58 protein-coding genes (2 of these 58 only partly in view) are annotated in these 56,844 nt (G+C 53.7%); 23 read left to right on the plus strand and 35 right to left on the minus strand.

The genetic code is table 11. The features are described from left to right. Nucleotides 1–1,388, minus strand: partial view of an ATP-binding cassette domain-containing protein gene (locus AYJ59_RS00490; RefSeq protein ID WP_206197887.1) — the 5' portion only. 415 nt of this gene lie to the left of the window's left edge; only the first 1,388 of its 1,803 coding nucleotides appear in the window; it begins with the start codon at nt 1,386–1,388; its stop codon lies beyond the left edge, outside the window. Between the two features lie 5 nt (nt 1,389–1,393). Next, nucleotides 1,394–2,437, minus strand: coding sequence for an efflux RND transporter periplasmic adaptor subunit (locus AYJ59_RS00495; protein ID WP_237260402.1), 1,044 nt, complete (start codon nt 2,435–2,437; stop codon nt 1,394–1,396). 223 nt (nt 2,438–2,660) lie between these two features. Between AYJ59_RS00495 and AYJ59_RS00500 the strand changes: the two genes are divergently transcribed. After that, on the plus strand, nt 2,661–3,218 hold the full coding sequence (locus tag AYJ59_RS00500; protein WP_127118999.1) for a Sua5/YciO/YrdC/YwlC family protein: 558 nt from the start codon (nt 2,661–2,663) through the stop codon (nt 3,216–3,218). 10 nt (nt 3,219–3,228) lie between these two features. On the opposite strand, the gene AYJ59_RS00505 is transcribed toward AYJ59_RS00500, so the two are convergent. Next, nucleotides 3,229–4,086 (minus strand): M48 family metallopeptidase, encoded by an 858-nt coding sequence (locus tag AYJ59_RS00505; protein ID WP_127119000.1) that lies wholly within the window; start codon nt 4,084–4,086, stop codon nt 3,229–3,231. Between the two features lie 100 nt (nt 4,087–4,186). Between AYJ59_RS00505 and hemF the strand changes: the two genes are divergently transcribed. From hemF to AYJ59_RS00545, 8 genes are all read left to right on the plus strand, one after another. After that, nucleotides 4,187–5,155: an oxygen-dependent coproporphyrinogen oxidase gene (hemF, locus tag AYJ59_RS00510; RefSeq protein WP_127119001.1), complete on the plus strand. Its 969-nt coding sequence runs from the start codon at nt 4,187–4,189 to the stop codon at nt 5,153–5,155. 2 nt (nt 5,156–5,157) lie between these two features. Then, the gene (locus AYJ59_RS00515) at nt 5,158–5,532 is read left to right on the plus strand and encodes an RNA-binding S4 domain-containing protein (protein WP_068646694.1); all 375 of its coding nucleotides are present in this window, start codon (nt 5,158–5,160) and stop codon (nt 5,530–5,532) included. A gap of 128 nt (nt 5,533–5,660) precedes the next feature. Beyond that, complete coding sequence (locus tag AYJ59_RS00520; RefSeq protein ID WP_029939249.1) at nt 5,661–5,921, plus strand: phosphopantetheine-binding protein; 261 nt, start codon at nt 5,661–5,663, stop codon at nt 5,919–5,921. Nucleotides 5,922–5,924: 3 nt separating this feature from the next. After that, complete coding sequence (locus AYJ59_RS00525) at nt 5,925–7,313, plus strand: AMP-binding protein (protein WP_127119002.1); 1,389 nt, start codon at nt 5,925–5,927, stop codon at nt 7,311–7,313. Beyond that, on the plus strand, nt 7,300–7,671 hold the full coding sequence (locus AYJ59_RS00530; RefSeq protein WP_127119003.1) for a hypothetical protein: 372 nt from the start codon (nt 7,300–7,302) through the stop codon (nt 7,669–7,671). Before AYJ59_RS00525 ends, AYJ59_RS00530 begins: the two co-directional genes overlap by 14 nt. Then, the gene (locus tag AYJ59_RS00535) at nt 7,668–8,567 is read left to right on the plus strand and encodes an LpxL/LpxP family acyltransferase (protein WP_127119004.1); all 900 of its coding nucleotides are present in this window, start codon (nt 7,668–7,670) and stop codon (nt 8,565–8,567) included. Before AYJ59_RS00530 ends, AYJ59_RS00535 begins: the two co-directional genes overlap by 4 nt. Next, the gene (locus tag AYJ59_RS00540; RefSeq protein ID WP_127119005.1) at nt 8,564–9,160 is read left to right on the plus strand and encodes a LolA-related protein; all 597 of its coding nucleotides are present in this window, start codon (nt 8,564–8,566) and stop codon (nt 9,158–9,160) included. The genes AYJ59_RS00535 and AYJ59_RS00540 overlap by 4 nt, the downstream gene beginning before the upstream one ends. 3 nt (nt 9,161–9,163) lie before the next feature. Next, complete coding sequence (locus tag AYJ59_RS00545; protein ID WP_127119006.1) at nt 9,164–11,521, plus strand: MMPL family transporter; 2,358 nt, start codon at nt 9,164–9,166, stop codon at nt 11,519–11,521. Nucleotides 11,522–11,735: 214 nt separating this feature from the next. On the opposite strand, the gene AYJ59_RS00550 is transcribed toward AYJ59_RS00545, so the two are convergent. Then, nucleotides 11,736–12,965, minus strand: coding sequence for an NAD(P)/FAD-dependent oxidoreductase (locus tag AYJ59_RS00550; RefSeq protein ID WP_127119007.1), 1,230 nt, complete (start codon nt 12,963–12,965; stop codon nt 11,736–11,738). Between the two features lie 122 nt (nt 12,966–13,087). Between AYJ59_RS00550 and AYJ59_RS00555 the strand changes: the two genes are divergently transcribed. Beyond that, entirely contained in the window at nt 13,088–14,089 is a 1,002-nt protein-coding gene (locus AYJ59_RS00555) for an ABC transporter ATP-binding protein (protein WP_127119008.1), read from the plus strand. Then, nucleotides 14,082–15,329, plus strand: coding sequence for an ABC transporter permease (locus AYJ59_RS00560; protein ID WP_127119009.1), 1,248 nt, complete (start codon nt 14,082–14,084; stop codon nt 15,327–15,329). The genes AYJ59_RS00555 and AYJ59_RS00560 overlap by 8 nt, the downstream gene beginning before the upstream one ends. A gap of 19 nt (nt 15,330–15,348) precedes the next feature. Here AYJ59_RS00560 and AYJ59_RS00565 read toward each other — a convergent pair whose 3' ends face one another. The 15 genes from AYJ59_RS00565 to AYJ59_RS00635 form a co-directional block, all read right to left on the minus strand. Next, the gene (locus tag AYJ59_RS00565) at nt 15,349–16,011 is read right to left on the minus strand and encodes a class I SAM-dependent methyltransferase (protein ID WP_127119010.1); all 663 of its coding nucleotides are present in this window, start codon (nt 16,009–16,011) and stop codon (nt 15,349–15,351) included. Then, nucleotides 16,008–16,646, minus strand: a complete 639-nt coding sequence (locus tag AYJ59_RS00570; RefSeq protein WP_127119011.1) for a LysE family translocator — start codon at nt 16,644–16,646, stop codon at nt 16,008–16,010. Before AYJ59_RS00570 ends, AYJ59_RS00565 begins: the two co-directional genes overlap by 4 nt. A 118-nt stretch (nt 16,647–16,764) precedes the next feature. Then, nucleotides 16,765–17,778, minus strand: a complete 1,014-nt coding sequence (locus AYJ59_RS00575) for a BtrH N-terminal domain-containing protein (protein ID WP_127119012.1) — start codon at nt 17,776–17,778, stop codon at nt 16,765–16,767. A 23-nt stretch (nt 17,779–17,801) separates the two neighbouring features. Further along, nucleotides 17,802–18,227 (minus strand): hypothetical protein, encoded by a 426-nt coding sequence (locus tag AYJ59_RS00580; RefSeq protein WP_127119013.1) that lies wholly within the window; start codon nt 18,225–18,227, stop codon nt 17,802–17,804. An 18-nt stretch (nt 18,228–18,245) separates the two neighbouring features. After that, nucleotides 18,246–19,421, minus strand: coding sequence for a beta-ketoacyl-ACP synthase III (locus tag AYJ59_RS00585; protein ID WP_127119014.1), 1,176 nt, complete (start codon nt 19,419–19,421; stop codon nt 18,246–18,248). Next, nucleotides 19,412–20,359: a dialkylrecorsinol condensing enzyme gene (locus AYJ59_RS00590; RefSeq protein ID WP_127119015.1), complete on the minus strand. Its 948-nt coding sequence runs from the start codon at nt 20,357–20,359 to the stop codon at nt 19,412–19,414. Before AYJ59_RS00590 ends, AYJ59_RS00585 begins: the two co-directional genes overlap by 10 nt. Nucleotides 20,360–20,464: 105 nt before the next feature. Then, nucleotides 20,465–21,220, minus strand: coding sequence for a glycosyltransferase family 2 protein (locus tag AYJ59_RS00595; protein ID WP_127119016.1), 756 nt, complete (start codon nt 21,218–21,220; stop codon nt 20,465–20,467). A gap of 5 nt (nt 21,221–21,225) precedes the next feature. Continuing rightward, complete coding sequence (locus AYJ59_RS00600) at nt 21,226–21,903, minus strand: YdcF family protein (protein ID WP_127119017.1); 678 nt, start codon at nt 21,901–21,903, stop codon at nt 21,226–21,228. Nucleotides 21,904–21,912: 9 nt separating this feature from the next. Beyond that, nucleotides 21,913–22,314 carry a hypothetical protein gene (locus tag AYJ59_RS00605; RefSeq protein WP_068646666.1) on the minus strand — a complete coding sequence of 134 codons (402 nt, stop codon included), beginning with the start codon at nt 22,312–22,314 and terminating at the stop codon, nt 21,913–21,915. Nucleotides 22,315–22,468: 154 nt separating this feature from the next. Continuing rightward, on the minus strand, nt 22,469–23,197 hold the full coding sequence (gene fabG / locus AYJ59_RS00610; protein ID WP_127119018.1) for a 3-oxoacyl-ACP reductase FabG: 729 nt from the start codon (nt 23,195–23,197) through the stop codon (nt 22,469–22,471). 3 nt (nt 23,198–23,200) lie between these two features. Then, nucleotides 23,201–23,665 (minus strand): ApeP family dehydratase, encoded by a 465-nt coding sequence (locus AYJ59_RS00615; protein WP_127119019.1) that lies wholly within the window; start codon nt 23,663–23,665, stop codon nt 23,201–23,203. 10 nt (nt 23,666–23,675) lie between these two features. Further along, entirely contained in the window at nt 23,676–24,464 is a 789-nt protein-coding gene (locus AYJ59_RS00620) for a beta-ketoacyl synthase chain length factor (RefSeq protein WP_127119020.1), read from the minus strand. After that, complete coding sequence (locus AYJ59_RS00625; protein WP_127119021.1) at nt 24,461–25,684, minus strand: beta-ketoacyl-ACP synthase; 1,224 nt, start codon at nt 25,682–25,684, stop codon at nt 24,461–24,463. The genes AYJ59_RS00620 and AYJ59_RS00625 overlap by 4 nt, the downstream gene beginning before the upstream one ends. A 112-nt stretch (nt 25,685–25,796) precedes the next feature. Beyond that, nucleotides 25,797–26,300 (minus strand): hypothetical protein, encoded by a 504-nt coding sequence (locus tag AYJ59_RS00630; RefSeq protein WP_127119022.1) that lies wholly within the window; start codon nt 26,298–26,300, stop codon nt 25,797–25,799. Beyond that, the gene (locus tag AYJ59_RS00635; protein ID WP_127119023.1) at nt 26,301–27,146 is read right to left on the minus strand and encodes a MipA/OmpV family protein; all 846 of its coding nucleotides are present in this window, start codon (nt 27,144–27,146) and stop codon (nt 26,301–26,303) included. A gap of 115 nt (nt 27,147–27,261) precedes the next feature. Here AYJ59_RS00635 and AYJ59_RS00640 point away from each other — a divergent pair, with 115 nt between their 5' ends. Continuing rightward, on the plus strand, nt 27,262–29,139 hold the full coding sequence (locus AYJ59_RS00640; protein WP_127119024.1) for a DUF389 domain-containing protein: 1,878 nt from the start codon (nt 27,262–27,264) through the stop codon (nt 29,137–29,139). A 54-nt stretch (nt 29,140–29,193) separates the two neighbouring features. Here AYJ59_RS00640 and AYJ59_RS00645 read toward each other — a convergent pair whose 3' ends face one another. The 14 genes from AYJ59_RS00645 to dnaA form a co-directional block, all read right to left on the minus strand. Continuing rightward, nucleotides 29,194–30,135, minus strand: a complete 942-nt coding sequence (locus tag AYJ59_RS00645) for a phosphoribulokinase (protein ID WP_127119025.1) — start codon at nt 30,133–30,135, stop codon at nt 29,194–29,196. Between the two features lie 157 nt (nt 30,136–30,292). Then, the gene (gyrB, locus tag AYJ59_RS00650; protein ID WP_127119026.1) at nt 30,293–32,737 is read right to left on the minus strand and encodes a DNA topoisomerase (ATP-hydrolyzing) subunit B; all 2,445 of its coding nucleotides are present in this window, start codon (nt 32,735–32,737) and stop codon (nt 30,293–30,295) included. Between the two features lie 274 nt (nt 32,738–33,011). Continuing rightward, nucleotides 33,012–34,031, minus strand: a complete 1,020-nt coding sequence (locus AYJ59_RS00655) for a ChaN family lipoprotein (RefSeq protein ID WP_127119027.1) — start codon at nt 34,029–34,031, stop codon at nt 33,012–33,014. Between the two features lie 7 nt (nt 34,032–34,038). Next, nucleotides 34,039–34,605 (minus strand): YSC84-related protein, encoded by a 567-nt coding sequence (locus tag AYJ59_RS00660; RefSeq protein WP_127119028.1) that lies wholly within the window; start codon nt 34,603–34,605, stop codon nt 34,039–34,041. 211 nt (nt 34,606–34,816) lie between these two features. After that, entirely contained in the window at nt 34,817–35,137 is a 321-nt protein-coding gene (locus tag AYJ59_RS00665) for a DUF3240 family protein (protein WP_164730707.1), read from the minus strand. A 5-nt stretch (nt 35,138–35,142) separates the two neighbouring features. After that, entirely contained in the window at nt 35,143–38,226 is a 3,084-nt protein-coding gene (locus tag AYJ59_RS00670; RefSeq protein ID WP_127119030.1) for an efflux RND transporter permease subunit, read from the minus strand. Then, a complete protein-coding gene (locus tag AYJ59_RS00675) occupies nt 38,227–39,369 on the minus strand; it encodes an efflux RND transporter periplasmic adaptor subunit (RefSeq protein WP_127119031.1) in 1,143 nt (380 codons plus the stop codon). Then, entirely contained in the window at nt 39,366–40,559 is a 1,194-nt protein-coding gene (locus AYJ59_RS00680; RefSeq protein WP_127119032.1) for a TolC family protein, read from the minus strand. The genes AYJ59_RS00675 and AYJ59_RS00680 overlap by 4 nt, the downstream gene beginning before the upstream one ends. A gap of 176 nt (nt 40,560–40,735) precedes the next feature. Further along, complete coding sequence (locus tag AYJ59_RS00685; protein ID WP_127119033.1) at nt 40,736–41,614, minus strand: HDOD domain-containing protein; 879 nt, start codon at nt 41,612–41,614, stop codon at nt 40,736–40,738. Nucleotides 41,615–41,701: 87 nt separating this feature from the next. Then, complete coding sequence (locus tag AYJ59_RS00690; protein WP_127119034.1) at nt 41,702–43,021, minus strand: sensor histidine kinase; 1,320 nt, start codon at nt 43,019–43,021, stop codon at nt 41,702–41,704. Next, nucleotides 43,018–43,692: a response regulator transcription factor gene (locus AYJ59_RS00695; RefSeq protein WP_127119035.1), complete on the minus strand. Its 675-nt coding sequence runs from the start codon at nt 43,690–43,692 to the stop codon at nt 43,018–43,020. The genes AYJ59_RS00690 and AYJ59_RS00695 overlap by 4 nt, the downstream gene beginning before the upstream one ends. 149 nt (nt 43,693–43,841) lie before the next feature. After that, on the minus strand, nt 43,842–44,936 hold the full coding sequence (gene recF / locus AYJ59_RS00700) for a DNA replication/repair protein RecF (RefSeq protein ID WP_127119036.1): 1,095 nt from the start codon (nt 44,934–44,936) through the stop codon (nt 43,842–43,844). Between the two features lie 83 nt (nt 44,937–45,019). After that, a complete protein-coding gene (dnaN, locus tag AYJ59_RS00705; protein WP_029939212.1) occupies nt 45,020–46,126 on the minus strand; it encodes a DNA polymerase III subunit beta in 1,107 nt (368 codons plus the stop codon). A gap of 128 nt (nt 46,127–46,254) precedes the next feature. Continuing rightward, nucleotides 46,255–47,655 carry a chromosomal replication initiator protein DnaA gene (gene dnaA / locus AYJ59_RS00710; protein ID WP_127119037.1) on the minus strand — a complete coding sequence of 467 codons (1,401 nt, stop codon included), beginning with the start codon at nt 47,653–47,655 and terminating at the stop codon, nt 46,255–46,257. 73 nt (nt 47,656–47,728) lie between these two features. Here dnaA and AYJ59_RS00715 point away from each other — a divergent pair, with 73 nt between their 5' ends. Next, nucleotides 47,729–48,118, plus strand: coding sequence for a hypothetical protein (locus tag AYJ59_RS00715; RefSeq protein ID WP_127119038.1), 390 nt, complete (start codon nt 47,729–47,731; stop codon nt 48,116–48,118). A gap of 328 nt (nt 48,119–48,446) precedes the next feature. Here the strand turns inward: AYJ59_RS00715 and AYJ59_RS00720 are convergent, their stop codons facing one another. Next, on the minus strand, nt 48,447–49,235 hold the full coding sequence (locus tag AYJ59_RS00720) for a sulfite exporter TauE/SafE family protein (RefSeq protein ID WP_127119039.1): 789 nt from the start codon (nt 49,233–49,235) through the stop codon (nt 48,447–48,449). Between the two features lie 212 nt (nt 49,236–49,447). On the opposite strand from AYJ59_RS00720, the gene rpmH reads away from it, so the two are divergent. The 9 genes from rpmH (at nt 49,448) to AYJ59_RS00760 (ending at nt 56,531) form a co-directional block, all read left to right on the plus strand. Then, on the plus strand, nt 49,448–49,582 hold the full coding sequence (rpmH, locus tag AYJ59_RS00725) for a 50S ribosomal protein L34 (RefSeq protein ID WP_024852172.1): 135 nt from the start codon (nt 49,448–49,450) through the stop codon (nt 49,580–49,582). Nucleotides 49,583–49,594: 12 nt separating this feature from the next. Beyond that, entirely contained in the window at nt 49,595–50,095 is a 501-nt protein-coding gene (gene rnpA, locus AYJ59_RS00730; RefSeq protein ID WP_127119040.1) for a ribonuclease P protein component, read from the plus strand. 127 nt (nt 50,096–50,222) lie between these two features. Beyond that, nucleotides 50,223–51,887 (plus strand): membrane protein insertase YidC, encoded by a 1,665-nt coding sequence (yidC, locus tag AYJ59_RS00735; RefSeq protein WP_029939207.1) that lies wholly within the window; start codon nt 50,223–50,225, stop codon nt 51,885–51,887. 12 nt (nt 51,888–51,899) lie between these two features. Continuing rightward, complete coding sequence (locus AYJ59_RS00740; protein WP_029939206.1) at nt 51,900–52,223, plus strand: hypothetical protein; 324 nt, start codon at nt 51,900–51,902, stop codon at nt 52,221–52,223. A 109-nt stretch (nt 52,224–52,332) separates the two neighbouring features. Then, nucleotides 52,333–53,688: a tRNA uridine-5-carboxymethylaminomethyl(34) synthesis GTPase MnmE gene (gene mnmE / locus AYJ59_RS00745; protein ID WP_127119041.1), complete on the plus strand. Its 1,356-nt coding sequence runs from the start codon at nt 52,333–52,335 to the stop codon at nt 53,686–53,688. Nucleotide 53,689: 1 nt separating this feature from the next. Beyond that, nucleotides 53,690–53,866: a hypothetical protein gene (locus AYJ59_RS12905; RefSeq protein WP_164730708.1), complete on the plus strand. Its 177-nt coding sequence runs from the start codon at nt 53,690–53,692 to the stop codon at nt 53,864–53,866. Nucleotides 53,867–53,939: 73 nt separating this feature from the next. Then, nucleotides 53,940–54,917, plus strand: coding sequence for a cation diffusion facilitator family transporter (locus AYJ59_RS00750; protein WP_127119042.1), 978 nt, complete (start codon nt 53,940–53,942; stop codon nt 54,915–54,917). Between the two features lie 42 nt (nt 54,918–54,959). After that, nucleotides 54,960–55,568 carry a YigZ family protein gene (locus AYJ59_RS00755; protein ID WP_127119043.1) on the plus strand — a complete coding sequence of 203 codons (609 nt, stop codon included), beginning with the start codon at nt 54,960–54,962 and terminating at the stop codon, nt 55,566–55,568. 105 nt (nt 55,569–55,673) lie between these two features. Further along, on the plus strand, nt 55,674–56,531 hold the full coding sequence (locus tag AYJ59_RS00760; RefSeq protein ID WP_164730709.1) for a CHAD domain-containing protein: 858 nt from the start codon (nt 55,674–55,676) through the stop codon (nt 56,529–56,531). 3 nt (nt 56,532–56,534) lie between these two features. On the opposite strand, the gene AYJ59_RS00765 is transcribed toward AYJ59_RS00760, so the two are convergent. After that, a complete protein-coding gene (locus AYJ59_RS00765) occupies nt 56,535–56,738 on the minus strand; it encodes a hypothetical protein (RefSeq protein WP_029939201.1) in 204 nt (67 codons plus the stop codon). A gap of 75 nt (nt 56,739–56,813) precedes the next feature. Between AYJ59_RS00765 and queF the strand changes: the two genes are divergently transcribed. Beyond that, on the plus strand, nt 56,814–56,844 hold the beginning of the coding sequence (queF, locus tag AYJ59_RS00770) for an NADPH-dependent 7-cyano-7-deazaguanine reductase QueF (RefSeq protein WP_127119045.1). It continues 818 nt past the right edge of the window; only the first 31 of its 849 coding nucleotides appear in the window; it begins with the start codon at nt 56,814–56,816; its stop codon lies off the right edge, out of view.

Consider the following 56,844-nt stretch of genomic DNA (forward strand, 5'->3'; position numbering starts at 1 on the left):
TCGATGGCCCAATTGATGCGTTCCCGGCGGCGTCGCCCGCTCAAGCCGTAAACTTTGCTGTAAAAGTTGAGGTTTTGGGCCACGGTCATTACACCGTAAAGCGAGAACTTCTGTGACATATACCCCAGCCGGGCCCGAGCTTGAGCGCGCGCTTTGCGCAGGTTGAGCCCGGCGACGTGTAAATGGCCTTCGGTGGCGGGCAGCAACCCGCATAGCATGCGGAAGGTGGTGGTCTTGCCGGCCCCGTTGGCGCCCAGCAAGCCGAAGATTTCACCGCGTTGCACTTGAAACGACAGGTGGTCGACCGCGATGAAATCGCCGAAGCGACACACCAGGTTTTCGACATCAATGGCGGGATCGGAAGATTGGGCCTTGTCATCGTCGGGCGTCGTCTCGGCGGTTTCCATCGGTTGCGCGGGTTCGGCAACGGCGTCGTCCAGCTGGCTGAGTTGATCGACAAAGGCATCCTCAAAACGTGGATCAACCGGCTCGATGCGCAAGTCGGCGTTCGGGCAATTCAGTGGTGCAAGCAATGTATCCGGTTCGGGTTGAACGTCGGCAGAGAGAATGCGGACCGTCTCGCCGAAAATCAAGGCATCGCGCACACCGGGTTGGTGGCTGAGCTGCTTTTTCAATTGCCGCTTAGGGCACTCTGGATTGCTGCTGACCAGAAAGGTTCGGTTTTGAAGCGGTTGGGTGAACTGGTCGGGTGGCCCTTCCGACAGCAGGCGACCTTCGTGCAACAGTTTGATGTCGCGGCAGCGCTCGGCCTCGTCGAGATAGGCGGTGCTGAGCAGAACGCTCATGCCGTTTTCTTCTACGGCTCGATAGACGATTTCCCAGAGCTCACGGCGCGAAACCGGGTCGACACCGACAGTGGGTTCGTCCAATAACAGTAAATCCGGCGATTTCAACAGGGTGCAGGCCAGACCGAGCTTCTGTTTCATGCCGCCGGAGAGTTTGCCGGCCAAACGGGCACGAAAAGGTGCCATCCCGGTCATGTTGAGAAGTTGGTCGAACCGGGCGTCACGTTGGTCGGGTGGTAAGGCTTGCAAATCGGCATACAGTTGGAGGTTTTCGAGGACGGTGAGGTCTTGATAGAGGCCGAATTGTTGCGGCATGTAACCGATGGCGGATTGAATGGCGAGCGGCGATTCGGTGACATCGTAACCGAGGACGTTGATGCGCCCGGCATCCAGTGTCAGCAACCCGGCGATCAAACGCATCAGGGTGGTTTTTCCGGCGGCATCCGCGCCAATCAAACCCGTGACTTGGCCGGGTTCGATGTGAAAGGTGACGTCGTTAAGCGCTTGCACTCGGCGGTTCGGCAGCACGAACGCCTTGCTGACGTTTTCAATCGATAAGGGAGCGGCCGAATCCATCAGCATGGTGCTTAGTTATCCGCCAGGTGATCCGATGGCGCGTCGCATTGCGGGTTCTTCAACGGCGGGGTGTGGAGGTCGAGTGAGACGGTGGCCGGCATCCCGAGGCGGAGTTCGCTGTCCGGATCGCAGGTGAAGACGCGAACCTGGTAGACCAACTGAGTGCGCAGTTCTTCGGTTTGCACCGTTTTCGGGGTGAATTCGGCGGTCGGTGAGATGTAACCGATCCAACCGGAGTAATCTTTGTTGGGATAGCTGTCGGTTCGGACGCGAGCCGGTTGGCCGAGTTTGAGTTGCCCGAGGGCGGTTTCGGACACGTAAGCACGCACCCATTTCGGGCTGTTGAGGGCCAGCGTCATGACGGTTTGTTGCGGTTGGGCGAGGTCGCCAGGTTCCAGTACCCGGTCGCGGACGATGCCGTCAATGGGGGAAAGCAGTTGGGTATCGGTGAGGTTTTTTTCCGCCAGTTTGACTTCGGCCTCGGCTTGCGCGATTTGAGCCCGCACCTGCGCGATGTCTTCGTCGCGAGCGCCGAGAATGGCGACCTGCCAAGCTTCATAGGTGGCTTTTTCCTGATGGCGCAGGGCCTTGGCCTTGGCTTCGGCGTTATCGACGTCTTCCTGCGATGCGAGTTTTTTCGGTAATAGGGCTTTCAAGCGTTCGTAGGTTTTATAGGCTTGCTTGGCTTCGCTTTGCGTGGCGAGATAGGTGTTTTTGGCTTGGGCGATTTCTTGAGGACGATTGCCGGCGATGAGTTTGTCGAGATGAGCTTGAAGGGCCGCGACATTGGCTTGGGCCAGTTCCAGCTTGGCTTGGTAACGCGTTTGATCGACACAGGCCAGTTCTTGACCGGGCTTAACGTGGGTGCCTTCGGTGACTTGCATGCGTTCAATCTGCCCGGTGACTTGAAAAGCGAGATTGACCTGGCGTAAATCGACATTGCCATAAAGCGTCAGTTGGCCGGGCGCTTGGGCGGCGGGTTTTTGCAGAAAATACCAGCCGGAGGCGGACAGGATTACCAGAATGACAACACCCAATAGAATGCGTTTTTTCATGTTTGTCACAGCCTTTCCTCCAAGCCTCTGCCGAATCAAATTGTCATGTGACATAACGTTAACACAAAAGCCGGGTTTCGGAAATGGCCTTCATGCTTTGCCCAGTCTTTTCGAATTAAGGTGCTCTAGCGCTTTTCACCAGGCCTGGGTGTTTTCGGGGTGGTCGTGTTTTTGGTCGGAGGCTTTGCTAAAATGGCCGGATGCGTGAATGTGGAGCGACAAGATGACGGAAAAACGGTTGAATGCGGCGGAAGCGGCCGATTGGGTTCGTAACGGCGGGGTGTTGGCTTATCCGACCGAGGCGGTGTATGGTCTGGGCTGCGATCCGTTCAATGAAACCGCATTTCAGCGATTGTTGGCCCTAAAAAGTCGCCCTTTGGAAAAAGGCGTTATTCTGATTGCCTCGCAAGTGGAGCAGGTGGCCGATCTGGCGGAGCTTTATGAACGCCCTTGGAGCGAGTCGGTGTTGCAAAGCTGGCAGGAAGGTCGTGTGGTGACGTGGGTGCTGCCGGCCAAAGCCACGGTGCCGAATTGGGTGACCGGTGGCCGGAAAACTGTGGCGATTCGGGTGACACGCCATCCGCAGGTGCAAGCCTTGTGCGATGCCTTGGGTGGCCCGCTGGTGTCCACCAGTGCCAATGTCAGCGGTGAGGAGCCAATTCGGAGTGAAGCGGCTTGTCTGGCGGCATTTCCGGAGGTGCCGGTGTTAATCGGCCAGGTCAGCGGCGCGGCAACGCCGTCCGAAATCTGGGAGGCTGAAACCGGTCGCCGTTTACGTTGATCTGGGCTTGTTAGGGGTTCGGCTGCGAAACAATCTTGGCCGGTTTGGGCGGATTTTTTTTCGCCTGTTGATACAGCGGTTCGACCATGGCGGCGTATTTTTTCAAATCGTCCACTCGGGTGGCGTTGGACGGGTGGGTGCTGAGAAATTCCGGCGGCGCGTCTTTGGAGAGTTTGCCCATTTTTTCCCAAACGGAAACGGCGGCATATGGATCGTATCCGGCGCGGGCCGCCAATTCCACGCCCATGCGGTCGGCTTCGGTTTCATGGGTGCGGCTGTTCGGTAACAGGAAGGTGGTTTGCATGACCATATTGCTGGCGTCCAACGCCGGGCCCTGGATGCCGGTGAGGATGCTTAAAGCGGTCAAACCGGCTTGGCTGACCATTTGTTGAGAGGCGCGTTCCCGGCTGTGTTCGCGTAAAGCATGGGCCATCTCGTGCCCCATAATGGCGGCGATTTCGTCGTCGGTCAGGTGCAGCGTGTCAATGATGCCGGTGTAAAAGGCGATTTTCCCGCCCGGCATACACCAGGCGTTCAGCTCGTCGGATTTCAGCAAATTGACTTCCCAGTGCCAGTCGGGTGCATCTTCACGGTAGATTTTGGTTTGCGGAACCAAACGGCTTGCAATCGTTCGTAAACGCTTCAGCTCTTTAGGGTCGGTGTTGAGCGCATGGTTTTTCTCGGCTTCGGCCAGCACTTCGCGATAGGCTTGGTCAGCCCCTTTTTGCATTTCTTGCTCGGAGACCAATAGCATTTGCTGGCGCTCAATGCCGACAGAGCCTTGTTTGGTGGTCTGGGCGCTGCAGCCAATGAGGGTCATCAAAGGCAGTATCAGTAAGGAGATAGTCCAAAAGTATCGTTTTTTCATGCGCTTTTTCCAATCCGACGAAATGGATATTTTAAAGAAGTGACGGGGCTTTTTCTATAAAATAGCGCCTGAATCGCTCCCAACGAATGAAGGAATGTTTATGTCAAACACACAACCCAATCACGTGGACATCGAAGCCGTTAAGGCTTACCTGCTCGATCTGCAAGCCGATATTTGCCGACAATTGGCGGCCGAAGACGGCTCCAAGGATTTCATTGTCGATCAATGGGAAAGAGAGCCCGATCAAGGTGAGATGGGCTTGACGGGCGGCGGTATCAGCCGGGTGTTGGAAGGCGGTGATGTCATCGAAAAAGGGGGCGTGAACTTTTCTCATGTGCGCGGCAAAACCTTGCCGGCCTCGGCCACCGCGCACCGCCCGGAACTGGCGGGCCGTTCTTTCCAAGCGCTGGGGGTGTCGCTGGTCATTCATCCGCGTAACCCTTATGTCCCGACATCGCACGCCAATGTACGTTTGTTTGTGGCCGAAAAAGACGGCGAAGAGCCGGTCTGGTGGTTTGGCGGCGGCTTTGATTTGACGCCGTATTATCCATTTGACGATGACGTTGTGCATTGGCATTTACAGTCCAAAGCGGCTTGCGATCCGTTCGGTGATGACATTTACAGCAAGTATAAAGACTGGTGTGATGAATACTTTTTCTTGAAGCACCGTAATGAAACCCGCGGTGTCGGCGGGTTGTTCTATGACGATTTAAACGAAAGCACCTTCGGTTGGGATTTCGAGACCTGCTTCCGTTTTATGCAGTCGGTCGGGAATCATTACATTGAAGCTTATCGTCCCATTGTGGCACGTCGTAAATCGGTGCCGTACGGGGATCGTCAACGTGACTTCCAATTATACCGTCGTGGCCGTTATGCCGAATTCAACCTGGCTTTCGACCGCGGCACCATTTTCGGTTTGCAGACCGGCGGCCGCACCGAATCGATTCTGATGTCGATGCCGCCGTTAGCAACCTGGAAATACGACTATCACCCGGAGCCAGGCACCGAAGAAGCTAAGTTGTATGATTATTTGGCCCCGCGAGACTGGTTGAACCTTGAAGGCAGCTGATTATGGAAAAGGTTCGGGTCGATAAGTGGTTGTGGGCGGCACGCTTTTTCAAAACACGCGGCGTAGCGCTGGATGCGGTAAAAGGCGGCAAGATCGAGTTGAACGGCAGTAAGCCCAAACCCAGCAAAACGGTGTCAGAAGGCGATGTTCTGAAAATCACCCAACCGCATCGCAAGGTTGAGGTGACGGTGTTGCAGGTGTCGGATAAGCGCGGCTCCGCGCAAGTGGCGGAAACGCTGTATCGCATCGATCACGAAATGCTGAATCAAAAAACGCCACCACCGCAAATGGCCTTGGCCGGGTATCGCGAAAGAGGCAAAGGGCGGCCGACCAAGCGTGACCGCCGTAAAATCGAACAAATGACATTTGGAGAGTAAGTTTTTTGACGATTTTTCTGGGGTTTTATAACCATTGAAAAAGGAAGGCTGATATAATTTGCGCTGATTTTGAATTCAGAAAATATCGTTAAGCGTTGCTTAAAAAACCGACAAAATTGGAAAAACACATGACACCTGAGCAAACCGAAATTGCAGAAATGATTATTGAGGCCGTCAACCTGGAAGATGTGACTGTCGATGAAATCGATCCGAATGAACCGATTTTCAATGACGGTCTGGGCTTAGACTCCATCGATGCGCTGGAAATCTCGTTGGAATTGAATAAGCGTTACGGCATTAAAATCAAATCCGGTGATCAGAATGTCGGCGACGTGTTTGCTTCGATTGCGGCCTTATCCGAATTCGTTCAAGCCAACAAACAGGCCTGATTCATGGCCGGCCACTCGGTGGACTTACCATTAAAAGGGTTGCTGTCAAGCAACCCTTTTCTGCTTTCAGAGGGCGAAAACGTCTCCCGCCATCAATTGTTCTCGGCCGCCTATCGTTTCAGTGAAACCCTTCCGGACGCGCCTGTTGTCCTGAATCTTTATGCCCGCCGCGATGTGTTTTTGATGGTGATGCTGGCGGTGGCCATGCGGGGTGGCAAAACCATTTTACCGCCCAATGTCGCCGCCAATACCCTAACCGAATTAACCGCCGAGTTGAAAGTGTCGCAAGCGCAAACGGTACAACGGTTCAGCGAGCAGGAAGAGCCGGAAACCGGGCCGACGCCGGAATCGTTTTTGTCGGCGGACAAGAGCAATTGGGTCGATGAAGCCGTCTTACAGCCGCTTTGGGACAGAGTGTTGAACAGTGACATTTGGTTGTACACGTCCGGTTCCACCGGTCAACCGAAACGGGTGGTGAAAACCTGGCGTCAAATGGCGTTGCTGGCACAACAGGCCATTGCCCGTTTCGAGTTAAACCAGCCCGGGTGCGTGGTGGCGACGGTGCCGAGCCAGCATATGTTCGGTCTGGAAACCACGATTTTCTGGCCATTGTTTTCCAAACAATCCATCTGGGTCGGGCGACCGATTTTCGCCGAAGATATACGGGCCGTATTGGCCGCGCAAGCTGGACCGGTGTTGTTGGCTTCCACGCCCTTACATTTGAAAAAACTGATGCCGTTTGATGTAGACTGGCCACAATTGCCATTGCGGGTTTTGTCGGCCACCGCTCCGTTGGATGAAGCCTTGGCTCAGCAGGTCAGTGATACGCTCCATGCGCGCGTGTTCGAGGTGTTCGGCAGTACGGAGACCGCCTCCATTGCTTCACGTGAAACATTGGCGGGTGACGCCTGGACGCTGTACGATGACAATTACCTGCTGTGTGAGGAATCGTTGTCGGTGTGTGAGGTGAACATCGCGCCTTTGGCGGAAAGCCACCCGTTGCACGACCAGTTCGAATTGATTCCGGGCCAGCCGAATCGATTTCGGCTTTTGGGGCGGCGCTCCGATGTGGTGAAAGTGGCGGGAAAACGCAGTTCCCTGGCGTATTTAAACCAGAAGCTGCAAGCCATTGACGGCGTCTCTGACGGACTGTTTTGGCAAGCACCGAATGGCGAACGCCTGCAGGCATTTGTGGTGTCCGATTTGAACGCGCACGACATCAAACAGGCGTTGGCGCAGGACATGGATGCAGTGTTTTTGCCCAGACCGATTCATTTTGTCGAGCAGATTCCGCGCAACGAGTTAGGTAAAATACAGTTTCAACAGTTGAGCGACTTGGCGAAACAAAACGCAACGCAAACAGGAACCGAATCCCCAAATGTCCGTGCTTGAACCGATTTCAGAAACCTTTACCATCCCGGCGGATCATCCGAGCTTGCCCGGCCACTTTCCGGGCAATTCGGTGGTGCCGGGGGTGGTGTTGCTGGAGGCGGTGGAACAGGTTTTGGTTTCACATTATCCGGAATATGACATCGTTAAGCTTCCACAGGCCAAATTCACCCATCTGGTGCGGCCGGAACAGGCGGTTGATTTGCAGATTGAATGGACGGGTAACGCCGATGCGGAAACGCTTAAGGCCCGGTTTAAATTGGCATTAAGCGAGGAAGCGATTCCCGCGGCGACGGGTCAATTGGTTTTGCGCAACCGAGCGGCCGTTCAAGCACAAGAGGGACAGGACGGGATACGATGACGTCACCGAAACTAACCGATTGGACACAGCAAAAAGAGCGCACTTCCGGCTTCTGGCTGAAGTTGATTCGTGGTTTGGCGTTGCTGTTTCCGCGTTGGCTGGTCAAGCCGCTATTGCATCCGATTATCCTGTTTTATATGCCGATTTCCGGCAAGCAGAAGGCCGCTTCGCGCCATTATCTGAATCAAGTGTTGGGGCGTCCCGCTCGATTTTGGGATATTTATCGACATTTTTTGTGGTTTGCCACCACCATTCTGGATCGGGTGTATTTTCTCACCGGCCGCATTGAAAACTTCGAGCTGACTTACAGTAATCTGGAAAAATGGCGCGCCTCGATGGAAACCCATCCGGCGCAATTGTATTTCGGTGCTCATTTCGGCAGTCTGGATGCCATTCGCGCCTTGTCGTCGGATTTATACGACATCAAAATCAAGGTGGTGTTGAAGGTGGATCAAAACGAAACCATCGTCAAACTCCTGAACGAGCTGAACCCGGAAATGGAAACCATGGTGATTCCATACAATGGCCTGCAAACCATTTTCGACATCCACGACACCATTGAATCCGAGCAATCGGTGGCGATTCTGAAAGACCGTCCGGTCGGGCAGGAAGCCACGGTCAAGGTACGCTTTTTCGACGATGAAATGTTGATTCCGATTGCGGGGTTCAAACTGGCGAAACGTTTTGATATTCCGGTGACGGTTTTCTTTGGCCGCTTTGAAGGTGGCAATCGTTATCATGTCTACAGTGATGCACTGACGTTCGAGCCGGGCGCCAGTTTACAGGAAATGGCACAAGCCTATATGGATGAAGTGGCGCGGCAGTGTCGTCAATCGCCGTACAATTGGTTTAATTTTTACCATTATTGGCTGGACGACGAGGACGCTTCAAAGTGAATGGCCTGAGCGGATTTAAATGGGTTATTTCGATGATGGCGATTGGGTTGTTGTTCGCCGGTCATGCGTTCGCCGATACAGCGGCTCAAGCGGAAAAGGCCAAAATCTACCAGGCCTGGACCAAAACTCCGAAAACACAGGATTTTGTTGAAGCCCGGCACGATACCTTGTTGGATGTCACCAGCGATTATCAAGGCACCTTTCATTATCGGAATCCACAGCATTTTTCATTGCAGTATCACCAGCCGATTCAAGGCCGTTTGTCGATGATCGGCGATTCGGTCAAGGTCGATTTTCCCGACAAGCACTGGCAGATGCCGTTGGCACAGGTGCCGGACATTCAGGCGTTTTTGAACCCGTTGCAAGCCTTGTTATCCGGCCGCCCGCAAGCGCTGGAAGATTTGTATGATGTGCGCTATCAAGCCCTGCCTCAAGACGGTTGGCAACTGGCTTATCAGCCGAAAGCCAATGTGGTTCTCACCACGCACGACATCATCGTATCGGGCGTTTGGCAGCATCAAAAAGCGCAAGTGCAAACCATCCAATTGAATTTCGCCAACGGTGACTGGCGGCGTTATCGCATGGAGCCATAACGGATGGCGCAGCGGTCGCGTTATGGCGTTTTGCTGGCCGTGGTGCTGGTCTTCGGTGCGCTGGCCGCTTGGAGTCTGCCGAAACTGACCCTGCAAAATCAACTGACCGCCTTCTTCCCGCCGGCCGAAACCACCGACCAAGCGGTGTTGTTCGACTCCCTGAAACAATCCCTCAATCAAGACCGCTCGCAGCAACCGTTAATGGTGTCGGTTCAACTGCCGTTGAGTGTGAATGTCACCCCAAATGACGCGGCCGTCATCAGTCAGACGTTGGCCACGGCGTTACGGGATCAGTCTTGGGTAGCCGAGGTTCGGAATGCTCCGTCGCCCGTCTCCGCTTGGAATCAGGCGCCTTTACGGGAATATCGTTACCTTCTGACCGATTTTGACCTGGAAACCTTACCGTCACGGCTGGACGATTTGTGGCAAGCCTGGCAAATGGGATTGGTGTTGGATAAAACCACCGCCCTCAGTGACCCGACCCAGCAATGGTTCCGTTATTTGGGGCAATCCCGTGTTCAGCAGGCGGTGCCCACGCTTTCCGGTGTTTGGGGCGAAGTGGAGGCTGCCGAAGGGCCATCCGAATTGGCGCAATCGGACGCCATGCAATTGCTGTTTCTGGTGACATTCAAACCGGCGGCTCTGGCCAGCCATTTGCAAGCGGTCGAACCGGTTTTGCGAGCGGCGTTAGTGAAATCGGGTGTTCCCGAAATGGATAGGGTGGGCGTGAAAATCGTTGTGTCCAATGTGGCCTGGATTGCCCAACAGGCGCGCCACGACATTGAACAGGACGTCAAATGGTTGTCCGTCATCGCGACCTTGTTGGTATTGGGCTTTCTGTTTTGGACGTTTCGTCGTCCGCTTTGGGTGTTCCTGAGTTTTGTGCCTTTGGCGGCGGGCACCTTACTCGGTGCGCTGACGGTCCAAGCCGTTTTCGGCACCATTGAAGCGATGACACTGGCCTTGGGTGTGGTTTTGATTGGCGTGGCGGTGGATTACCCGATTCATGCCCTAGCGGCGCTCCGACAATCGCCGCAGCAGGCCTGGCGAAATTGGCCGGTGATTCGTCTAGGCGCCTTAAGCAGCCTGGTTGGCTTGGGCAGTTTGATGTGGCTGGACATTCCCGGAGTGCAACAGATGGGATTGTTTGCCGCCGTCGGCCTTCTGACGGCGTTGGGCATGACCCGTTTCATTCTATGGGTGCTGTCGCCGGTGACGTCCCTTCCAACGGCTGTGAAAATGGACGGCCGCGACCAAGCGGTACCAACCGTTCGCGATGGTTGGAAATGGATGGGGTTGACGGCTTTGGTCTTGGCGCTGCTGTGGTGGAAACCCATCGTGTGGCAGGACGACTTGGCCAGTTTGAGTCCGGTGCCGCCCAGCTTATTGCAACAGGACGCGGATTTACGCCAAGCGTTCCGCCAGCCGGAAGCCAGTCAGTTTTTACTGGTGCCAGCCGACTCCATGCAAACCTTATTGCAACGGCAGGAAGCCTTGACGGCCAGTTTGGCGCAGTTGAAAACGGACGGCGTTATTCAAGGCTGGTTGGGCCTGTCCGACTGGTTACCGAGTGTGCAGCGCCAGGCCCAACGCCTTTCGGCCTTGCCATCGGCCGATGCGCTGAATTCGGCTTTGGCACAAAGTGACACCTCGTTACAGCCCAAACATTTTCAGTCGTTTGTGCAAGGTTTGAAAGCCTCTTCGACCTTGCCACCGTTGGATTGGCCGCGATTTGAAACCCTGGCGCTGGATTGGCAGCAGGCTTTGTTGCCGACTCTGATTACCGAGACGGCGAACGGCGTGGTCGGAAAGATTCTATTGCAAGGCGTGACTCGGCCAGCGAGTTTGGCAGACTGGAGTGAGGCGCAGGGCATTTTATATTTCAATCAGCGGTCGCTGGTGGCGGAGTCGGTGACTCAATTACGTTGGGAACTGGCGTGGGGATTGTTTGGATTGTTGCTGGTGTTTGTATTGGGGCTCCGGCTGGCCACCGCCAGTTTCGCCCAGGCCTGGCGGATTTTACTTCCGGTGGTGTTCGGGCTGGGCTTGAGTTTGGTGAGCTTGTCGGTGTTCGGGCAAGCGGTGACGGTGTTCCATTTACTGGCCGGTTTTCTGGTGGTGGCGATCGGTTTAGATTACAGCCTATTCGCACACCAAGCACGTCAGCAGATCCAAGCTTCGCAGGAAGTGCCTCAACGGGATGATGCCATGTCGTCGGTCACGATTGCATTGATGACCACGATTCTGACGTTTGGCTGTTTGTTGTGGACGTCCATCCCGATTCTGGTCGCCATCGGCCAAACCTTGGTTGTCGGCGTCATCTGGGTGTACCTTCTGGCGCGTTGGCAGAATCGGGTGTGATAAGACCTGTGCACGAGCCAATGACACGGCTAAAAAAGGTTAAAATGCACGGCTTCTGCGTTAAAAAAACTTGGCAATAGCTAAGGCTATTACCTGCGTTTTTTGCCTTGAATTCGCCCATTTTCCCGCTTTTTTATCTCGCGCCCTGACTCGCGCAAAGGTCTTGAAGTAACCTCGCCTGATTCAGAAGTCGAGCCGAGTCTGGGGAAGCACTTTAAACAGGTTGTTTGGAACTCTCAATCATGGCCACCAGCGTATTCACCGCGGCGGTGGGTGATTTGACGAAATAGTTTTTCGGGTTCCAGACGTAACCGCTCAGAACCGAGGTGATGGATTGCTTGATGCGTTCGTCTTTGTGTTCGGTAAAGAAAATCGTTTGCAGGCGGCTGTCGTACCAAGATTCCACGAATTCTCGAAACACATTGATGCCGCGCATCATGTAATCTTCATATTCGGTTTGCCAGTCCACGGCGTCGCCCTGCAATTCTCGCAGCGTTAAATCCGCCGCAACCGACCCGGATTCCAAGGCCAAGGTCACGCCGGAGCTGAAAACCGGGTCAAGGAATTCGGAGGCGTTGCCGACCAAGACGAAGTTATCGCCGTACAGTTTTTTCACCGCGGCCGAATAACCGCTCAAAGAACCGACGTCATTGATTTTGGTGGCGTTTTTGTAGCGTTCTTTGGCGCACGGATGGGTGTGGACAATATGATCCCAAAAAGCGTCGTCGGTCATATTGAACGATTGGAAAAATTCTTCGGTACAGACGATGCCGACCGAGGTGATGCCGTCGTTAAACGGGATGTTCCAAATCCAGGCATCGTTGTCACCGTAAACGTCGACGTAAATGTAGCCGTCGGTGCCGTCGGTGGGGCGCACGTCATTCTGGACTCGGCAGAAGGTGGCGCGTCTCAGTGCCAGTTTCGGTTTGGCGTCCAGATTCAGTAAACGGGGCAAAACACGGCCATAGCCGGAGGCGTCGATGACTTTTTTCGCCTGGTAGGTTTCGGTGTCGCCCTGTTTGGTTTTGACGGTGACGATGTTGGCGTCCGGGTCGTAAGCGGTGACTTCGGATTCGAATTCCACATCCGCGCCTTTGCGTTCCGCGTCTTTCAACAGTTCATGGTCGAAAATTTCGCGTTTCACTTGAAAGGAACTGTTGAAGGGCTCGCCGAGGTTGTTGTCGAAATGGAAAATCTCGAATTCCCGGCCGGTCTGGAAGGCGACACCGCCTTTAAATTGGAACCCGGCCGCTTCGATGCTGTCGAGCATATTGGCGTCGTTCAGCAGTTGGTTGCAACGGGGCAACAAGGATTCGCCGATGACAAAACGCGGGAAGACCTGGCGTTCCACCAGCTTGACGTCATAACCGGCTTGGACCAATTTCGCGGCGGCGATGGAGCCGGCCGGACCACCCCCGATAATGAAGACATCACAGTGTTTCAAACCTGTTTCCTTTGCAAGCGAACGAGAAGCGTTAAGTCTATCAAAAAAACCGCCAATCGGTTGTGTTTCCAGCGCTTTTGTGAGAAAGTTTGTGCAATTTTCACCGGAACCCTTTTCACCTCGTGAACACCCTCGACATCCAAGACCTTTCCTACCAATACCAACCCGGTCAGCCGGTGCTGAAAGCGCTCGATTTGCAGATGAAACCAAGCGGCATTTTGGGGCTGTTGGGTATCAACGGTGCCGGCAAAAGCACCTTGATTGGTTTGCTGACCGGTCAGCTCAAAAAGCAATCCGGCGATTTGACGGTGCTGGGGTTGGATTATGCGACGCATCGCACGGATATCCTGAGACAAATTGCGCTGGTGCCGCAAGGCTATGCGTTTTACCCGACCCTGACGGTGCTGGAAAATTTGCAGTTTTTCGCCGACTTGCGGGCGGATTTGGGGGAGCGGACGCAACGTGTTGAGGACGCCATCGCGTTTTGTCAGCTGGAAACGCACCGCCAGCAAACCGCCGATCGGTTGTCCGGTGGCCTGAAGCGTCGCTTGAATCTGGCTATCGGTTTGGTCAACCGCCCGAAACTGTTGTTTCTCGATGAGCCGACGGTGGGTATCGACCCCATTTCCCGTGATTTCATTCTCAAGGCGATTCGTCAATTGCGCGACCAGGGCGTGGCGATTGTCTATACCTCGCACCACATGCAGGAAATCGAATTGCTGTGCGACCAGGTGGCGTTGTTGCATCAAGGTGAAGTGCGTTTCCAGGGAGAATTGGATGTCTGGCGGCGAGAAAGCGGGGTCAAGCTGGAAGTCGAAATCGACCAGACCTGGTCAAATTTAAATCATTTACCCGCTTTTGACGACTTTTGCCAACAAAACGGGTTTATCGTTGATGGAAATAAGGTGTCCGGACGATTGCCGTCCGACATCGATTTGGCGTTGATTGACCGGCAAGTAATGGCGTTTTTAAACCACCTGCCGGGCGCGAAACTGCAACGCTTGTCGATGCAACCGCTGGATATGGAGACGCTGTTTTTCGAATCCGTGCAACCGGACGTGTTGGCTGCCTTGAAACACGCTTCGCAGTCGGATATGGCGCTTGAGGATGTGAGCCATGTTTAAGGCCTTATTGCAGAAAGAAGCCCGTTTGATTTTGCGGGATGTCTATGCCTTATTGGTGCTGTTTTTGATGCCGGTGGTGTTTGTGGTCATTATGTCGATGAGTTTGCAGGAAGTGTTTTCCGACAAACAGGCCACGGGCGCCAAAAACTCGGCCGCTTCTGCATACGGTGGCTTGAGAATCTTTGCGGTGTTCGACGACAACATCTCCCAGGCCTGGCAGAACGACTTTCTGAATCTGGAAAGTTTTGATGTCCTGCCGATTGAAAACAGCCCGCAAGCCATCGCCGATGCCCGGCAAGCGACGTTGAGCGGGGAGCGCTTGGCCTTGATACAGGTGCCGACCGATCTGGTGAAAAAGCTTAAACGCGGCGAGCCGATTCAGACACCGATTCAAATCGACTATTCTCCTGTGGCGCCGAGTTATGCTCGTTCCTTGTTGAAAGCGGCGTTGATGCGCAAACTGGTGGAAAAGAAAATTGCCGTGACCTTCGCGGCCGGTTCCCGCTCGGCGAGCCGACAGCAAGAGGTGCCGGAGTTGGATATCCGCAAATTCCTGGGGCCGACCGTGTTGAGCGAAGACAATTTGTCCTATGGTACGACCCAAGTGACGCCGACCTCGGTGCAACAGAGTGTGCCCGCCTGGTTGGTGTTCGCGATGTTCTTTATTGTGATTCCGTTTTCGGCGACCTTGTTGGTGGAATTGAACAACGGGACGCTGGAACGGCTCAACACCTTTCCGATTGCCAAACAATGGATTCTGTTAGGGAAGCTGTTGCCTTATATGCTGATTAATTTGCTGCAAACAGGGCTGATGTTTCTCACGGGCGTATTTTTGGTGCCGTTATTGGGCGGAGAAGCGTTGCAGTTGAGCAGCAATGCTTGGTTATTGTTGCCGGTGTCGTTGGCGTTGAGTTTGACCGCCATCAGTTTTGCGTTGTTGATTGCGGTTTGGGTGAAGACCCATGAACAGGCCTCAACCGTCGGCGGCGTCAGTAATTTGTTGATGGGTGCCATGGGCGGCGTGATGGTGCCGGTGTTCGTGATGCCGGACGCCATGCAAAAGCTCGCCGCTTTTTCACCAATGAACTGGGGCTTGGAAGCCTTTTTGGAAATTCTGTTACGTCAGGGGGATTTCCAATCGGTATGGCCCTATATCCTGCAACTGCTCGGCCTGGCGCTGGTGTTCTTTTTAGCGGCCTATTGGCGTTTGCAAAAACGCCTGACCCAGCCGGATCATTGAGGGTGGCTATCGCCTGTTTTTATGTTTTTAATACGAAAATCACCGATGCGATTCGGTCGCTGTCCGGATAAGCCGGGTAACGTACAGACGTCATTTCCAAACCCAAGCGGGTGAATAACTCGAACCAATCGGCTTCGCAACGTTTGAACCAGGGATGTGGTTCTCGGAAGCTGTCCGGCAAGCCGGCCCAGGAATTGGCCTCCCATTCGCTTTTTGGCGCGTCTGAATACAGGGTTTGAATCGCTAGCCGGCCGTTCTGCGGCGTGAGGCAATCGCGTAATCGCTGCAATAGTTCCACGACGGATTCGTCTTCGAATAATGAAAAATTGCAGACAATGCGATCGAAAGATCCTGAAAAACGGTCGCAGTGTACTTGCTGATAGGTGAGGTGTCGGTAATCGCCATCGCGATCGTCTACGCGAGCGGTGTCGATTAAGGCCGCGCAGCCGTCGAAGCCGGTGAAGTGTGCATCGGGGCGTTCGGATTTCAGGGCGCGAATCAACCAACCTTCGCCGCAGCCCACATCGAGAAGCGACGACCAATCGGGTTCCGATAATAATTGTTCAACGATGGCGGCATCGGTCACCAGCCGACGAGAGGCCAAGGCGTTTTCCCGTACGGTTTTGGCCCAGGCCTGGGCATTTTTGTCCCAAGCGTCCAAAATGCGTTGCGACACCGTCATCGCCACTCCAATGTGGTGGTGACGATGAGGTATACGCCGATGACGAGAAACACGCTGGCGGCGATGCGTCGAATCAAATCCTGACGGCGAGGGCGAAGCAATATCGTTGCTCGTGCCGCACTGACGGCATACAAGGCCTTGGCACCGCCGACGGTCACCAGTGTGAGGAATAGAATCAATAAGATATCGCCGGTTTCGAGTTGTTCCATGGGGACGAAAGCAGGGAAAAACCCGAAATAGAACAGAATGGCTTTTTGGTCGCCGAGGGTAAACAATAAGCCTAACCCGAAGCTCGCGGACAGGGTGGCGTGGGTGGTTTGCGTCACCGGTTTCTGTTCCGGGGGACGGCGCAGCAATTGCACACCGAGCCAGATGAGGTAGCCGCCGCCGAGATACGTCAACAACCTAAAGCCGGGCTCAAAGTGGTCTGCCAGCCATTTCAACCCGAAAAGCGCCACCAGTGTGAACAGCAGATCGGCGCTGACAATGCCGGCGGCCGTTGCCAAACCATGGCGCACCCCGAACAGGCTGCTGCGACTGGTGACCAGCAGCACGCTGAGGCTGGGCATCAACGCCATGATGAGCAATACCGCGCCCATCGCCAGCCAGATATCGAACGTCAGTTGGAATGTCATGTCCAAGTCCCGATCCGAAAATGGAAGGTCTCCATTATGACGGTTTTAAGCCAAAAGTGCTATCCGTGGTGCCCCCTGAAAACCGCCAGGCCTGGAGGGATGTCGGTTTACTTGGATGTTATTTGAATTTCGCCATTTGATTGTAGAGCACCAGCTCCTGATCGGCAATGCGACGTAGGAAATCGGCGGCTTCTTTTAAGGTGTGATTTCCGCGCTCTTTGCTGATGCGGGCGCACAGCAAAGCGAATTCGCGCCACTCATCGCCGATGGCGACAAAGGCATCGGCCCATTCATTCAATTCCGGGCGCTGGATTTTCTCGGCGGCTTCCTGCAAAAAGGCGGCGTACATATAGCGGAAACCCGCGCCGCCGGTGCCGATTTCTTCCTGCATCCGTACGATGTGGCCGAGAAACAACTGGCGGTAACGCTTGCTGTCCTTTTCCAATTTTTCGATGCGTTTCGCCACCAGTTTCATGCCGCCCACACCGGAAATCGGCGTGATGTTGCGTTTGCCGTTGGCCTTGCCGGTAAAACGAATGGCTTTGGGAATCAAGGTGTCGTAATCGATGCTCTCCGGCACCGACTCGAAGTAATACAAACGGCCGTTCGGCGCCAGTGCGCCTTTGGCGAAGCGTGCTTCGCTCAGGCTGGCGGCATCGGTGGTGACGGTGTGTGAAAACACCGGGTCGCTGATGTGGTATTGCGATTCGCCGTCCACGGTTTCTTTACCGAAAACCAATAGGTTGTGGGCGTTGAAATGAAACCGCATTTCTTTCGGGAAATAGGGCAGAAAGAACACCGAGGTCTGACAACCGACCAATTCGCCTTCGGCCAGTTTTTGGTCGAGAAAGGCTTGGCCGTCGGCTTCGTTTTTGAAGGTTTTAAAACGAATTTTCAAGCCTTTGATGCGCCATGACAGCATTTTTAAAATCATGCGCGGCGGCATGCGATAGGCCATCAACGGCAAGCCATTGATTTTAACAAATGGCAGATACGCATAGGTTAAGCCGCTGGCGAGGCCAAAGACCATGGCTTCGGATAAGTCGAGGCCGTGGGCGTGGAACAATCCGGCGGCGGCGCCGGTTTCGCAGTGGGCGGCTTGTTGATGTTGGAATTGAGATAAATCAGGCATAGAGAGTCGTTTTTTACAGAAAGTTAGGACTTGGCATGGTCGGTTTCGAGGGTGTTTGGCAGGCGTTTCAGCGACTCGACAGACAATCCCATCACTTTGGCATATTGTTGCAGGCGTTTGTCCGACAGGCGGTTAAAGACGGCCGGTTTGAAGTGACGCCGGATTTGCCATTGGAATTTGCCCATCGCTTGCGCCAGCATCGGCACATCCAGTCGTTGATGAAGCATGTGGTATTCTAATGGTGAGGTATCGCCGTTTTGGGCGCGCTGCCAGGCATCCCGAGCCTGCTGTTCGATTTCATCGACGGCATCTTTCAAGGCCTCGATTTCCGCTTCCCAACCTTGGGTAGAGGCGGTAGCGAGTTTGCCGTCGCGGCCGACGGCGTAGACCACTTTGGTTTCGCCTTCGTAGATGTCGTCGGCTTGTTGGGGCACGTCATCGACCTTCATAGGCTGTTCCTTTTCACTTTAGACCACTTCCAATAGCATAAAGCCGCTGGAAAAACGGCCGCTTTCCGGTACGAAGCAGAGCAGCTTGTTGCCGCTTTTCAAGCGGCCGGATTTGACCAGTTCATCCAGCATAATGAAAATTGAGGCCGAGCCGGTGTTGCCTTTGGTGGTCAGATTCGTGAACCATTTTTCCTGCGGAATGACGAAATGCATGTCCGCCAAAGCATCGGCGACCTTGTGGTAAAAATACATTGACGAGATGTGTGGCAGGAAATAATCGATGTCATCGGCCTGCAACCCGGTTTCCGCGACCAGCCTGTCGAGGGTTTTGGTGATGGCGTAAGGCACGATGTTATCGTTGAGGAGTTTGACGTCCTGTTTGATGGCCAGCACGCTTTCTTTCATCAAGGCAGCCCCCTCGTAACGATTCCAACCAATCAGGTCGCCGTTAGCTTGCTTGGTGGCCCCGGCATACATACAGGTTTCCAGTTCGTTGGCATAAGACAGGGTTTTGATCCAGTGAATTTTCAGGCTGGTGGTATCGGTGCGCGGTTGCGGTTCGATGCAGACCGCACCGGCTCCATCCGACAGCATCCAGCGCAGGAAGTCTTTGTCGAAACCGATTTCCGGGCGGGTTTCAAGCTGTTCCAGCTTGGCTTGGGTCTCGGCTTCGTAATTGCGAGCGCGCAACAGGATGGAGGCGGTTTCCGATCCGGTGGCGACGGCCTTGCGGCTATCGCCGTTGCGCACCGCCAGATAAGCGTATTTCAACGCCATCAAGCCGCTGATGCAAATGCTGGCGGTGGACACGGTTTCGCAAGGCGGACAGGCCAGTTCGCCATGTACCATCACTGCATGACCGGGCGCGATTTGATCGGGCATGGTGGTGCCGCACGCCAGTAAGTCGATTTGATTCAATTCATTCTTCGAGGGAAACAAATTGCGAATGGCCTGCGCGGTGAGTTGCGCGTTATTGCAAACCGGCTCCTGCGTGTTGGGGTCTAGAACATAATGGCGGGATTGAATGCCGTTGTTGCGCAGAATAATGCGTTTGGCGCGAGACGGCTTGCCGTTGATCATGCCGAGCACGGATTCAATGTGGTCGTTATCGACCGGTGCATTGGGCATTTCGGCGGCGGTCAGGGTGATGTAGGCTTCCGGCCGGGCATTCGATGTCTGGGGCGCTACGGACATGGAAAATCCTTCAACCGTTCGGAACCGGAGCCGGACGGCGCTTCAAAGTCGGTTTCAAGCTGATCCAGACGGTTTTTCAATAACGGTTTGAACAGCTTGCGCAGCAGCATCGTGAGGGGCACCACCGTGATGATCATCAGCACCAAAAACAGAATGTAAATCACCAGAACGGGTTTTCGTTGCCGGCTTCCGCTAGGGCCGATGGCGCGCAACAGTTTGCCCCAGATGTGAAAACTGCGGGCGCCGATTTTTTCCGACTGCAGCAAGCTGGCATCGGCTTTCACCGCTTCCAGCCCGGTCAGCATGGGCGCGTCGGTGATGACGTCCTGGGTTTCCAGCGTTTGACGAATGGCGTATCCGAAACGGCAGGCCTGGCGGATTTCGTCGGGGGCAATGCCGGCATCGGGCAAATTGAGAACGCCGCTTTTACGACCGGTCAGCAGCCAGACTGGCGTAGTGATGAAGGTGGCCAGAGACGATCCCTGGTCGGTCAGCACCACATTATCGATGAGTTTGGCACCGGCGGCGGCCAGCAAAGCTTTGACTTTCAAGTGCGCCTGACCCCACATATTGCGGCAACCGATGACGGTGATGACCGGGGTGTCTTTCAAGATGGCCTGACCCTGTTCCGATTTGAGAAACGCGGTGGTCGGCAGGGACGGCGATAAAAACCAAGGCTGGTAACCGAGAATCACCAGATCGTAGCTTTCGTCCAAGTCGAGTGGTTGATTGTCGGGGGCGTCCAGATAGACGCATTCCGGAAAAATGTCGAAAAACTGGAAAAACGACCAGGGAAATGGATAAGGCTGCTTCGGCGAGAGCGCACGGCGTGAAACGGTCACGGCGTCGCTGTTGGAAAGCGGCTGCTCAATGGCGTCCAAAACGGCGTTGAGTTGGCCGGTTTGACTGTATCCCAGAATCAGAATTTTTTTCGGCATGCAGGCTTTTATAAAATAATTTAATAATGGGGTTATTTTACCTTGAAATGAAGGTTTTTTGAAAAAAAACCGCCCGGTCATTCCGCGCTTGGCGGGGGTGGTTTTCTATGCGTCCGGGTGGGCGATATGAGGCCGTTTTGTCAGAGATTTGACCAGGCCTGGCAGGTTTAGACCTTTGCGGAGCAGCTTACCGGCCACCATCAAAGTGATTTGGGTGATGTCGAAGCCCGGCCGAAAATGACTGGCTCGGCGTTCTTCCGGATAACAGGAGGCGATGGGCACGAAGGTGAACCCAAATCCGGCGGCGGAAGCATCAATCAACACTTCACTTTCAAAGACAAAGCCGGAAGGGTTGACGGCATTGGTTTTCAGGTTGCGGATTAAATCAATGGGATAGAGCCGGAAACCGGACTGGCTGTCGGTAATTGGGCTGGAGGCCGCCCAGCTGACCCAGAAGTCGGCGATTTTATTGGCGATCAGGCGAGCTTTGGGCGCATTTTCACGGTTTTGTAAACGTGCGGCGATGACCATGTTTTGAGGGGTTTCTGCAAAGGCCGCGAGCAGTTGCGGGATTTGTTGCGGGTCATGTTGGCCGTCACCGTCCAACGTAATAACGCACTCCATGCCGAGCTCGGTCGCTTTGGCGAAGCCGGTCAATAAGGCACTGGCCTTGCCGCGATTGTGTTCGTGCTCCAATAATAACGCCGGGGTTTGGCGAACCAGCTCGGCGGTATTGTCTTGGGAAGCGTCGTTGACGACCAGAACGTTCGGGGTGATGGCCAGTGCGGAATCAATGACATCGGTGATGGTCAAGGCTTCGTTGTAAGCTGGAATCAAAATGGCGAAAGTGGAAAGTGTCATAGAACTCAGTGAATTTTGGCAAGCATGCGTTTGTTGTTAAGCCATCGGCTGACCCGTGCGCCGGTATGATACCAATGGCTGAAAAAAGCTTCCATGAAAATTTTATAACAGTTTGTCCAGTGGCCGTCAAAACGGTCTTCGGCGGCCACCAAGGTGACGTCGAACCCTAGTCCCTTCGCCAGTGCCTGACAGCGGTAAAGGTGATAGCGATTGGACAACAAGTCGACTTGAAGCGGGTTGTCTTGTCGGGCCAAAAACAGCCGGGCCTGTTTCAGGTTTTCCAAGGTGTTGCGGGAGGATTCTTCCAATATCAATTGCGATTCCAGACTGGGTTGGCGGTGCCGTAAAAACGTTTCGCCGGCCTTGGCTTCGGACACCGAATTGGGCGCGGTGATGCCGCCGAGCACAAAAATGGGCTGGTCGGTCTGCAAGGCGAGCACACGCTGTAAACGGGCGCGATAATCGTTGTCGATTTGGTTATGGTGTAGCTGTTTGCCAAACAGGATTAACGGGCGTTGAATTTGGGAGGGTGTGGGCGCTTGCTGTGCGGTTAGGTAGGTTTTGAAGATGAGCCAAAGCCAGGAAAGGCCAAGGGTGGCGAGGATGAATAAGGTCGACAAGACGAGCATGAGCAGCCCGTCCCAATCGACCCCTTGCTGGGATGCGCTTGAGGTTAAGCGCATGCCAACGCCTTAAAGTCCGATCAACTGCACTTGGATGCGGTTGTTCAGGTTCTGAATCCAGCTGTTGTAGTTTTTATGGATGGTGCCTTTAGTCGAATCATAGTCTAGGTTGACGCTGGAGACATAAATCAAGCTGTATTCTTTCGCGGAATATGGAATGGAAATAATCGCTTGGTGGGTTCTCAAGTTCAAAGTGCCTTTCAGTTTGCCCTTACCGTCATCGCTGATAATCCAGCCCAGCCCGGCACCGGCGGTACGAATCGCTTTTTTGACCTGCTCGGCGGTCTTGATGTTGGATGGAACCGGTTGTGATTCCATATTACGGATTGACTGGCCCGTACAAGCCGTTAAGGTGGCGACTAAGCCTAGTACCGATAGACCTAAAATCAGTTTTTGAACCATGGATTTCATTTGTGTTTATCCTCCTGAATCGATCGCAATAAATGGTGTGTTTCTAAAAATGGAAAACCCCATTAAAGTACCATTAATAGGGAATTTGGTAAAGTCAATTTCGTATATTTGCTTAATCTGATCGGGCTTTGATATCCGTTTTGGAAAGTTAATGTCAGATCATGCCACCGTTGATATTCAGCACTTGGTTGGTGATGTAGCCGGCCTTGTCGGAAGCCAGGTAACTGACGGCGTGGGCGATGTCATCCGGTTGCCCGGCGCGTTGCATCGGAACGGCTTTTTTGATGACCTCCGGCGGGAAAACATCTTGTGTCATATCGCCTTCGATAATGCCGGGAGCGATGACGTTGACGGTGATTTTGCGTGAGGCCAGTTCCAGTGCCAGGGATTTGCTGGCGCCAATCAAGCCGGCTTTGGCCGCAGCGTAATTGGTTTGACCGCGGTTCCCGGCCACGCCGGCAATGGAGGCGATGTTGATGATGCGGCCCCAGCGGGTTCGAATCATCGGCATCAGCAGCGGTTGGGTGACGTTGAAAAAGCCGTTCAGTGACACGTCGATGACCGATTGCCATTGTTCTGTCGTCATGCCGGCCATTACGGCATCGTCGTGAATCCCGGCGTTGTTGACGACGACTTGAATCGGCCCTTGTGCCAATAAGCCATTGAGTGCGGCTTCTACGGTCTCGGCCTGGGTGATGTCGAATTGGACGGCTTCTGCCGACAGCTTTTGTGCGGTTAAATCGGCGACGATGGCCTCGGCTTTGGCCAGATTGTGGTTGGCGTGCACGATGACGTGAAAACCGTCTTCGGCGAGTTGTTTGGCGATGGCGGAACCGATGTCGCCGCTGCCGCCGGTGATGAGCGCACGTTTGAGTTTGTCCATAAATCAGTCTTCCGGGTGTATGACCAGCGCTCGGCCGCTGCAAACGGTTTGGCCGTTCTGGTCTTGCAGTTCGAATTGATAGAGTTTTGAGGCGTCATCCGCCATGAGCTGTGTGGCCTGGCCGGTCAGCACGGTGGTTTGTGGATCGAAGTCGCCAAAGGTAATGTTTTTAACACTCGCCAAATAACCAGGCCTGGGCGTTTTTGAAGATGGCGACGCCGTGTTTTCGGCTCCGGCTTGCGCCTTTAAACCGCCGTGAATGGCGATGGTTTGTGCGCCGAATTCAATCAGGTGAAGTTTCGACAACCGGCCGTCGCGTTTCAGCGGGTGGTTCGGGTCGAGATGACGGGTGGTGCGGCATTGTACACTGTCGTCGTCAAATGCGGTGACGGCTTCCCACAGGCACATTTTGTCCGAATGCGGAATCAGACGGTGCACGGTGTCGAAATCAAAGAGCATGTCGTTCATCCGTCTCATCTCAATCGTGTTGAACGGGGGTTAACGTCAGGTTGGCCGTCAATTGTGACGACACCGGAAACGCGAATTGCCCGGCTTGTTTTTGTGCGAGGCGTTGCAACAGCGGCAGAGCCTCGGCCGCGACATTGTCGCCGAACCAGTCGTGTTTGGCAGCCTGGACCTGGCCCGGCGCGAGTGACAAAGACAGTTCGGCCAGAGTCCGGTCGTTGGGTTGATGCGACAGCACCAAGCCGAATGCGAAAGGTTGCATCGCCGGTTGGTAACTTTCGATAATCGGGTCAATCGGTAAATCGTACACAATCAGCAGCACTTTCGGATGGCTGTCCGACAATTGCGATAGGGCTTCGATGAAGCTGTTGGCGATTTGGTATTCCCCGGCGGAAATGGCGGAAGCCGCTTGTTGGTTGTGCTGGCCGATCATCCAGTAACCGGCGGGGGCATTGTGCACCGAATTGTGAAAATGAATCGGCGAAATCATCGGCTCGTCCTGCAGAATCGCACTGGTCATTTTCGCGGAAATTTCGGTGTCGCCGTCGACGCAGGCAAACAAAGTCGGCATGGCGGCGATGGCTTCCGGAGCATAGCCGGAAACCGTCTCTTCTGCGGTGCGTAACGCCAGTTTAATGGTTGGCGTGGTGCGGCGTCGTTCATTGGCAGGTAAAAACTGCGGGCTGTATTTTGATAAGGGTTCGGACTGATACGGCGCGTCGCCGATCAGAACCGTTTGCGAGGCGTCCCAACTTTCCAAGCCGGGTGCTTGCAAGCCGATGTGTTCGATGTACGCTTTCATACCGGCCCTCCGGTTTTGTCGATGTCGGTTTGGCTGAAAATCAGGCAGGCATTGTTGCCGCCGAAACCGAAGGAATTGCTCATGCAATGGCGTAATGCGGCCGACTGCGTCTTTAAAACCGGCGTCAGCGATAAGGCGTCGTCGAGCTGTTCGCAGTTCAAATTCGCCCAGGCCTGCTGGGATTCAAGCGCCAGTTGGCAGAAAATCGCCTCGGTGATGCCCGCCGCGCCGAGCGTATGGCCGGTAAACCCTTTGGTGGAGCTGAGTAGCGGAGTCTTGTCAGCAAACAAGGTGTTGACGGCCTTGGACTCGGCGAGGTCGTTACTGGGCGTGCCGGTGCCGTGCAGGTTGAGGTAGTCAATGTCTGCGGGCGCAAGTCCGGCCATGTTCAGTGCCTGTGCCATGGCGTCGTGTGCGCCTTGGCCGTCGGGGTGCGGTGTGGAAATGTGATAGGCATCGCTGGTTTCGCCAAAGCCGGTGAGTTGAATGGGGTTTTCGCCAGGCCTGGCGGTTTTCGAGGCTTTTTCCAACAACATAAAGCCGCCGGCTTCGCCGATATTGATGCCATCACGGCGCGCATCCAATGGTCGCACGATGTCGTGACTCACCAAGCCCAGCGCGTTGAAGCCGTGGATGGTGGTCAGGCACAGGGTGTCGACACCGCCGACCAGCACTGCATCGACCAAATCGTGATCCAGCCAACGCGAGGCGGTCGCGAACACCTTGGCGCTGGAAGAGCAGGCCGTGGAAATAATCAGGCGAGGGCCTTGCAGCGACAGGGCGTCGGCGCAGAAATCCGCCAGCGAATTCATGCGATGCGTGGTTTCATAATGATAATCGTCGGAGAACTGCCCGTTTTGTTCGCAATAAGCCAATACCTGTTCGGTTTCCAAAATACCCGAAGTACTGGTGCCAAGCGCCAAACCGATGCGATGTGCGCCGAAGCGGTTAACCACTTCGGCAACTTGCTCGGCGAATCCGTCGGTGATTAACGCTTGCCAGGCCAGGCGATTATTGCGGCAGTCGTAATCGCTTAAATGCGGCGGTAAGGCCGGTAAGTCGGTCACTTCCCCGTAGAAGGTTGCCAGTTTGGTTTCCAGAGTTTGGGTATTGAGCTTTAAGCCGGTGGTCTCATTTTCAAGCGCATGGCGGTGGGCCTTCAGGCCGACGCCCATGCCGGAGACAAGGGTTGAAGCGGAAATTTGGATTGGATAACGCATAGAGCTTTTTCAAAAAACGAATTGCCAAAAGTATAAAGCATTCAGGGGTTTTTGTGGCGCTTTTAATGGCTCATCCATGTATCATTTAGGGCTTGTTGACGCCGTTCGGAGGCTATTTTGTTGGCTTGAATTGCCAGATGTCTTTCAGGGAAACCTGTGAGGTTTTGCCGATGAATTGCAACAGGGTCTCCGGCGGTTTTTCCGGGAACACCCAGCGGCGCAGATAGAGTTCGCCAACGAATAAGGCGGTGGAACCCAGAAAAAAGCCCACTTCGATGTAATCGGTGAGGTCGTGGCTCAACAGTATCCAGCGTCCGTCGAATAACCCACTCCACAGCTTGGCGAGCAAAATCAGGCTTAATAAAATCACCCAAGCCCAGGTGACGCCACGGGTATAGTGCCGGTCGCGTTGGGTCAACTCCGCCTGCATTAGGATGGCGTAACGGGTGATCAGCGGCGTTTGACCGGGCCGTAAGCTTTGGATGAAGAGGCCGTAGATGAACAGGAATAACAGAATCGAAGCGGTTTGGACGACGTGCCGTAACCAGCCGTCGGCAAACAGTAAAATGCCTAAAATGGCAGTGAGTACCAGTGCGGGAAAGAACAGGGTTTTCATTTATTCCAGTCCTTGAACCGTTTCGTCGGATTGATAGAAGTTCCAGGTAATGGCGAAGCCGAAGGTTTCCGAACGGGTGGTTTCCATTAAGGGACTGTTTTCGTAAACGCTGCCCGAGAGGTCGCGAAGGCGGTAAAAACCGCCCAGCCAGAAGTCGTTGACGTGCCAGTTCAGGCTGAAAACATACGCCAGGCCGGCGAAGCCGCCAGTGGATTTGTAAGCCGGACGGACCGCAGTGGCTTCATCGTCGTCCACGCCGTAAAAATAGTTGTTGTTGCGGGCGGTGGCGAAGTCGGCGCGTGCGCCCAGGGTGATTTTCAAGCGTTCCCGTGCGCTGAAGCCTTGTCGAAAATAATAATAGAAGCCGGGCGAGGAGAAAAAGCCTTCCTCGTGGATGGACTGAAAGTCCGAGGCCAAGACCCAGCGCACCGGCCATTCGAATTTGAATTCGTTGAGGTCATTGCGGTACAACCGGGCCTTGACCACCGGGCCGATACCGATGGAGCCGTCCAGATCGTCCATGCCTTCGCGGGCTTTATTGTCTTTGCTGGACACCGGAATGGTGCCGGAAATACTCAGGTCAAACTCCAGGTTACGGTATTCGTACAGCGGTTTTTTGATTTCGCGCTGGTCGATGGTAAAGGCATCGCTGCGGTAGGTGATGTACGGAAACGGCACAATCAGGTTGTTTTGTTCTTTGGAACCGGGGTAATCCGGATAACTGACCAGGCCTGGCCCTAAGCCGATTTCCCATTTGGGCAGGGTTTGTTGCTGTGCGTGGACGGGCAACAGTAAAGCGCTCAGGAAGGCACAGGCAAGGAGACGAATGGAAAGCGGGTTCAGCATGGGCTTATTATGCCCACAAATGACCCAAGAAAAAAGACAATCATCCGGCAGTTGCATTTATTTCGGGGTCGATTAGAATCGAGAGCAATATATGAACCGTGCAAAGGAAGCTTGAGTGAACCAATACGTCATTTTTTACGATGCCGAGCGGGCGGAGTTGTTCGAATCGGATATCAAGGCTTTGTTGCCGGTTGAATCCTGCGAGTTTGTGGCTTATGACGGTCAACGACTGGATGATTACCAGCCCGACTCCCCCGTGTTGTTCTGGTTGAGTGACGACGCCCTTTATCAATTATTACCCTTGGCCTCGAAGCAGGGCTGGACCATCGGGTTCATTCCCCATCCGGAAATGAACCGCATTCACCGCAGTTTCTCGATTCCGAAAAATCCGGCGGAAGCTGTGGAAGACATTCTGTCAGTGGAAGCGCCGGTGTCGGCGGATTTGATGTATTGCAACCACCACCTGGTTTTGAACTCGGTGATGCTCGGCAATCCCGACATGATGAAACCGGCGGCGCTGGTGGATGAAAGCGTCTGGTGTAAGCTCAAAAATTTGTTGTTGCTGGTGTTCAGCCTGAAAAAAATGTGCCTGTTACCCTATAAGATGGTCACGGCTAAAGAGACGGTGGTCAATACCGCGGCTTTGGGCATTTCCGTGGTGTACCGGCCGAGTGCCAGTGAGTTCACCAAACGGGTGGTGGGGGAAACCGAGCAGGACGAAGCCACGCTGAATGCGGTCATACTGGCACCGCGAAGCATGTCGGAGGTACTGCATTTTCTGCTGACCAAAGTCCTGCCGAAGCGGGTGGTGTCGAAAGGTGTGCTCGCCGGGTATTTGGGGCATATTAAAACCGAAAGCATCAGTCTGTCCGGTTCCGGTCAATTGGACTTCAGTATCGACGGACAATATTTCAATGCGGAGAAAGTGGATGTGGTGGTGGAGCCGGATGCGTTGCAGATTCTCAGCAGCCATTTGCCGGAAAAAATCAGCCATAAGGACTTGAAAGAATCGGTGCGGGTGGCGCGTCTGCCGAAAGGCGAGGCGGTCAAAGCCCTTGCGAATCGACCGTTTCCCCTGATCCACCATGCGGATCAGGAGGAAATTAAGGAGGTCTTTTTGACCTTGCGCGAAAACGCCCAGGCCTCGGAATCCTATAAAGTGTTGATGGTCCTGGCGACCTTGCTGGCCACGGTGGGGCTGTTCGCGAATTCGGCCCCGGTCATCATCGGCGCGATGATTCTGGCGCCGTTGATGGCGCCGATTATTTCCCTGTCGATGGGCGTGCTGCGCCAGAATGTCGATTTGGTGACCGAAAGCGCCAAAACACTGGGCGTGGGGATTTTATTGGCGCTGTTTTTCGGCACGCTGCTGACGGTGATTACCCCACTCAGTAGCGTGAATCATGAAATCAGTGCACGTCTGAGTCCGACCTTGTTGGATTTGGGTGTTGCCATCATTTCCGGTATTGCCGCGGCTTATGCCAATGCCCGTTCCGAAGTGGCGAAAAGTTTGGCCGGTGTGGCCATCGCCGTGGCCTTGGTGCCGCCGCTGGCAGTGTCATCTATCGGCATCGGTTGGTGGGATTGGCCGGTGTTCTGGGGTGCCTTCCTACTGTTCATGACCAACTTGGCGGGTATCGTTTTGGCGGCGGCCGCAACCTTTTTGGTGTTGGGGTTCAGTCCGTTTCAATTGGCGAAAAAAGGCTTGTTGCTGTCGCTGGCGTTTGTGGCGATGGTTAGTATTCCATTGGTGTTTGCCTTCAGCAGCTTGGTGCAGGAACAACAGGTGGCTTCGGCGCTGAAAGATTTTCAGATGGAAGGCATTGTCTTGAAAGATGTCAAAATCCGCAGTGGCGAGCCGATGCTGGTGTCGGCCAAACTGGTGTCGGATCATTCATTGCGGGATGCGCAAATCGAAGCGGTAAAACGGGAAATCGAAACTCGGTTGGGCACGGAAATTCAGTTAGAAGCGATTACGGCGGTGGTGAAGTAGACATAAAAAAACCTGCGCGAGGCAGGTTTTTTATTGGATGATGAAACGAACGTCTTAGCCGTTTTGGGCCGCCAAGGCTTTACGCTTTTTCTCAATCAAGTTGTGGATGATTGGTGACATCATCAAGTCCATGGCTTGTACCATGTGAGAACCGTTGCACACCAACGTGGTGTCGTTCTGTAGGAACGCGCCCGGGATTTTGTCCTTGATGGCATTCAAATCGACGTCTTGGTGTCTGACGTGGCAGATGATCAAGGAATCTTCAGGAGCCGGTCCCATCGGCGCATCGTCCGACATGGTGGAGAACGGATCGGAGGTATCGATCAACGGTACACGGTGGAAGTTGATGTGTGTACGGTGGAACTGTGGAACGATGGTTTCGATGTAATCCGGCATACGCTCTAAAATGATGTTGCGAACTTGCTCAACCGAGTATGGACGCTCGGACGTGTCGCGGTAGATTTTTTGCATCCATTCGATGTTGATGGATGGTGCCACACCGATGCCCAAGTCAACGTATTGCGCGACATTGTGCATGCCTTCTTCCGGACCGTGATCCATACGCTTGACCATGCCGTGCAGGCCTTCGTAGAACAGGATGTCTGTGCCTTCCGGAATCGGTTCCCAAGGGGTGAATTCACCGGAAGAGAAGTTGGTGCCCAGGCGTGCATTGTGCTCGTCCGCTTCTTCATCGCTGTGGATGTAGTAGCGACGTTTACCGGTACCGTTTTCTTTGTATTCTTTGAACAAAGCTTCCAGTTCACCGAATTCGTTGGCTTTTTCGGAAAAGTGTGTCAAGACCGGACCGCCATCGGCTTTGGATTCCGCCACTTTTTCTTTCATCTCGGCACGGTTGTATTTGTGGTAGCTGTCGCCTTCCACAATCGCCACATTCAATTTTTCACGCTCAAAGATTTTTTCCACAGCGCGTTTTACAAATGATGTTCCGGCTCCTGAAGAACCGGTCACTGTAACAATTGGATGCTCTACTGACATTGATGTGTCTCCTATTGTTTTATTTACACAGTCGTGTAAATCGACCCTTTTTAGGGTCTTTCTAAAGTTTAAAAATAAATTTCGGCTATTAAAAACGATTTATACCGTTTTGTTAAAGATGAAATTTTGACCGTTTTGTGATATTCAAAGAATCGGGTTAAACGTCGATATTCTCTGCCTGAAGGGCATTGGATTCGATGAATTCACGTCGGGGTTCCACTTCATCCCCCATTAAGGTGGTAAATACCTGGTCAGCCTGAATCGCATCAGAAATTGTCACTTGCAAGAGTCGTCGTGCTTCGGCATTCATCGTCGTTTCCCATAACTGCTCCGGGTTCATTTCACCCAGACCTTTATAACGTTGAATGCTTTGGCCGCGTTTTGCCTCAGCGAGTAGCCAATCCATGGCATCTTTGAAGTGTGAAACCGCTTCTTGTTTTTCGCCGCGTTGAATATAAGCCGTATCGCTCAGTAGCCCTTTCAGTTCGGTGGCCACCTTCGCAATCTGTTCATATTCCGCCGCGGCAAAGAAGTCCTCGTCATATATCTGCGAACTCAGTGTGCCGTGCTCACGTTGTTGCAGTCTCAATTGAAATTTCGTTTCGCCTTGTAAAGCCGGTTCAACTTGCAGTTGGTATTCGACTTTCTGGTTCTCGCCGATGGCTTTCAAGCGCGGCAAGGCTTCGGCTACCCATTTTTCACAGGCGGCATGGTCGTTCAGCATGGCGACATTGACCGACTCCAGATCCAGCATCAATTCCAGGAAGGTTTTGCTGAAACGTCTGGCTAAACGGTCGATGATACGATTGGTCTGCAGGAAGCTTTTCGCCAGGTTTTCCAGCGCCAGTCCTTGAATCCCCGGAGCGTCTTTCGCGGTGTACAGCGCCGCGCCGTCCAGTGCCGATTGCAGCAGGTAGTTTTCCAGTTCCGCATCGTCTTTCAAGTAGGCTTCCTGCTTGCCTTTCTTGACTTTGTAGAGGGGCGGCTGGGCGATGTAAATGTAACCGCGCTCCACCAACTCCGGCATTTGACGATAGAAAAACGTCAACAGCAGGGTGCGGATGTGGGAACCATCGACGTCGGCATCCGTCATGATGATGATGCGATGGTAGCGGAGTTTGTCCGGGTTATAGTCTTCATGACCGATCCCGCAGCCCAAAGCGGTAATCAAGGTGCCGACCTCAGCGGAGGCCAGCATCTTGTCGAAACGGGCCTTTTCAACGTTGAGGATTTTCCCTTTCAACGGCAAAATGGCTTGGGTGCGTCGATCGCGCCCTTGCTTGGCGGAACCGCCGGCGGAGTCACCCTCCACCAGATACAGTTCCGACTTCGCTGGGTCTTTTTCCTGACAGTCGGCCAGTTTGCCTGGCAGACCGGCGATGTCCAAAGCGCCTTTACGGCGAGTCATTTCACGGGCTTTACGCGCCGCTTCACGGGCGCGGGCCGCGTCGACGATTTTGGCGAAAACCGACTGGGCGTCTTTCGGGTTTTCCAACAGGTATTCGGCCAGCTTCTCGTTCATGGCGGTTTCCACTGCGGACTTCACTTCGGAAGACACCAACTTATCTTTGGTTTGTGACGAGAATTTTGGATCCGGCACTTTGACCGAGATCACGGCAGCCAGGCCTTCACGGGCGTCGTCACCGGAGACGCTCATCTTGTATTTCTTGGTCAGCCCTTCTTTCTCGGCATATTGGTTCAATGTCCGCGTCAAAGCGGCACGGAAACCGGATAAGTGCGTCCCGCCGTCGCGTTGTGGGATGTTGTTGGTAAAGCAGTAAATGGCTTCCTGATAGGCTTCAGACCACTGCATCGCCACTTCCACCGTGATGTCGTCTTTGACGGTGGAGAAATAGAACACTCTTTCGTTGATCGGCGTTTTGTTGGTGTTGATGTAGTCCACAAACGCCTGGATGCCGCCGTCGAATTGGAAGATTTCATGGCGGTCATCGCGCTTGTCGATCAATTCGATGTGAACACCGGAGTTTAGGAACGACAGTTCACGCAAACGCTTCAACAGGTAGTCGAAGCTGAATTCGGTTTGGCTGAAAGTTTCCTTGCTCGGCAGGAAACGGATTTCGGTACCGGTTTCTTCCGTGTCTTCCATGGCTTCAAGCGGTGCGTCCGGCACCCCGTGGCGATAGGTCTGTTTCCAGACGCTGCCTTCGCGCTTGATGGTCAAATGCAGTTCTTCGGACAGGGCGTTGACCACGGAGACCCCAACCCCGTGCAGACCACCGGAAACCTTATAGGAGTTGTCGTCGAATTTCCCCCCGGCGTGAAGTACGGTCATAATGACTTCGGCCGCTGAAACGCCTTCTTCTTCGTGCAAGCCGACCGGAATCCCGCGTCCGTTATCGGAAACGGAGACCGAGCCGTCGGTGTGAATGGTAACGATGACCTTGTCACAGTGTCCGGCCAAGGCTTCATCGATCCCATTGTCGACCACCTCGAACACCATGTGGTGCAAACCGGTTCCGTCGTCTGTATCGCCGATGTACATCCCCGGACGCTTACGAACCGCATCCAGTCCTTTCAGGACTTTGATCGAGGAAGAATCGTATTCTGCTGGTTGAATCGGATTTTCAGCTTCTTGAGTCATAAATGAGTATCTTCACATTGTTGTTTTTATGGGGTTAAGGTGCAAAATTAGCCAAGCAATTTTACCACAAATTGTGTTTTTTTGTAGCGCTTAAGAGGGGCGGCCGTTTTGCGATTTAAGTGGTTGATTTATTAGATAAATAAAAAGGCTGAAAAAAACGACTTTCGGCAACGGATTGAGTTGGGATATTCAGCGGAGTGAAAAGTGAAAAACGCCCAGGCCTGGGCGTTTTCCCTAACGGGTTTCATGTGAAACATAGCCGTGGGTTTAAAACTTAACGACAGGGTTTGGCGTCGGCTTTGTCGAACATTTTTTTGAAGGCGGCGCGACGCTTGGCGGCTTGCACGTAATCTTCCGGTTGCGCTTGAATCAGGTAAATGGCATTGCCTTTCGCGCGATCCGTTTGGGTAAATTGAGGTGTTTGCGGGTCATCCACCACCACCGGGCTGATAACGGCGATTTTCAAAGCCGGATCCAGATGTTTCAGCGCCGAGGCGGTGCCGAGAAACTCGTCGCTGTGGAAGGCGCCGTTCAAATGGATGACCTGGGCGCCGGGATTATGCTGCAAGGCGTTGAAAATCGATTCCGCCATGGTGTTGTCGCGCACCAACTGCGCCAGATAGGCCGGATTATGTTCCGGGTCGGTAGTCGATTGCTCGGATTGTCCATGACGGGATTTTGCCAGAAACGCCGCGAATTTGTCCGCATAGGCCGGGTCGCTGTAAAAGGCTTGTTGGGCAATTTGCCGGCGTTCCGCCTCGGTCAACTTGGCGAGATAGGCCTGGCCTTGTCGTCCCACGCAACGGACGGTTTGGGCCGGGGCATTGGCGGCGATGACTGGCAGGAAATGCTGTTTGGCGAACTCGATAATCGGCCGATAACTGCCGGCGTAATTCGACCAGGCTGGGGCTTCTTCAATCAAGGTTTTTTCGCCGATTTCGCCGTCCAGATAACGGTTCAATATGGCTTGTTGGTCGCGATTGAACTGTTCCAGCGACACCACCTGATTCGGGCGTTGCTGATACAGCTTCGCTTGCAATTGGGCTTCAAGCAGATGCGAGGCCTGATTGCCGTGGAATTCGCCGATAAAGACCACATCCACGTCTTTTAGGGAGTCCACCAACGCCTGAAGCGAAATGGGCTGGCCGCTGGTGCTGTCGATGAGTTGATAGTCATACAGTGTCGTCAACGGCGGTACCGGTGCTTCCGGTTTGGGTGACGGTGTTGAGCAGGCGCTCAATAGCAGCGCGCCCACTAGGACGAAAAAAGCGGTGTAATTTGAGCGGTGCCCCATTCAAATCCTATTTCGGCGTAAAGGTAAATTTTTGTCCGGCCAGCGAGGCTTCATACATCAGGCCGCCTTTGGCGATGATGAAGGTCGCCATGCCGCGATAATAGTCAGCGGAGGTGCGGGCGTTGTTTTGCCCGCCGCTGACGGAAGCGCCGGTGCCTTTTGTGCCGGCTTCAGCCGAAGCCCCCGCTGTAATCGCGACAACGGTCGCTTGGGCACTGAATTCAAAGTTGCCACTGGTGAATTCGTCATAGGCGCGCTGATCTTCAAAAAAGATGATCTGGCTATAAGCTTGTCCGCCCAGTTGGAAGCCGACGGAGGCTTGTGCCATGCTGGTGGTGCCCATGTATTTATGGTGTTGGTATACGCGCCCCTCGCCGTAGGCACCGCCCACGATAAAACCGCCTTTGCCGATGGTTGGGAAAACCGCATAACCATAGGCGCTCTTGAAGTAAGGCTGTGGTGCTTTGGCCTCACGGAACATATCGACGGTTTCGCGGTATTCATCCGCCCAGGCCTGGGCGGAAACGCCTAATGCGCTGAATATAAACACGAATGGAATCAGTAAGTGACGCATGATGGTATATCCTTCAACGATGAATTTTTTGTTCGATTGTGGGGTATTATCCGAATCTCGACGAATAAACACAACTGGAAAGTCTGAAAACCTTATGAAGATGCCACCGCGGAAAGGCGAAAACAGAGAGCAACATTGGTTCAGAGAGCAACATTGGTTGGAAAATGCCCCTAGCCAAAAAATATAGAGGCCTGGGCATTTTTCAGAGAACTTAAATCAATCCCCGCGCATGGCATGGAATGATTTCATAGCGCAGTTTGACCTTGGGCACCGCTTCTTTCAAGTGCTGTAAAACACTCGGATAATCGGCCAAGGTGGTTTGGATGTCCAGCACCATTTTCACCTGATAACCGGAGACCTTTTCTTGGGTACCCTGCAAGGTTTGTTGCTGGTGATAGGAATTCACTTCATACAGGTGAAACGGCACCGCCGGATTATAGGTCAGTAATTGATCCGTCAAATCATGGTGCCATTTGCGGTCGATGATCAATTGCAGACGGACCGCGTCCTGCGGATGAGTTGAGTGCGTCATGGCGTTCATTCCGTCACCTCCTTGGCTGGTTTCATATCAAGCGACCCCAAGCCGAATCGGCGATAGATGATTGGCAGAATCATCAGGGTCAACAGGGTGGATGTCATCAAGCCGCCGATGACCACGATGGCCAAGGGGCGCTGAATTTCCGAGCCGGGGCCGGTCGCGAGGACCAGCGGTACCAAGCCCAACGCGGCGATGGAGGCGGTCATCAGAACCGGCCGCAGACGTCGCAAGGCGCCTTCCACCACCGCCTCGGAGATGGCCAAACCGTTGGCAATCAACTGGTTGAAGTAGCTGATCATCACCACACCGTTCAAGACCGCGATGCCGAGCAGGGCGATGAAGCCAACCGAGGCCGGGACCGACAAATACTCGCCGGTGATCCACAGCGCCAGGATGCCGCCGATCAGCGCGAACGGAATGTTGACCAGTACCATCAAGGCCTGTGTCATCGACTGGAAGGTACTGAACAGGATAATGAAAATCAGTACCAGGGCGATAGGCACCACCACGCCGAGTTTGGCGGCCGCGCGTTGTTGGTTCTCGAACTGGCCGCCCCACTCGAAGTAATAGCCGGCCGGGACGTTCATGGCCGCCGCTTCCAATTTGGCGTCTTCCACGAAGCTCACCAAATCGCGGCCTGAGACGTTGGCGATCACCGTCGCGTAGCGTTTACCTTGTTCACGGCTCACCGAAACCGGCCCGGAAATTTCCTCGGCGTCCACCAACTGATTCAAAAGCACGGTACGCCCGTCGGACAGACTGATGGGTTGTTGCAGCATTTCGATTTTCGATTGCTTGGTCGATTCCGGGCCACGGATAATGAGCGGCGTCTGACGAATGCCTTCGTAAATGATGCCGACCGGCAGTCCCTCGACCTGAGTGCGGAGCAATTCTTCGACATCAGAGACGGTCAAGCCTAAACGTCCGGCCATCAGACGATTCACCTTCAATTGCAGATAACGCGACCCTTCATTACGCGGCGTGTAAACGTCCACCGCGCCCGGTAGGGTTTTGACGCGCTCCACCAAGGTATCAGCCAGTTGGTTCAGGGTGCCCTGCGATTCGCCGAAAATCTTGATGGCGATGTCACCCCGTGCGCCGGTCAGCATTTCGTCCACCCGCATTTGAATTGGCTGGGTAAAGGCGAAATTAATGCCCGGGAATTGCTGTTCCATCACCGTACGAATGGCGTCGATCAATTCTTCTTTGGTGTCCATGCGCCACTCGTCTTTCGGCTTCAGGACCATGAAGGTATCGGTGTCGTTCAAGCTCATCGGATCCAAGCCCAGTTCATCTGAACCGACACGGGCGACGATACGGGTGATTTCCGGCACTTCGGCCATCAATTTTTTCTGGATGCGCAAATCCATCCGCACCGTTTCTTTTAAGCCGATGGATGGAATCTTTTCAATTTGCAGAATAATGTTGCCTTCGTCCATCTGCGGCATAAAGGTTTTTCCGACTTGGGTATAAACAAACCCGGCGAATGCCAGAGCACCGACAGCCAGGCCGATGACCAGTTTATCGTGGGCTAGGCTCCACGTCAGAGCTGGGCGATAGACTTGTGTCAGTTTGCGAATCAACCAAGGCTCTTGATGGGAGGGTTTACCCAAAATAAACGAAGCGAGTGTTGGGATGACCGTTAAGGAAAGCAGCAAGGAACTGCCGAGCGCGAAGATAATCGTCAGGGCCACCGGCACGAACAGTTTGCCTTCCAAGCCTTCCAGTGTCAGCAATGGCAGGAAGACGGTCATGATAATCAGAATCCCCGACACCACCGGCACCATCACTTCCTGCAAAGCGCGGTAAATCAGGTGTAGCTTCGGCAAACCGGCGCGGTCTTTTTCCTGAGTGGTGACGATGTTTTCCACCACCACGACGGCGGCATCGACCAGCATCCCCACCGCGATGGCCAGCCCGCCCAATGACATGAGGTTGGCCGACAGGCCGTACAGGTTCATCAGAATGAACGTCATTAAGGCCGACAGCGGTAAAATCAGCGCCACCGTGATGGCCGCGCGCAAGTTGCCCAGGAATAGCAGCAGAACCAATACGACAAGGACGACCGCTTCCACTAAGGCTTTGGAAACGGTGTAAATGGCGCGGTCTACCAAAGCACTCCGGCTGTAGAATGGATTGATACTGATGCCATGGGGCAATGCTGACTTCAGTTCTTCAAGGCGCTCTGTCACGCCTTGAATGACTTCTTTGGCATTGGCACCGCGCAGAGCGATGACTAAGCCTTGAACCGCTTCGCTTTCGCCATTGGTGGTGACGGCCCCGTTACGATACAGGGAATCGATTTTGACATCGGCGAGGTCTTTGACTGTGACCGACACCTCGTTCTGATAGGAAACCACGATGTTTTCGATGTCTTCCACCGAGGTCAAGTTGCCTTCGGTCCGCACCAACAGCACTTCTTCCCCTTGGTTCAGGCGACCGGCCCCGTCGTTCTGGTTATTTTGACGCACGGCGTCGGCCAGCTCGGAAAGTGTGATTTCATAGGCTTGCAGTTTTTCGAAGTTGGGTTGCACGCTGAACACTTTGACGAAACCGCCCAGCGAGTTGACGTCCGCCACGCCCGGCACCGAACGCAGTGCGGGACGAATTACCCAATCCAGCAAACCACGTTTTTCCTGGTTGTTGAGAGTGTCGCCGTCAATGGTGAACATGAAGACGTCACTTAACGGAGTCGACAAGGGAGAAATCCCGCCCGACACGCCGGCGGGTAAATCGACATTGCCGAGTCGTTCCGCGACCTGTTGGCGGGCCCAGTAGACATCAGTGCCTTCTTCGAAGTCCAGTGTGATGTCGGCAATGGCGTATTTCGCCAGCGAGCGCAGGCTGGTTTGGTTCGGAATACCGAGCAACTCCATTTCCAATGGCGCGATGATGCGTTGTTCCACTTCATTTGGGGTCATGCCCGGTGCTTTCAAAATGATTTTCACCTGTACCGGCGAGACGTCCGGAAAAGCGTCAATGGGCGTTTTCTGAAACGCCATCCAGCCGCCGGAGACGATGCCGAAAATCAGCAACACCACCAGCATGCGCTGAGTGAGGAAAAATTGAACGATGCGATTCATTTATTCGCCTCCTTCGGCCGTTTCCAGAAGCCCTTTGACGGCCGCGGTGCTTTCAATCAAGAGTTCGGCATTGGCCGGCAAAGGTGCGGCGGTGGTGAAATACAAGCGATCACCGGTGATGTTTTTCACCTCAATCGGCAGCACTTGAATGCGGGTGCCTTGGCGCAGGTAAACCACGTCCTGGCCGTCGTAACGGCTGATGGCACCGCGCGGGATGACGTACAGCGGCGTATTCGGCTCGGCTTCAAACAGGAAGCTTAAAGTCACCAACTGGCCGGGACGCAACTGATGGTTTTCATTCGTGAACTCGATGTGGACGTTCATGGTTTGCGTCATCGGGTCGCTGAAATTGGGGATGTATTCGATTTCACCCACCAAGTCCAAAGAGACCAGTTGTGCTTTCTGCTTAAGCGAAAGTTGGTTGGCGGCTTGAAGCGGCACGCGTGACTCCACCACGATCGGTTCGATTTGGCCGATGGAGATAATCGCTTGATTGGTGGTCAGGCGTTGCCCCACTCGGATTTGCAAATCGAACAGTTCGCCATCCACCGGCGCGGTGATTTGCACCACGGCGGGCTGCAATTTATGGCTTTTTTCCAAGGCGTCGATGGCGTTTGGCGCCATGCCAAGTAAAGCCAAATCTTGACGTTGCTGGCGTTGAATTTGCCGGATTTTTTTCAGGTCCGCTTCCGCCAACTGGTATTTCTTGGCGGAGACCACACCGGTCTTCATTAGCTTGGCGGCTCGGTTCAGTTCCGACTGCGCCGCTTGCAGGTCCGACAGGGTGTTGAGGTAATTTTTCTGGGCGTTCAACAACTCCGGGCTTTGCAATTCGGCAATGACCTCCCCGGTTTGAATCGGGCCGTGGATGTGAATGATTTTGGTCACCAGGCCGGACAAAGGAGCCGTCACCAAAAACGTCTGGTTGGGTGGAATGATGGCTTCACCCGGGTAAGTCACGCCCGGATAGGCACTGACCGACTCGACCACGGCGGATTGAAAACCGAGCGAGGCTTGTTTCTCGGCACTGACCTCAATGGACGTGGCCGAAGCGGTTTGCCAGAACAGCACGGCGCCGAGTGAAACGGCTCCGAGGCTCAGGGTACGAAAAGCGGATGTCAGGGATTGGATGGATGGCTTCATTTCAGGCGAACTCCCAAGGCTTGATTCAGGTTGGCGATGGCTTCCAGGCGGTTCAGCCGGGCCAGTTTAAAATTCAATTTGTCTTCAAAATACTGTTGTTTCATCTGCAAGAGGTTCTGGATGGAGGTTTCCCCTTCTTGATAGGCCGTTTGCGCCAAGCGCATGGCTTCTTCCGCCAAGGCATTTTGCTCGGCCGCCAGTGTTTCGTTTTTTTGTGCGGCTTGCAGGCTTTGGCGTGCCTGGAATTGATCCATTTCCAGCTGCTGCTTCACGCGGGCCAGCGCCATTTGGCTTTGTGAAAGCTGCTGGCGTTGTTCGGCAATGCGCGTTGGAGCCATTGGATTACTACCGATGGGAATGCGAATTTCGGCGATGAGAATATTGTTGTCGGCGGTTTGGTCGTCGCGTTCGTTTTTCGCCGCCAGATACAGATTCGGGTTGCTGTGGCGGCTGGCTTCGACCAAGTCCAAACGCGCTTGTTCGGTTTTCTGGCGGGCGGCCAGGGATTGCACGTCCGGGTGGTTATCGAGCTCCGGTGCGGACGCCACCAAGGTTTCCGCCAAGGGCGAGGGCAATTCGGTCTGTTGTGTCCAGAATTGGTAATGCTGCAGCGCGACGTCATAATCGGCCTGCAATTGCGTCAGGCGTTTTTCCGCGTCATAGAGGGATTTCTGCGCCAGCAGCAAATCGAATTTCGGGCTTTCGCCAGCGTCGACTTTTTGTTGCACCAAATCCACCAGCGCTTGAGTTTGTTGCAGGTTTTTGCGACCGAACTTGAGGCGCATGGCGGCTTTTTTGGTTTGCCACACCACTTGACGAAGTTGCTTGGAGGCCATTAACGCCAATTGCGCTTGCCCGGCTTGGGTTTGCTGTTGGTAGCCGTCGCCGATGGCCGACTGATGACCGGACTGACCGGGCCACCAAATCGGGAAGGTGGCACCGCCTTCCCAGGAACGGAAGCCCTGGTCGCCGGTCAAACCGTCGTTTTCGTGCTTCAAGTTCAGTTCGACTTCTCCGGGAATCCAGCTGTCCGCGGCCTGACGATTGGCGTTCGACAAGGCTTGATAGTCGCTCAGTTGTTGTGTTTCCGGCAATTTGGCCATGACGTTGGGCAGCAGTTCACTGTACGTCACCGCCCAGCCGAAAGAGGAGTAGGCACTCAGCCCCAGCAGTAACCAAAACGCTTTCATAGTTCACCCTATGGTTGATTGAATGACGCTATCTTAGAAAAGGAAACTGAATTGAAGCTGAAAAAACGAAAAAAGTTAAAAAAAAGCCAACGGCCCGGTTAAGAAGGGCTTAATCACGATAATCGCCAGGCCTGGTGATTTTGACGATTCAATCGGGGGTTACTTACAGAGGTTACTTAATGACTGGAAAAATGCATGTGGTCGTCGTTGCCCCATTTTTTCAAAGCGGCTTCGGCGGCGTCGATGGCGTTGTCCGGTAGCGCCAGAAAGGTGCGGGCGTGTTCGAAACTCTGTTGCAGCTCTTCGGTCATGTAATGGTCGGAAAAGGTTTTGAACACCAGGTAGTTGGCGACCTGAATGAGGGCCACCATTTTGGCGACGTTCGGCGAATAAGCTTGCACGCTTTCCAGCTCGTTCTGGTGGTGTAGCAGCAAGGATTTGCTGAGCAAATCGCTGAGATGCCAGCGCCGGGCAATGACGCTGCCGACAAAGGTATGCGCCGTTTGATAATGTTCGAATTCGGCCTGGTAGCCGCTGAAAGGTTCGTTGAGCTGGGCGTTCAGGTAGGTTTCGGCATAATGGTCGAAGTCATGACGCATGATGAAGATGGCGCCGATGTCCTGCATAAAGGCAATCAAGTAGGCTTCGGTGCGGTTGATTTCATTCACCCAATACGACAGTTCCGCCGCGGCCAGGCCGGAGCGCATGCTGTGGAGAATGATTTTGCGGTCTTGGTCGCTGGTAGGCAGCTGCTTTTTGAGGTAGGTGCTGAGAAACAGGTGTTGAATTTCCTGCAATCCCAGCAGATTGACCGCCGCCAGAGGTTCGAGAATAAGATCGTCCTGCGGCCGGTTCAGCACCTTGTTGGTCAGGCTGAGGAAATCGCCGAGCAGTTCCGGGTGTTTGGAAATCAAATGGGCGATATCGCTGGCATTGGGTTGCTCGGCGCCCATGAGTTCTTCGAGCTGGTAGATTTCCGGCGGCACCGTTTCCACTTTGATTTGCTGGATGAGTTGGGTGGCCTGATCCATCCCGAGCTTCATTTCGATTTTCATGTCGCTTCTCCTCAACACCTGGCATCATCATAGCCGAAGCCGATGGTCTGTCAAAGCAAAATTGCCAACCGCCGCCCGGAAGCGGTTCTAAAAGGTCAAAGTGACTTTCAAGCCGCCGTGCTGGGACGTATCAAACTGTGTCGTAATGTTATAAGCCTCGGCAATCTGTTTGACGATGGAGAGCCCAATGCCGTGGCCGTCCACCGATTCGTCCAAGCGGTGACCGCGGGTTTGGATGGCGTCGAGTTGTTCGGTGGGCACGCCGTCGCCATTGTCTTCGATAATGACGGTCGGTTGCGTGTCGGAGTGAATGTCGATAAAGACTTCGCCGTGGCCGAACTTGGCGGCGTTATCGAGCAAATTGCCCAGCAGTTCGAAGCCGTCTTCCTTCTCCATCGGTAAATGTGCGTCGGGTGTGTCCGCACCCTTGAGTTGGAAGCGGGTTTGCGGGTACAGCTGCTGTAAGGAGTCCATCAAATCCGGTAGATGCTCGGACAGGGAAAAGGGTTGGACCGAAAGGGTGTCCGAGGCGAGGCGGGCTTTTTGCAGTTCGCTCTCGATTCGGGCGTGAATTTTCTGTGCCTGATCTTTCAAGGTGGCTTTCAGTTCGGCGTGCGGCGTCAACGCCGGGTCTTCCAATAACTGGTAAATGAGGTTCAGCGGCGTTTTCAGGCTGTGCGCCAGATTGGCATTGGACTGTCGCGATTTCTGCAATTGGGTGCTGGCGCTGAGAATGGCCTGATTGAGGCTGTTGATCAGTTCGCTGACTTCCGAGGGATAATCGGCCGGGTCCAATTGTGTCGCTTCACCTTTTTGCAGATTGGCGAGAGCCACCTGAATCGGTTCCAGACGTTTGAAGCCTTTGCGCAGTAAATGTCGTTGACTCAAATACAGTAAAGCCAATGTAATCAAAGCAAACAGGCCGACCATAATGTCGAAGACTTTTAAGGTGCGCTGAATGGGGCTGTGGTCTTCGGCGACGTACAGGATCATCGGTTGACCTTGGTAGTCGCCGACGAACCGCCGGACCAGAAGGGTGCTTTCCGCGGGCCCCTTGGTTTCATAATGGCTGATGGCGTACGGGCTTTTTTTGAGGTACAGCGGGTAATCGGTCAAAGAGAGCGATTTGAGTAAATGGTCGCCGAGCTGGATGACAAAGTAGTGTCCGGAGTCGGGTTGCGCGTAAATCGGGTTGATGGCGTCGTAATCGACTGCCGGCATCTGGTTGCCTTGACCGCTGCGGTTGAGGTGTTTTTCAATCGACAAGGTGTCGTGTTCCAAGCGCGTCAGGATGTAATCTTCGGTCAAGTGGTGAATGGTGAACACCGACAGCCACCAGAAAATCAGGAAAATCAGCAGGATGCTGGCGGCCAGCGACAGGTTGAGTTGTTTTTCGATGGATTTCATGTCGCGTCTCCCTGGCCGACAAAACGATACCCCTGGCCGCGCAGGGTCTCAATGGCTTCTTTGCCGAGGTATTGACGCAGTTTGCGAATGTAGACTTCAATGACATTGCTTTCGCGTTCGTGATTGTGGTCGCCGAGGCGTTGCATCAACTGGTCTTTGGAAAACACCCGGTAAGGTTGGTTGAAAAAAGTTTTCAACAGGGCGAACTCGGTTTTGGTCAGGGCGAAGGTGCCGTGCTCGGTTTTTAGTTCACGGCGGTTTAAGTCCAATTCAAAGCCGTTGACCTTGAGCTTATCGTCACGTGTTTGCGCCGGGCGTTTCAGGAGCACTTCGATGCGTGCCAGCAATTCTTCGAAATGGAAAGGTTTGCCGAGATAATCGTCGGCGCCCTTTTTCAATCCTTCCACGCGCTCTTGCCAAGTGTTGCGGGCGGTCAAAATCAGCACCGGTGTCGGGTTATGGGCGTCGCGCAGGGTTTCGAGTATCGCCAGCCCCGACTTTTTCGGCAACCCCAAGTCGAGAATAATGAGGTCGTAGTCGTATTCCTCCAGCAGATAGGCCCCTTCCTCTCCATCCAGTGCGGCGTCCACAATGTAACCCGCTTGGCTGAGGTTGGTTTTGAGGCGGTCGACCAACAGGACTTCATCTTCAACGAGCAGTAGTTTTTCCATAATATCCGTCACGGTGTTTCGCGTGTTTTCAGGGTGATGCCGACAAGGCAAATTTATAAAGTACTTTTTATTTTAAAGCTTTTTGAGGTGTTATGGCGAAGGATGTCTGACGGGACTCTGAAGAATAAAAATCGCCAGGCCTGGTGAATTTACGTTCTGGTTTCGGCGGAGATGCCGCCGTTGTCGATGTGCCAGCGGCGGGCGGTTTCCGGGTTGAGGATGGGAATCAGGTCGTCGGCGGTGCTGGTGAGAATGTGCTGGATGTGCAGTAAGTCGAGCAGCTTCAACAGAGTTTCACGGTGCTTGGCGTCCAGTTCGGCCGGAAGGTCGTCGATGAGCATAATGACCGGCTTGCCGCTGTGCTTTTCGTACAGGCTGGCTTGCGCCAACAACAGGGCGCAGACAAACAGTTTTTGTTGGCCGCGGGATAAGGTCATCATGGCGTCCTGGCCGTCAAAGCGGAATTTGATGTCGGCGCGATGGCTGCCGTATTGGGTGTGGCCCTGCAGGGCGTCTTTCGGATAGTGTTCGTCCAGCAATTGGGCGTAACTGTCGGCGCTTTTCGGCCAACCGGATTGATAATGGCAGGCAGGCTGGACGCTGATTTCCGGCATCAGCGCCTGACAGAATTCCACCAGATAAGGCGTCAGGTCGGAGATGTAGGCGGCGCGGATTCGGTCGATTCGCTCGGCGGTGTCAATCAGTTGTTGATCCCACAGACGCGCCTGGTTGGCGGGCAGTTTCCGCTTCAGGGCATGGTTGCGCTGTTTCAAGGCGCGGCGATAGGTGCGCCAAAGGTGGATGAAGTCAGCGTCATGGTGAAAGCAGCCCCAATCCATGAATTGGCGTCGGGCTTTCGGGCCTTCCTCCAAAAGACGGTGGCTTTCGGGGGTGAGCAATTGCACGGGCAGTTTGGCCGCCATTTCCGCTTGGTTGCGCAAGGTTTCGCCATCCACTTTCAAGGTCACTTTGTCGAGGGAACGGGACAGACCGATTTTATGGGGGTGTTCGCCGTCGGAAACTTCGCAAAACAGCACGGTTTCCGTTTGGTCACGTTGGATGAGGTGTTCGGGTTTGGCGGTGCGGAAAGAGCGCCCCGAGGCCAACACCCAGATGGCTTCGATTAAGGCGGTTTTCCCGGCGGCGTTGTCACCGACAATTACATTCAGACCGTCACCGAAGGCCAGGCCAGCCTGGTCGATATTGCGGAAATGGCGAAGTTGTAATTGCTGGATTTTCGACACGATTCACGCTCGTGAAAAAGGGGGCTGGAACAAGATAAGACTGAGCGATTGTCCGGCGCCGGGAGGCGACGCCGGTCGGAAGACTAGAGACGCATTGGCATGATGACGTGCTGGCAATGGCAGGTTTCGTTTTGGGTGTCGACCATGCAGCTGCTGTTGGCGTCTTTCATGTACAGGGTGACGGCTTCTTCGTGCATGGAATTCAGCACGTCCAATAGATAGTTGACGTTGAAGCCGATTTCCATTTCGGTGCCGTTGTAGTCAATCGCCATGTCTTCGTGAGATTCGTCCTGATCGGAGTTTTGCGCGTGTACCGCCAACAAGTTTTGCGTTAACGCCAAGCGGATGCCTTTGAACTTGTCGTTCGACAGGATGGCGGCACGTTGTAACAGGCTGCGCAACAGTTCGCGGTCGGTTTGCACCAGTTGGTCATTGTGTTGTGGCAAGACGCGTTTGAAGTCCGGGAAGCGACCGTCCACCAGTTTACAGGTGAACACGGTTTCTTCGAATTGGACGGTCAGGTAGTTTTTCGCCAGTGCAAAGGCAATCAGGTTATCGTCGTCGCCAATCAGTTTTTGCAATTCCAACACGCCTTTTCGCGGCAAAATCGCTTGGGTGGCGGTCAGCCCTTCGGTTTCCAACAAGGTGGAACAGGTCGACAAGCGGTGGCCGTCGGTGGCGACGACGCGCAGGGTTTGGTTGCTGATGTCGAACAACATGCCGTTCAGGTAAAAACGGACGTCCTGGCTGGCCATGGCGAAAGCGGTATTGTGAATCAGTTGTTTCAATTGGTTCTGCGCCATGGAGAAGGACAATTCAGTTTGCGTCAAATCGATGGTCGGGAAATCGTCTGCCGGCAAGGTGGAGAGCTTGAAGCGGGAACGGCCGGCCGATAATTGGCAGCGCATTTCTTCAAACTCCAGCAAGATGGTCAGGCCGTCCGGTAGTGAGCGGACGATGCTGATGAGTTTCACCGCCGGCAGGGTGACGCTGAAATCGCCGTCGCTGCTTTCCAGCTCGGTCGTGGCACGGGTTTCGATTTCCAGATCCGATGCGGTCACGGTCAAGGTATTCTGGTTCACTTGAAACAGGATGTTGGCCAGAATCGGCATCGTTTGACGTTTTTCGACCACGCCGCCGACCGTTTGAAGAACTTTTAAAAGATTCTCGCGGGAAAGACTGATTTTCATCTCAATACCTTTGCAATATGAAGTTTGACGTTGGGTCTAATTATGCCAATATTTCCGACATTTATGTATAGAAACCCAAGAAAAATTTTAAATATTTTTACCAATGTTTTGACGGCGCTGGAGCGACCTTAGTTCGTAATAATCCGAACCAGGCTGTTGAAGTCCTCTTCCACGCGGTGGTCGGTTTCTTTGAGCTCGTTGATTTTCCGCACCGCGTGCAATACGGTGGTGTGATCACGTCCACCGAACGCATCGCCGATTTCCGGCAGGCTGTGGCTGGTCAGCTCTTTGGAAATCGCCATCGCCACCTGGCGCGGACGGGCGATATTTCGGGTGCGGCGCTTCGATAATAAATCGGCCACACGGATTTTGTAATAGTCGGCCACGGTTTTCTGGATGTTTTCCAGGGTGATCATTTTTTGCTGCAGCGCTAACAAGTCTTTCAAGGCTTCTTTCGCCAAATCGACGGTGACCATCTGCTGGGTGAATTGTGCAAAAGCGCCGACCCGTTTCAAGGCGCCTTCCAGATCACGAACGTTGCCGCGCAAACGCTTGGCGATGAAAAAGGCCACTTCATCCGGCAGCAAGAAGCCGAATTCACCGGCTTTTTTCATCAAAATGGCCACCCGCATTTCGAATTCCGGGGGTTCGACGGCGATGGTCAAGCCCCAGCCGAAGCGGGATTTCAAGCGGTCTTCCAAACCGTCCACCTCCTTCGGAAAACGGTCACTGGTGAGGATGACCTGCTTATTGCCTTCCAACAGGGTGTTGAAGGTATGAAAAAACTCTTCCTGCGACTGTTCCTTTTTGGCGAAGAACTGGATGTCATCGATCAACAGGGCGTCGAGCGAACGGTAAAAGCGTTTGAATTCGTCGATTTTATTGTGGCGCAAGGCATTGACCATGTCGGCCACGAAACGCTCGGAGTGCAGATATACCACGCGGGAGTCGGGGTTGCGGCGAATCAATTCATTACCGATGGCGTGCATTAAGTGGGTTTTACCCAGGCCTACGCCGCCGTAAATGAAAAACGGGTTGTAGCTGCCGCCCGGGTTGTCGGCCACTTGGCGTGCGGCCGCGGCGGCCAGCTGGTTGGCTTTACCTTCTACGAAAGTGTCGAAGGTGAAATTGGTGTTGAGGTTGTGCTTGATGGATTTTTTGGTGCCGCTGTCGCCTTGGGTGCTCTTGGCTTGGGCGGCCGGTTCCACGTCTTGCTTGGTTTCCGGGGTTTCGCGCAGGGCCTGTGGAACCGAGCTCACTTCCGGTTCGTCGAAACTGTCGAGGGCGTAATCGCCGACTTCCAGCGTCACTTCCGGTGGATTGACCGGTGCGACCAGGCCGACGGCCTGTTTGATTTCACCGAAGAGTTTTTTATTCACCCAGTCCAGAATGAAGCCGGACGGCGCGACCAGACGAATACGTCGGGCGTCTTCCATGGCTTCCAGCGGGCTGATCCAGGTTTGCATCTGCTGTTCGTTCAGAACAGCTTCCAGTTGTTTTAAGACTTGTGGCCAAAGCGGTGTTGTCAAAACGAGTACCCATTCCGTTCCGAAGAAAATGGAAAAGGAGAGAGCTTTGCACGAGATAGTTACACGAGTAAAAATGGCTAAAATCCGTCTGATTTTTGTTGAAAAACTGGCTAATAGCTCGCTATTAGCTGCGTTTTCCGCCTCAATCAGCCAAATTTTCTCTCATTTTTTCTTCGCGTCCTACTCGTGCAAAGCTCTCAAGGAGCCTTTCCTCGGACGGATTTTATTCATTATTATGGTTGATTCATTTAAAACGCTCGGAAAACGTTTGTTCATGAAAGTGTGGCCGACCGGTTGGAAACCTTACCGAAACCGGCGGCAAAAGCGCGCCCATTCGGCGGCCAAAAAACTAACGGCGATTATACCTGTGAATAACTTTAAAAAACAGTCGTTGCCTGTGGATAACTTGTTGAGAAAGGGTGTGGATAAATCGGGTTGTAGTGATATTATTTTATTGAAATAATTCAATTTTTTATGGTTTTTAAAATTAAATAAAAAAATTCGAAGTCAGGGCATCTCGACTAACCGACGATGGATTCTGGCAACGCCAAATTTGTCAGATCAAGGCGTGAAGTTGAAGCAATGTTTAGACCTTGCAAAACTTCGCAACGCAGAGCTGATAAATTTGGCTAAGCCCCTTCGGGCGGGGCTTAAAGACCACTTCTTCAGTGTTGTGCGCCTTGACCTTAGAATGACTAAGGTCGGCGACGCACGCCTAGAATAAGTAGCCTTTAAGGCCCGCAGAATCGCATCGAGGGTTAGTCGAGATGCCCTTCAGAATTTGTAGCCACTCAGAACCAGAACATTTTGATTGCGAGGATGATCAGTAGGATGCCGAAGACGCGTTTCAAAAGCTTGACCGGCAGACGGTGGGTTAAGGCGGCGCCGATGGGTGCGACAAAGAAGCTGGCGACGACAATGCCGAAAAAGGCCGGCCAGTAGATGTAACCGGTGGCGTAAGTGGGCAAATCGGTGGCATTCCAGCCGCCGATGAGGAAGCCCAAAGTGCCCGCCGCCGCGACCGGCAGGCTGCAGGCGGCCGAGGTGGCGATGGCTTGCCGGACCGATACGTTATGCCACACCATATAAGGTGTGTTCAATGCGCCGCCGCCGATGCCGACCAGCGAAGAAATGGCCCCGATAAAGGTGCCGGCTACCGAACGCGCCGCCAGCCCCGGTAATTCACGGTGCGGATTCGGTTGAGCGTCCGTTAGCATTTTAATAGCGATGACCAGTTCGATAACGGCGAAAATCTGTGCGAGGGTATTGGCGTTGAAAAATTGTGATACCCAGCCGCCGAATAAACCGCCCAGTAAAATGCCCGGCGTGAGGGTTTTGACAATGTCCCAGCGGATGGCGTCGTGCTTTTGGTGAGCACGAATCGACGCCACGGCCGTGACCAAAATAGTCGCCATCGAGGTGCCGATGGCCAAGTGCACCAAATGAGGCGTGTGCAGAAAATACACAAACGCCGTGGTCAGCACCGGCACGATGATCAAGCCGCCGCCGATGCCAAGCAGTCCGGCGAAAAAACCGGCGATGACCCCGGTCAGCAGATAGATGGAAAGTTCGATTAACATGGCGGTGAACTATAGCACAGTTTGCCGAAAACGGCCGTTGAAAAGGCTTGAAATACCTTGAGGTTGATTGTGTGTACCGTGATTAGGTGCGGGAATTCGATTTTTGACCAGGCCTGGCCAAAATAATTGATTATCTGGTTGTTATTTAAAAGGGATTCGATTAAAATGCGCGATTCTTTCGAAAGAAGTAATTTTCTAATAGGATTGATATCATGAAACGTACATTTCAACCAAGTGTTATCAAACGCGCTCGTACGCATGGTTTCCGTGCTCGCATGGCAACAAAGAACGGCCGTAAAGTTTTGGCGGCTCGTCGTGCAAAAGGACGTAAGCGTTTGACTGTGTAATCATTCATTTTAATGATTGAGCAGCAGCCACAAAATTCTGATGAGTCGGGTTCGGGGTTAAGTCTAGACAACCTGGAACTCACTCATCACGATTTCTCCCGAAATCACTTTCCCAAGTCCCTTCGACTCCTAAGTCCCAAACAGTTTCAATATGTATTCGCCAAGGCGGAGAAGTTCTCCAATCGCCATTGGACCTTTATCGTTCGTCCGAATGGATTGCCGTATCCACGGCTGGGATTAGCCATCGCCAAGAAACAATTGATGAAATCCGTCTGGCGCAATCGGGTAAAAAGATTGGCGAGAGAGGCATTTCGTCAACATAAACAAGCAGTAAGCGGGTATGATATTGTCGTTTTAGGACGTAGAGGCATGCAGGATGTCGAAAACCGCGTTCTGATCAACAGTTTTGAGCACCTGATCCGGAAAGTGAAGCAGAGTGGTTTGAAAGACGGCAAGCAACGACGCCCGGCCGCAAGACCCTCTGCCGCGAAAAAGCGGCCGGATAAAGCGTGATGCCGACCCGATTCGGCATGGCAATGGAATTTTAAATACTTTTAAACTTATCTATAACATTAGATGTAATGAATAGATATCACTCGGTTTTCGTGAACCGTAACGATTGAGAAGCAGGAAATAACGGATGAATATGAGATCTTTCTGGTGGCTGGCGTTAGCTTTCACATTGCTCTGGATTTGGTTGCAATGGACGCAATTCCAAAACCCACAAACCCAGGCACCGACGACCGCCACCCAATCGACCTCGCAAACGGCGGCGGATGCCACCGTGCCGGAAGTGAATGAAGCGGATGCCGTGCCGGGCGCACATCAAGCCACGCAGGATGTGCCGACCGCCAAAGCGAAGATTCAGCAAGCGCAGCGCATCACCGTCAAAACCGACGTGTTGGATATTGTCATCGACACCCAAGGCGGTGACATCCGTGACGTGAAGCTGCTGAAGTACGCCGCGACAAAAGATCATTCCCAGCCGTTCCAATTGATGGGCGACGAAGCGCCGATGATGTACATCGCGCAAAACGGTATCGCCTTGCAGAAAAAAGCGACCCTGCCGGCTCCGACGCACAAGTCATTGTATCAATCGGCGCAAACCCACTATGAACTGACCGGTGATACGCTGGAAGTGCCGTTGACCTGGGAACAGGACGGCGTCAAGGTCACCAAAATCTATCGTTTCCAGAAAGGCCGTTACCTGATCAACATCGACTATCGCGTCGAGAATCAGGCACAAACCGAATGGAGCGGCAGTCTGTATTCGCAGTTGGTGCGCAACACCTATGATCCGGATCACAATGCGATGATGTACACCTACACCGGCCCGGTGTTGTATAACGGACATGCCGAAAGCAAATACAACAAGCACCCGTTCGATGATTTGAACACCGAACCGGTCAATAACCTGTCGGTTGAAGGCGGCTGGGCGGCGATGATTCAGCATTACTTCATGTCGGCGGTGATTCCGAACCAGGAAAGTCAGAACCGTTATTACGCCAAGCCGCTGGGTGAAGGCGATTACGTCGCCGGTGTGGTCGAGCCGATGGTATCGGTCGAGCCGGGCCAAACCGGTAATTTGACGTCCGAATTGTATATCGGGCCGATCATTCAGGATAACCTGGAAAAAATCGCGCCCGGTCTGGAACTGACCGTGGATTACGGCGTCTTGACCATCATCGCCGAACCGATTTTCTGGGTGCTGGAAAAAATCCATGCGCTGGTCGGCAACTGGGGTTGGTCGATCATCCTGTTGACGATTTTGATCAAATTGCTGTTCTACAAGCTGTCGGAAACCTCTTATCGTTCCATGGCACGCTTGAAGAAATTCCAGCCGAAGCTGCAGCAGTTGAAAGAAAACTATGGCGATGACAAGGCCATCTTCCAGCAGAAATTGATGAAGCTGTACAAGGAAGAGAAGATCAACCCATTGGGCGGTTGTCTGCCGATTCTGGTTCAGATGCCGGTGTTCATCGCGCTTTACTGGGTTCTGTTGTACTCAGCGGAAATGCGTCAGGCGCCTTGGATTCTGTGGATTCAGGATTTGTCGGCCAAAGACCCGTATTACATCCTGCCGGTGCTGATGGGGATTTCCATGTGGGTGCAGCAAAAGCTGAATCCGTCGGCGATGATGGACGAAATGCAGCAGAAGGTCATGAAAGCCTTGCCGTTTATCTTCACCATCTTCTTCATGTTCTTCCCGGCCGGTTTGGTGCTTTACTGGGTGGTCAACAACATTCTGTCGGTCGCGCAGCAATGGTACATCACCAAGAAAATTGAATCGGGCGAAGAAAAATAATAAGGAAATACCATGCAGTTAACGTACGAAAAACCGGGTAAGGATCATCCGAAATACGGCCAGGTCGACTGGCTGGTGATGGATGGCACCACGCCGATTTGTTATAAGACCCAAAACGGTTATGTGCCGTTGGAAGGCGGTGCGGTGCAAGCGGCACCGACCGCCGCGTCCGTGGACACACAGCCTTTGTATGTGCTGTCGTTCAAGATTAACGACGAAGCCGAAGAAATGACGTTCAAGTCGAAAAAGAAACTCGATAAAACGGTGGCTAAATTGAGCCAGAAACCGTTTGTGACCGACTTGCAGACCACCACCTATCAAGTGTTGGCCGGTTAAGTTTCGGTCTCGATTGTTTTCGGCGACGTCCGTCGAAAAATTTATCTGTTTAGCGCCCGTTAAGGGCGCTTTGCATTTCAGAAGCGCCAACGATTGAACAGGAATCCAGATGACGTTTGCCTCAAATGACACCATTACAGCGGTTGCCACCGCGCCGGGACGCGGCGGTGTGGGCATCGTTCGGGTGTCCGGTCCGCAGTGTCGTGCCATGGCGGAAGCGATTCTCGGCTTGACGCCGAAACCGCGCTACGCACATTATGGTCCGTTTTACGGGGTGAACGGCGAGGTGTTGGACGAAGGCATCGCGTTGTTTTTTCCGGGACCGAACTCCTTTACCGGTGAAGATGTTCTGGAATTGCAGGGGCACGGCGGACCGATCATCCTGCAATGGTTGTTGGAACGAACCGTGCAACTTGGCGCGCGGTTGGCGGAACCGGGCGAGTTTTCCAAGCAAGCGTTCTTGAACGATAAACTGGATTTGGCGCAGGCCGAAGCGATTGCCGATTTGATCGACGCCAGCTCGCAGCAGGCGGCTAAATCGGCGTTGAAGTCCTTACAGGGCGAGTTTTCCAAGCAGGTCAACGAGCTGGTTGAAGAACTGATTCAATTGCGCATTTATGTGGAAGCCGCCATCGACTTTCCGGAAGAGGAAATCGATTTTCTGTCCGACGGCAAGGTCGCCGGGGAGTTGCAGCACATTCTGGAACGGTTGCATCAAGTGTTGGCGTCCGCGCAACAAGGCGTGTTGTTACGGGAAGGGATGTCGGTGGTGATTCTGGGGCGCCCGAATGCCGGCAAGTCCAGCCTGTTGAATGCCTTGTCGGGCCGTGAATCGGCGATTGTGACCGACATCGCCGGCACCACGCGCGACATCGTCAAAGAAGAGATTCAAATCGACGGCATGCCGTTGCATGTGCTGGACACCGCCGGGTTGCGCGAAGCGACCGATGCGGTGGAGCAAATCGGTATCCAACGCGCCTGGGCGGCGATCGAAGAGGCCGATCGGATTCTGGTGGTGGTGCAGGCCAATGAGAATATTCACCCGGAAGATCAGGCGATTCTGGCGCGGATGCCATCGCATATTCCGGTGACCTTGATTCATAATAAAATCGATTTGATTGAAAAATCGCCAGGCCTGGATGAAACCGCCGAAACGGTGGAAATCTGGTTGTCGGCCAAGCATCAGCTTGGGCTGGACTTGCTCAAGCAGCATTTGAAAACCCAAATGGGTTATGCGCAAACCCAGGAAGGCGTGTTCATGGCGCGTAAACGCCATTTGGACGCTTTGAACCGTGCGCTGGAATTCGTGCAGACCGGTCAGCAGCAATTGGAAGCGTTTGCGGCCGGCGAGTTGCTGGCGGAAGACCTGCGTCAGGCACAACAGGCCTTGTCGGAAATCACCGGACAATTCACTTCGGACGATTTGCTGGGGCGCATTTTCACCTCTTTCTGTATCGGGAAGTGAGATGTTGAAACTGTTGAATTGGGTGTTCGGCTGGTTCGGGTACGAATGGGTGCGTGACACCCGGCCTTACGAACGCGAATACAGCGATAACGAATTCGACGATGGTTGGGACGATTTATACGAAACCAATCCGCGTTATCGATTACGGCGCAAAGGCGCGCCGCCTTCCGCTGATTGACGGTACCCAGTGCCGGTTGCTTTCCGCGAGTTTGAACAAAAATACATAACACATACGGAATCTCGAATTACTGATGTCAAATCGAAAAATCCCTTTGGATCACAAGATCGCCACGGAAAAACGCGCCATCAAACTGGTGATGGTCGGCGATATCCTCATGGCGGTACTGGGGCTGGTGTTCTATTATCTGACCGAATCCCAGGCCATCTTGATGGACGGGGTCTATCCGTTCATCGACTTGGTCGCCGGGTTGTTGACCTTGCGGGTGGTGAGCTTGATGGCGCAGCAGGCCAGTCAATCCCAACCATTCGGTTACGCCATTTTCGAACCGGTTTTGAACTTCATCAAAGGCGTGTTGATTCTGTTGGTCATTCTGGTGGCGTTTTACGCCTCGGTGGAAGCAATTTTCCACGGCGGCCGCCATATTGATGCTCATATCGCCGTGTTTTATTCCGTCATCGCCTCGGTGCTCGGCTTCGGTTTGGCGTATGTGTTGTACCACATGAATAAGACCGCCCAATCGTCGTTGATTCATGTCGATTTGCAGGGCTGGTTGACCGGCGGCATTCTCAGTATCGCGGTCGGTTTGTCGTTCGGCGCGGCCATCTGGATGGAAGCCATCGGTCATGAAGAGTGGGTGCCTTACACCGACCCGGTGGTCATACTGATTCTGATTTTATTGATGTTGCCGATTCCGTTGAAAATCCTCAAGGAAAACGGGTTACAGATCATCGGCCGCACCGACGACGCCGAGCTGATGCGCTTTTTGAATCAGGAAGTGGAGCAGGTGTTTGAACCGGTGGCGTATCTCGATATGAAAACCCGTTACCTGCAAGCCGGGCGGATGATGTATGTACAAGTCTATATTCAGTTGGACGACGAAACACCGTTCGATATCCGTCAGCAGGATGTTTACCGTGACCGTCTGTATCATCACCTGAAGCAAACCTACGATTACTTGTCGTTGGACGTGATTTACACCGCCCAGCCGATTTGGGTGATGCGCAGCATTGGTGAAAACCACACTGACACCACGAAAACCGAAAACTGACCAGGCCTGGCCGAAAAGCCGAGTCCTAAGAGAAGTCCCAGCATGTCGTATCCTGTCCCCGCGGAATTGAACCGCGCCGAAATCGAAATCAAAAAAAGCCGCTTCATTGCCTATGCCAAAGGCATTCGAGATCGGGCCGAGGGCATGGCGTGGCTGGACGAATTGAAAGTACAGTATCCGGATGCCCGCCATCACTGTTGGGCCTATTTGCTGGGCAACCCGCAATGCGCCAGCAACGCTGGCATGGGTGATGACGGCGAGCCTTCCGGCACCGCCGGGAAACCGATTCTGAATGTGTTGCAACACAAAGGCGTCGGCGACATCATGATTGTGGTGGTGCGATATTTCGGCGGCATCAAGCTGGGCGCGGGCGGCCTGACGCGCGCTTATGGCCAAGCCGCGCAAGCGGTGATGGAAACTTTGTCGGTGGTGGAGCAGGTGGATTTAGCCGAGTGCCGGGTCTCCTGCGATTTCGCGCAGGAACAACCGGTGCGCCACCAGCTCGGTTTGGTGGACGGTGAAGTGGTGTCGGTGGATTACCACAGCCAGGTCATGATGCAGGTGCAACTGCCCGAGCAAGCCTTGGCCGATTTTCAAGCGGCGATGGATGCACTGGGCTGTGCGCTTGAATGCGAAAACGACGGACGCTGATTTTCTGTTCTGATGGCCGGGGCGGCACGCCATCGGGAAACTTTCATAATCATGTCATAGACTTAGGTTAAGATGGCTTCATTCGGGTGGCGTTTGGAGTCAGACATGAAAAAATCCGCGGTGGACTGGGCCGAGCCGTTTTTCGGTCAGGCGTCCGATGCCGAGCGGCTGGCACAACTGCAACAGGAAATTCTTTCCTTGTTGGAAAACGCCCTTGCGTTGGCGCAATCCAAACACCGTGACGACAAAGAATCGGTGCATGCCCTGCGTGTCCTACTCAAACATCTCCGCGCCTATTGGCAACTGGTTCGATTCGCGGTGCCGCGACTGACCTTTCAAGCCGCCAAAAAACGCATGCGCCTGACCGGCAAACAGTTATCCGCCATGCGTGACCGTGAAGTTCTGATGGACACGCTTCTGGATTTGGTCGAGTCAGCGCCCGAATCCGAAAAGGCCTGTCTGATGGAGGTGCTGAAAGCCTGGATGACGGAGCCGCCACCTGCGCCGATTCCGTGGGACAAAGTGATTCACGCCCTGAAAAAGGAACGTCAGGCCTGGCGGAAATTGAAATTCGACTTTCAATCCGACACCGCCTTGCAGGATGGTTTGGCCATGACCTTTACCCGATGCCGCGCGCTGGGCAAACAGGCGTTCCAGCCGGATAACCTCGAACAACGCCACGCCTGGCGGAAATGGGTTAAATACGGTTATTATCAGTTGAAAATACTGCGCCAGCTCGGATTGCGCGGGCAACGCAAACGCATTCAGTGCCTGGATGAACTGGGCGATTTGCTCGGGCGGGAGCACGACTTCATGATTTTGGAGAGTCGCTTAAAAGAATCGCTATCCCAATCGGAACTCTGGTCGGAGCACTGGACTGCGATTCAAGCGGTTTACGAGGCGAAAATGACGGACTTTCAGGAGCAAAGCGCCGTGTTGCAGCGGCGGTTGTCGAAATTGTAGTCGTTAATTGGCGTCCATCATCCAATAGACGGTCAGCACCACGCCGCTGAAATACAGAATCAACGTCAATTGCAACATGCGCTTGTTCGCGGTGCGGGTGTTGAACCCGTCAAACGCCGGAAAGCGGCGCAGAAATCGAAATCCCAACCAAAGGGCGGCCAAAACCAAAGCCGTCAGCAACATGCCATAAATCAACGTCGTTAACACGGGTGAACCTTTCTGTTTCTCTGTAATCGTTTTCGTATAATACCTAAAATCACCATCGAAGTTTTTGAGAGATTTATGACAAACCCCGTTTCACCGCAATCCGAAT

Source organism: Thiomicrospira sp. S5 (assembly GCF_003991075.1).
GTDB lineage: Bacteria > Pseudomonadota > Gammaproteobacteria > Thiomicrospirales > Thiomicrospiraceae > Hydrogenovibrio > Hydrogenovibrio thermophilus.

Coding starts and splice junctions, on each gene's coding strand:
- AYJ59_RS00625 (WP_127119021.1), bottom strand. CDS start 25,684: ATGCGTTATCCAATCCAAATTTCCGCTTCAACCCTTGTCTCCGGCATG.
- AYJ59_RS00500 (WP_127118999.1), top strand. CDS start 2,661: ATGACGGAAAAACGGTTGAATGCGGCGGAAGCGGCCGATTGGGTTCGT.
- mnmE (WP_127119041.1), top strand. CDS start 52,333: ATGACGTTTGCCTCAAATGACACCATTACAGCGGTTGCCACCGCGCCG.
- AYJ59_RS12905 (WP_164730708.1), top strand. CDS start 53,690: ATGTTGAAACTGTTGAATTGGGTGTTCGGCTGGTTCGGGTACGAATGG.
- AYJ59_RS00590 (WP_127119015.1), bottom strand. CDS start 20,359: ATGCCGAAAAAAATTCTGATTCTGGGATACAGTCAAACCGGCCAACTC.
- yidC (WP_029939207.1), top strand. CDS start 50,223: ATGAATATGAGATCTTTCTGGTGGCTGGCGTTAGCTTTCACATTGCTC.
- AYJ59_RS00660 (WP_127119028.1), bottom strand. CDS start 34,605: ATGCGTCACTTACTGATTCCATTCGTGTTTATATTCAGCGCATTAGGC.
- AYJ59_RS00570 (WP_127119011.1), bottom strand. CDS start 16,646: ATGACATTCCAACTGACGTTCGATATCTGGCTGGCGATGGGCGCGGTA.
- AYJ59_RS00760 (WP_164730709.1), top strand. CDS start 55,674: ATGAAAAAATCCGCGGTGGACTGGGCCGAGCCGTTTTTCGGTCAGGCG.
- AYJ59_RS00505 (WP_127119000.1), bottom strand. CDS start 4,086: ATGAAAAAACGATACTTTTGGACTATCTCCTTACTGATACTGCCTTTG.
- AYJ59_RS00600 (WP_127119017.1), bottom strand. CDS start 21,903: ATGCGCTTAACCTCAAGCGCATCCCAGCAAGGGGTCGATTGGGACGGG.
- AYJ59_RS00535 (WP_127119004.1), top strand. CDS start 7,668: ATGACGTCACCGAAACTAACCGATTGGACACAGCAAAAAGAGCGCACT.
- AYJ59_RS00560 (WP_127119009.1), top strand. CDS start 14,082: ATGTTTAAGGCCTTATTGCAGAAAGAAGCCCGTTTGATTTTGCGGGAT.
- AYJ59_RS00665 (WP_164730707.1), bottom strand. CDS start 35,137: ATGACGCACTCAACTCATCCGCAGGACGCGGTCCGTCTGCAATTGATC.
- AYJ59_RS00655 (WP_127119027.1), bottom strand. CDS start 34,031: ATGGGGCACCGCTCAAATTACACCGCTTTTTTCGTCCTAGTGGGCGCG.
- AYJ59_RS00605 (WP_068646666.1), bottom strand. CDS start 22,314: ATGAAATCCATGGTTCAAAAACTGATTTTAGGTCTATCGGTACTAGGC.
- AYJ59_RS00515 (WP_068646694.1), top strand. CDS start 5,158: ATGGAAAAGGTTCGGGTCGATAAGTGGTTGTGGGCGGCACGCTTTTTC.
- rnpA (WP_127119040.1), top strand. CDS start 49,595: ATGATTGAGCAGCAGCCACAAAATTCTGATGAGTCGGGTTCGGGGTTA.
- fabG (WP_127119018.1), bottom strand. CDS start 23,197: ATGGACAAACTCAAACGTGCGCTCATCACCGGCGGCAGCGGCGACATC.
- AYJ59_RS00645 (WP_127119025.1), bottom strand. CDS start 30,135: ATGTCAGTAGAGCATCCAATTGTTACAGTGACCGGTTCTTCAGGAGCC.
- AYJ59_RS00525 (WP_127119002.1), top strand. CDS start 5,925: ATGGCCGGCCACTCGGTGGACTTACCATTAAAAGGGTTGCTGTCAAGC.
- AYJ59_RS00740 (WP_029939206.1), top strand. CDS start 51,900: ATGCAGTTAACGTACGAAAAACCGGGTAAGGATCATCCGAAATACGGC.
- AYJ59_RS00530 (WP_127119003.1), top strand. CDS start 7,300: ATGTCCGTGCTTGAACCGATTTCAGAAACCTTTACCATCCCGGCGGAT.
- AYJ59_RS00755 (WP_127119043.1), top strand. CDS start 54,960: ATGTCGTATCCTGTCCCCGCGGAATTGAACCGCGCCGAAATCGAAATC.
- AYJ59_RS00575 (WP_127119012.1), bottom strand. CDS start 17,778: ATGCCTGATTTATCTCAATTCCAACATCAACAAGCCGCCCACTGCGAA.
- AYJ59_RS00615 (WP_127119019.1), bottom strand. CDS start 23,665: ATGAACGACATGCTCTTTGATTTCGACACCGTGCACCGTCTGATTCCG.
- AYJ59_RS00690 (WP_127119034.1), bottom strand. CDS start 43,021: ATGAAATCCATCGAAAAACAACTCAACCTGTCGCTGGCCGCCAGCATC.
- AYJ59_RS00495 (WP_237260402.1), bottom strand. CDS start 2,437: ATGAAAAAACGCATTCTATTGGGTGTTGTCATTCTGGTAATCCTGTCC.
- AYJ59_RS00685 (WP_127119033.1), bottom strand. CDS start 41,614: ATGAAAATCGAAATGAAGCTCGGGATGGATCAGGCCACCCAACTCATC.
- AYJ59_RS00520 (WP_029939249.1), top strand. CDS start 5,661: ATGACACCTGAGCAAACCGAAATTGCAGAAATGATTATTGAGGCCGTC.
- AYJ59_RS00635 (WP_127119023.1), bottom strand. CDS start 27,146: ATGCTGAACCCGCTTTCCATTCGTCTCCTTGCCTGTGCCTTCCTGAGC.
- AYJ59_RS00580 (WP_127119013.1), bottom strand. CDS start 18,227: ATGAAGGTCGATGACGTGCCCCAACAAGCCGACGACATCTACGAAGGC.
- AYJ59_RS00670 (WP_127119030.1), bottom strand. CDS start 38,226: ATGAATCGCATCGTTCAATTTTTCCTCACTCAGCGCATGCTGGTGGTG.
- AYJ59_RS00695 (WP_127119035.1), bottom strand. CDS start 43,692: ATGGAAAAACTACTGCTCGTTGAAGATGAAGTCCTGTTGGTCGACCGC.
- AYJ59_RS00595 (WP_127119016.1), bottom strand. CDS start 21,220: ATGACACTTTCCACTTTCGCCATTTTGATTCCAGCTTACAACGAAGCC.
- AYJ59_RS00720 (WP_127119039.1), bottom strand. CDS start 49,235: ATGTTAATCGAACTTTCCATCTATCTGCTGACCGGGGTCATCGCCGGT.
- dnaN (WP_029939212.1), bottom strand. CDS start 46,126: ATGAAAATCAGTCTTTCCCGCGAGAATCTTTTAAAAGTTCTTCAAACG.
- AYJ59_RS00715 (WP_127119038.1), top strand. CDS start 47,729: ATGGCTAAAATCCGTCTGATTTTTGTTGAAAAACTGGCTAATAGCTCG.
- AYJ59_RS00750 (WP_127119042.1), top strand. CDS start 53,940: ATGTCAAATCGAAAAATCCCTTTGGATCACAAGATCGCCACGGAAAAA.
- AYJ59_RS00680 (WP_127119032.1), bottom strand. CDS start 40,559: ATGAAAGCGTTTTGGTTACTGCTGGGGCTGAGTGCCTACTCCTCTTTC.
- AYJ59_RS00565 (WP_127119010.1), bottom strand. CDS start 16,011: ATGACGGTGTCGCAACGCATTTTGGACGCTTGGGACAAAAATGCCCAG.
- AYJ59_RS00585 (WP_127119014.1), bottom strand. CDS start 19,421: ATGTCCGTAGCGCCCCAGACATCGAATGCCCGGCCGGAAGCCTACATC.
- gyrB (WP_127119026.1), bottom strand. CDS start 32,737: ATGACTCAAGAAGCTGAAAATCCGATTCAACCAGCAGAATACGATTCT.
- AYJ59_RS00675 (WP_127119031.1), bottom strand. CDS start 39,369: ATGAAGCCATCCATCCAATCCCTGACATCCGCTTTTCGTACCCTGAGC.
- rpmH (WP_024852172.1), top strand. CDS start 49,448: ATGAAACGTACATTTCAACCAAGTGTTATCAAACGCGCTCGTACGCAT.
- AYJ59_RS00545 (WP_127119006.1), top strand. CDS start 9,164: ATGGCGCAGCGGTCGCGTTATGGCGTTTTGCTGGCCGTGGTGCTGGTC.
- hemF (WP_127119001.1), top strand. CDS start 4,187: ATGTCAAACACACAACCCAATCACGTGGACATCGAAGCCGTTAAGGCT.
- AYJ59_RS00630 (WP_127119022.1), bottom strand. CDS start 26,300: ATGAAAACCCTGTTCTTTCCCGCACTGGTACTCACTGCCATTTTAGGC.
- AYJ59_RS00620 (WP_127119020.1), bottom strand. CDS start 24,464: ATGAAAGCGTACATCGAACACATCGGCTTGCAAGCACCCGGCTTGGAA.